General features: G+C 66.1%; 60 protein-coding genes and 2 pseudogenes. 40 read left to right on the top strand and 22 right to left on the bottom strand.

Annotated elements, in window-relative coordinates; genetic code table 11:
- A pseudogene (locus DMB80_RS21970) lies at positions 1-217 on the top strand (hypothetical protein); the annotation flags it as partial.
- Between the two features lie 10 nt (positions 218-227).
- On the opposite strand, the gene DMB80_RS21965 reads toward DMB80_RS21970, so the two are convergent.
- Entirely contained in the window at positions 228-1115 is an 888-nt protein-coding gene (locus DMB80_RS21965; protein ID WP_111511807.1) for a phytanoyl-CoA dioxygenase family protein, read from the bottom strand.
- Between the two features lie 100 nt (positions 1116-1215).
- Entirely contained in the window at positions 1216-1797 is a 582-nt protein-coding gene (locus DMB80_RS21960) for a TetR/AcrR family transcriptional regulator (protein ID WP_111511801.1), read from the bottom strand.
- A 187-nt stretch (positions 1798-1984) separates the two neighbouring features.
- On the opposite strand from DMB80_RS21960, the gene DMB80_RS21955 reads away from it, so the two are divergent.
- The 3 genes from DMB80_RS21955 (at position 1985) to DMB80_RS21945 (ending at position 5614) form a co-directional block, all read left to right on the top strand.
- The gene (locus DMB80_RS21955) at positions 1985-2419 is read left to right on the top strand and encodes an MmpS family transport accessory protein (RefSeq protein ID WP_111511800.1); all 435 of its coding nucleotides are present in this window, start codon (positions 1985-1987) and stop codon (positions 2417-2419) included.
- Positions 2416-5247 (top strand): MMPL/RND family transporter, encoded by a 2832-nt coding sequence (locus DMB80_RS21950; protein WP_111511799.1) that lies wholly within the window; start codon positions 2416-2418, stop codon positions 5245-5247. Before DMB80_RS21955 ends, DMB80_RS21950 begins: the two co-directional genes overlap by 4 nt.
- A gap of 163 nt (positions 5248-5410) precedes the next feature.
- Positions 5411-5614, top strand: a complete 204-nt coding sequence (locus DMB80_RS21945; protein ID WP_111511806.1) for a hypothetical protein — start codon at positions 5411-5413, stop codon at positions 5612-5614.
- Here the strand turns inward: DMB80_RS21945 and DMB80_RS21940 are convergent.
- Positions 5611-5802 (bottom strand): hypothetical protein, encoded by a 192-nt coding sequence (locus DMB80_RS21940; protein ID WP_046362052.1) that lies wholly within the window; start codon positions 5800-5802, stop codon positions 5611-5613. The genes DMB80_RS21945 and DMB80_RS21940 overlap by 4 nt on opposite strands.
- 101 nt (positions 5803-5903) lie before the next feature.
- Between DMB80_RS21940 and DMB80_RS21935 the strand changes: the two genes are divergently transcribed.
- Together DMB80_RS21935 and DMB80_RS21930 are read left to right on the top strand one after the other, a co-directional pair.
- The gene (locus DMB80_RS21935; RefSeq protein ID WP_240431334.1) at positions 5904-6863 is read left to right on the top strand and encodes an NAD(P)/FAD-dependent oxidoreductase; all 960 of its coding nucleotides are present in this window, start codon (positions 5904-5906) and stop codon (positions 6861-6863) included.
- On the top strand, positions 6860-7840 hold the full coding sequence (locus tag DMB80_RS21930; protein WP_111511798.1) for an MOSC domain-containing protein: 981 nt from the start codon (positions 6860-6862) through the stop codon (positions 7838-7840). Before DMB80_RS21935 ends, DMB80_RS21930 begins: the two co-directional genes overlap by 4 nt.
- Before the next feature lie 4 nt (positions 7841-7844).
- On the opposite strand, the gene DMB80_RS21925 is transcribed toward DMB80_RS21930, so the two are convergent.
- A complete protein-coding gene (locus DMB80_RS21925; RefSeq protein WP_162938659.1) occupies positions 7845-8777 on the bottom strand; it encodes a LysR family transcriptional regulator in 933 nt (310 codons plus the stop codon).
- 103 nt (positions 8778-8880) lie between these two features.
- Here DMB80_RS21925 and DMB80_RS21920 point away from each other — a divergent pair, with 103 nt between their 5' ends.
- The 8 genes from DMB80_RS21920 (at position 8881) to DMB80_RS21885 (ending at position 15638) form a co-directional block, all read left to right on the top strand.
- On the top strand, positions 8881-9759 hold the full coding sequence (locus DMB80_RS21920; protein WP_111511796.1) for an alpha/beta fold hydrolase: 879 nt from the start codon (positions 8881-8883) through the stop codon (positions 9757-9759).
- Positions 9756-10421 (top strand): cysteine hydrolase family protein, encoded by a 666-nt coding sequence (locus DMB80_RS21915; protein WP_111511795.1) that lies wholly within the window; start codon positions 9756-9758, stop codon positions 10419-10421. Before DMB80_RS21920 ends, DMB80_RS21915 begins: the two co-directional genes overlap by 4 nt.
- A complete protein-coding gene (locus tag DMB80_RS21910; RefSeq protein WP_111511794.1) occupies positions 10418-10879 on the top strand; it encodes a nuclear transport factor 2 family protein in 462 nt (153 codons plus the stop codon). Before DMB80_RS21915 ends, DMB80_RS21910 begins: the two co-directional genes overlap by 4 nt.
- Positions 10876-11502, top strand: coding sequence for a pyridoxamine 5'-phosphate oxidase family protein (locus DMB80_RS21905; protein ID WP_111511793.1), 627 nt, complete (start codon positions 10876-10878; stop codon positions 11500-11502). Before DMB80_RS21910 ends, DMB80_RS21905 begins: the two co-directional genes overlap by 4 nt.
- A 161-nt stretch (positions 11503-11663) precedes the next feature.
- The gene (locus tag DMB80_RS21900; RefSeq protein ID WP_420812212.1) at positions 11664-13082 is read left to right on the top strand and encodes an amino acid ABC transporter substrate-binding protein/permease; all 1419 of its coding nucleotides are present in this window, start codon (positions 11664-11666) and stop codon (positions 13080-13082) included.
- A complete protein-coding gene (locus DMB80_RS21895) occupies positions 13079-13849 on the top strand; it encodes an amino acid ABC transporter ATP-binding protein (protein WP_048422912.1) in 771 nt (256 codons plus the stop codon). The genes DMB80_RS21900 and DMB80_RS21895 overlap by 4 nt, the downstream gene beginning before the upstream one ends.
- A gap of 61 nt (positions 13850-13910) precedes the next feature.
- Complete coding sequence (locus DMB80_RS21890) at positions 13911-14333, top strand: nitroreductase family deazaflavin-dependent oxidoreductase (protein WP_111511791.1); 423 nt, start codon at positions 13911-13913, stop codon at positions 14331-14333.
- 6 nt (positions 14334-14339) lie between these two features.
- Positions 14340-15638: a ClC family H(+)/Cl(-) exchange transporter gene (locus tag DMB80_RS21885; protein ID WP_111511790.1), complete on the top strand. Its 1299-nt coding sequence runs from the start codon at positions 14340-14342 to the stop codon at positions 15636-15638.
- A 4-nt stretch (positions 15639-15642) separates the two neighbouring features.
- Here DMB80_RS21885 and DMB80_RS28215 read toward each other — a convergent pair whose 3' ends face one another.
- The gene (locus DMB80_RS28215; protein ID WP_162231998.1) at positions 15643-15786 is read right to left on the bottom strand and encodes a hypothetical protein; all 144 of its coding nucleotides are present in this window, start codon (positions 15784-15786) and stop codon (positions 15643-15645) included.
- A gap of 177 nt (positions 15787-15963) precedes the next feature.
- On the opposite strand from DMB80_RS28215, the gene DMB80_RS21880 reads away from it, so the two are divergent.
- Complete coding sequence (locus DMB80_RS21880) at positions 15964-16398, top strand: hypothetical protein (RefSeq protein WP_111511789.1); 435 nt, start codon at positions 15964-15966, stop codon at positions 16396-16398.
- Between the two features lie 322 nt (positions 16399-16720).
- The gene (locus DMB80_RS21875) at positions 16721-17449 is read left to right on the top strand and encodes a TMEM165/GDT1 family protein (RefSeq protein ID WP_111511788.1); all 729 of its coding nucleotides are present in this window, start codon (positions 16721-16723) and stop codon (positions 17447-17449) included.
- Positions 17450-17451: 2 nt separating this feature from the next.
- Here the strand turns inward: DMB80_RS21875 and DMB80_RS21870 are convergent, their stop codons facing one another.
- The 5 genes from DMB80_RS21870 to DMB80_RS21850 form a co-directional block, all read right to left on the bottom strand.
- Entirely contained in the window at positions 17452-17700 is a 249-nt protein-coding gene (locus DMB80_RS21870) for a hypothetical protein (protein WP_240431333.1), read from the bottom strand.
- Between the two features lie 98 nt (positions 17701-17798).
- Complete coding sequence (locus tag DMB80_RS21865; RefSeq protein ID WP_111511786.1) at positions 17799-18104, bottom strand: hypothetical protein; 306 nt, start codon at positions 18102-18104, stop codon at positions 17799-17801.
- Positions 18105-18268: 164 nt separating this feature from the next.
- Positions 18269-18592: a hypothetical protein gene (locus DMB80_RS21860; protein WP_240431332.1), complete on the bottom strand. Its 324-nt coding sequence runs from the start codon at positions 18590-18592 to the stop codon at positions 18269-18271.
- Between the two features lie 114 nt (positions 18593-18706).
- A complete protein-coding gene (locus DMB80_RS21855) occupies positions 18707-19690 on the bottom strand; it encodes a cobalamin B12-binding domain-containing protein (protein ID WP_111511785.1) in 984 nt (327 codons plus the stop codon).
- A 62-nt stretch (positions 19691-19752) separates the two neighbouring features.
- Positions 19753-20907 (bottom strand): PP2C family protein-serine/threonine phosphatase, encoded by a 1155-nt coding sequence (locus DMB80_RS21850; RefSeq protein ID WP_111511784.1) that lies wholly within the window; start codon positions 20905-20907, stop codon positions 19753-19755.
- Between the two features lie 310 nt (positions 20908-21217).
- On the opposite strand from DMB80_RS21850, the gene DMB80_RS21845 reads away from it, so the two are divergent.
- The 4 genes from DMB80_RS21845 to DMB80_RS21830 all read left to right on the top strand — a co-directional run bounded on the left by DMB80_RS21845 (position 21218) and on the right by DMB80_RS21830 (position 23781).
- The gene (locus tag DMB80_RS21845; protein WP_111511783.1) at positions 21218-21556 is read left to right on the top strand and encodes an STAS domain-containing protein; all 339 of its coding nucleotides are present in this window, start codon (positions 21218-21220) and stop codon (positions 21554-21556) included.
- A gap of 109 nt (positions 21557-21665) precedes the next feature.
- Positions 21666-21902: a microaggregate-binding protein 1 gene (gene mbp1 / locus DMB80_RS21840; RefSeq protein WP_046362038.1), complete on the top strand. Its 237-nt coding sequence runs from the start codon at positions 21666-21668 to the stop codon at positions 21900-21902.
- Between the two features lie 79 nt (positions 21903-21981).
- Positions 21982-22338, top strand: a complete 357-nt coding sequence (locus DMB80_RS21835; protein WP_240431331.1) for an STAS domain-containing protein — start codon at positions 21982-21984, stop codon at positions 22336-22338.
- A gap of 372 nt (positions 22339-22710) precedes the next feature.
- Positions 22711-23781: a YncE family protein gene (locus DMB80_RS21830; protein WP_240431330.1), complete on the top strand. Its 1071-nt coding sequence runs from the start codon at positions 22711-22713 to the stop codon at positions 23779-23781.
- Between the two features lie 6 nt (positions 23782-23787).
- Here DMB80_RS21830 and DMB80_RS21825 read toward each other — a convergent pair whose 3' ends face one another.
- Positions 23788-24480, bottom strand: coding sequence for a response regulator (locus tag DMB80_RS21825; RefSeq protein ID WP_111511781.1), 693 nt, complete (start codon positions 24478-24480; stop codon positions 23788-23790).
- On the bottom strand, positions 24477-26039 hold the full coding sequence (locus tag DMB80_RS21820) for a sensor histidine kinase (protein ID WP_111511780.1): 1563 nt from the start codon (positions 26037-26039) through the stop codon (positions 24477-24479). The genes DMB80_RS21825 and DMB80_RS21820 overlap by 4 nt, the downstream gene beginning before the upstream one ends.
- Before the next feature lie 138 nt (positions 26040-26177).
- Here DMB80_RS21820 and DMB80_RS21815 point away from each other — a divergent pair, with 138 nt between their 5' ends.
- The 5 genes from DMB80_RS21815 (at position 26178) to DMB80_RS28210 (ending at position 30878) form a co-directional block, all read left to right on the top strand.
- Positions 26178-27101: a tyrosine-type recombinase/integrase gene (locus DMB80_RS21815; protein WP_240431329.1), complete on the top strand. Its 924-nt coding sequence runs from the start codon at positions 26178-26180 to the stop codon at positions 27099-27101.
- Between the two features lie 741 nt (positions 27102-27842).
- Positions 27843-28478, top strand: a complete 636-nt coding sequence (locus DMB80_RS21805) for a hypothetical protein (RefSeq protein WP_162938658.1) — start codon at positions 27843-27845, stop codon at positions 28476-28478.
- A 505-nt stretch (positions 28479-28983) separates the two neighbouring features.
- The gene (locus DMB80_RS21800; protein WP_162938657.1) at positions 28984-29346 is read left to right on the top strand and encodes a hypothetical protein; all 363 of its coding nucleotides are present in this window, start codon (positions 28984-28986) and stop codon (positions 29344-29346) included.
- A 129-nt stretch (positions 29347-29475) separates the two neighbouring features.
- On the top strand, positions 29476-30711 hold the full coding sequence (locus DMB80_RS21795) for a phage major capsid protein (protein WP_111511775.1): 1236 nt from the start codon (positions 29476-29478) through the stop codon (positions 30709-30711).
- Positions 30708-30878 (top strand): hypothetical protein, encoded by a 171-nt coding sequence (locus DMB80_RS28210; protein ID WP_162938656.1) that lies wholly within the window; start codon positions 30708-30710, stop codon positions 30876-30878. Before DMB80_RS21795 ends, DMB80_RS28210 begins: the two co-directional genes overlap by 4 nt.
- A gap of 525 nt (positions 30879-31403) precedes the next feature.
- Here the strand turns inward: DMB80_RS28210 and DMB80_RS21790 are convergent.
- Positions 31404-31739 (bottom strand): hypothetical protein, encoded by a 336-nt coding sequence (locus DMB80_RS21790; RefSeq protein WP_111511774.1) that lies wholly within the window; start codon positions 31737-31739, stop codon positions 31404-31406.
- A gap of 469 nt (positions 31740-32208) precedes the next feature.
- On the opposite strand from DMB80_RS21790, the gene DMB80_RS21785 reads away from it, so the two are divergent.
- Positions 32209-32529, top strand: a complete 321-nt coding sequence (locus tag DMB80_RS21785) for a hypothetical protein (protein WP_111511773.1) — start codon at positions 32209-32211, stop codon at positions 32527-32529.
- An 11-nt stretch (positions 32530-32540) separates the two neighbouring features.
- Here the strand turns inward: DMB80_RS21785 and DMB80_RS21780 are convergent, their stop codons facing one another.
- On the bottom strand, positions 32541-33182 hold the full coding sequence (locus DMB80_RS21780) for a helix-turn-helix domain-containing protein (RefSeq protein ID WP_162938655.1): 642 nt from the start codon (positions 33180-33182) through the stop codon (positions 32541-32543).
- Positions 33183-33673: 491 nt separating this feature from the next.
- On the opposite strand from DMB80_RS21780, the gene DMB80_RS21775 reads away from it, so the two are divergent.
- From DMB80_RS21775 to DMB80_RS21765, 3 genes are all read left to right on the top strand, one after another.
- Complete coding sequence (locus DMB80_RS21775) at positions 33674-34741, top strand: hypothetical protein (protein WP_162938654.1); 1068 nt, start codon at positions 33674-33676, stop codon at positions 34739-34741.
- A 74-nt stretch (positions 34742-34815) separates the two neighbouring features.
- Positions 34816-35943, top strand: coding sequence for a hypothetical protein (locus DMB80_RS21770; protein ID WP_111511770.1), 1128 nt, complete (start codon positions 34816-34818; stop codon positions 35941-35943).
- A 447-nt stretch (positions 35944-36390) separates the two neighbouring features.
- On the top strand, positions 36391-37773 hold the full coding sequence (locus DMB80_RS21765) for a cation:dicarboxylate symporter family transporter (RefSeq protein WP_111511769.1): 1383 nt from the start codon (positions 36391-36393) through the stop codon (positions 37771-37773).
- 135 nt (positions 37774-37908) lie between these two features.
- Here the strand turns inward: DMB80_RS21765 and DMB80_RS21760 are convergent, their stop codons facing one another.
- Positions 37909-39096 (bottom strand): lipid-transfer protein, encoded by a 1188-nt coding sequence (locus DMB80_RS21760; RefSeq protein ID WP_240431328.1) that lies wholly within the window; start codon positions 39094-39096, stop codon positions 37909-37911.
- Between the two features lie 101 nt (positions 39097-39197).
- Here DMB80_RS21760 and DMB80_RS21755 point away from each other — a divergent pair, with 101 nt between their 5' ends.
- The 3 genes from DMB80_RS21755 to DMB80_RS21745 are packed head-to-tail and all read left to right on the top strand — an operon-like array spanning position 39198 to position 41963.
- Positions 39198-40244, top strand: a complete 1047-nt coding sequence (locus DMB80_RS21755) for an NAD(P)H-dependent amine dehydrogenase family protein (RefSeq protein ID WP_111511767.1) — start codon at positions 39198-39200, stop codon at positions 40242-40244.
- Positions 40245-41096, top strand: coding sequence for a class II glutamine amidotransferase (locus DMB80_RS21750; protein ID WP_111511766.1), 852 nt, complete (start codon positions 40245-40247; stop codon positions 41094-41096).
- A 9-nt stretch (positions 41097-41105) separates the two neighbouring features.
- A complete protein-coding gene (locus DMB80_RS21745) occupies positions 41106-41963 on the top strand; it encodes a patatin-like phospholipase family protein (RefSeq protein WP_111511765.1) in 858 nt (285 codons plus the stop codon).
- On the opposite strand, the gene DMB80_RS21740 is transcribed toward DMB80_RS21745, so the two are convergent.
- A complete protein-coding gene (locus tag DMB80_RS21740; RefSeq protein WP_111511764.1) occupies positions 41952-42944 on the bottom strand; it encodes a patatin-like phospholipase family protein in 993 nt (330 codons plus the stop codon). The two genes, DMB80_RS21745 and DMB80_RS21740, sit on opposite strands and share 12 nt — an antisense overlap.
- A 51-nt stretch (positions 42945-42995) precedes the next feature.
- On the opposite strand from DMB80_RS21740, the gene DMB80_RS21735 reads away from it, so the two are divergent.
- Entirely contained in the window at positions 42996-43361 is a 366-nt protein-coding gene (locus DMB80_RS21735) for a VOC family protein (protein ID WP_048422926.1), read from the top strand.
- A gap of 4 nt (positions 43362-43365) precedes the next feature.
- Here the strand turns inward: DMB80_RS21735 and DMB80_RS21730 are convergent, their stop codons facing one another.
- Entirely contained in the window at positions 43366-43809 is a 444-nt protein-coding gene (locus DMB80_RS21730; protein WP_073682190.1) for a lipoprotein LpqV, read from the bottom strand.
- Between the two features lie 178 nt (positions 43810-43987).
- Here DMB80_RS21730 and DMB80_RS21725 point away from each other — a divergent pair, with 178 nt between their 5' ends.
- Together DMB80_RS21725 and DMB80_RS21720 are read left to right on the top strand one after the other, a co-directional pair.
- Positions 43988-44512 carry a cysteine dioxygenase gene (locus DMB80_RS21725; protein WP_046362025.1) on the top strand — a complete coding sequence of 175 codons (525 nt, stop codon included), beginning with the start codon at positions 43988-43990 and terminating at the stop codon, positions 44510-44512.
- A gap of 1 nt (position 44513) precedes the next feature.
- Positions 44514-44885: a rhodanese-like domain-containing protein gene (locus tag DMB80_RS21720; protein ID WP_111511763.1), complete on the top strand. Its 372-nt coding sequence runs from the start codon at positions 44514-44516 to the stop codon at positions 44883-44885.
- On the opposite strand, the gene DMB80_RS21715 is transcribed toward DMB80_RS21720, so the two are convergent.
- Genes DMB80_RS21715 through DMB80_RS21705 form a run of 3 tightly spaced genes read right to left on the bottom strand, consistent with a single transcriptional unit; the run spans position 44882 to position 48430 of the window.
- Complete coding sequence (locus DMB80_RS21715) at positions 44882-46573, bottom strand: alpha/beta hydrolase (RefSeq protein WP_111511762.1); 1692 nt, start codon at positions 46571-46573, stop codon at positions 44882-44884. The two genes, DMB80_RS21720 and DMB80_RS21715, sit on opposite strands and share 4 nt — an antisense overlap.
- Before the next feature lie 22 nt (positions 46574-46595).
- The gene (locus DMB80_RS21710) at positions 46596-47372 is read right to left on the bottom strand and encodes an enoyl-CoA hydratase (protein WP_111511761.1); all 777 of its coding nucleotides are present in this window, start codon (positions 47370-47372) and stop codon (positions 46596-46598) included.
- A 23-nt stretch (positions 47373-47395) separates the two neighbouring features.
- Positions 47396-48430 carry an enoyl-CoA hydratase/isomerase family protein gene (locus DMB80_RS21705; protein ID WP_111511760.1) on the bottom strand — a complete coding sequence of 345 codons (1035 nt, stop codon included), beginning with the start codon at positions 48428-48430 and terminating at the stop codon, positions 47396-47398.
- 160 nt (positions 48431-48590) lie between these two features.
- Between DMB80_RS21705 and DMB80_RS21700 the strand changes: the two genes are divergently transcribed.
- A complete protein-coding gene (locus DMB80_RS21700) occupies positions 48591-49445 on the top strand; it encodes a Bax inhibitor-1/YccA family protein (RefSeq protein ID WP_046362062.1) in 855 nt (284 codons plus the stop codon).
- Between the two features lie 163 nt (positions 49446-49608).
- A complete protein-coding gene (locus DMB80_RS21695) occupies positions 49609-50481 on the top strand; it encodes a hypothetical protein (protein WP_111511759.1) in 873 nt (290 codons plus the stop codon).
- Between the two features lie 33 nt (positions 50482-50514).
- On the opposite strand, the gene DMB80_RS21690 is transcribed toward DMB80_RS21695, so the two are convergent.
- Together DMB80_RS21690 and DMB80_RS21685 are read right to left on the bottom strand one after the other, a co-directional pair.
- Complete coding sequence (locus tag DMB80_RS21690) at positions 50515-51732, bottom strand: acetyl-CoA C-acetyltransferase (RefSeq protein WP_111511758.1); 1218 nt, start codon at positions 51730-51732, stop codon at positions 50515-50517.
- 38 nt (positions 51733-51770) lie between these two features.
- Entirely contained in the window at positions 51771-52745 is a 975-nt protein-coding gene (locus DMB80_RS21685) for an SGNH/GDSL hydrolase family protein (protein WP_111511757.1), read from the bottom strand.
- Positions 52746-52939: 194 nt separating this feature from the next.
- Between DMB80_RS21685 and DMB80_RS21680 the strand changes: the two genes are divergently transcribed.
- The 3 genes and pseudogenes from DMB80_RS21680 to DMB80_RS27910 all read left to right on the top strand — a co-directional run.
- Positions 52940-54010 (top strand): alpha/beta hydrolase, encoded by a 1071-nt coding sequence (locus DMB80_RS21680; protein ID WP_111511802.1) that lies wholly within the window; start codon positions 52940-52942, stop codon positions 54008-54010.
- Positions 54011-54039: 29 nt separating this feature from the next.
- On the top strand, positions 54040-55434 hold the full coding sequence (locus tag DMB80_RS21675; protein ID WP_111511756.1) for a cystathionine beta-synthase: 1395 nt from the start codon (positions 54040-54042) through the stop codon (positions 55432-55434).
- 255 nt (positions 55435-55689) lie between these two features.
- Positions 55690-55863 (top strand): annotated as a pseudogene (locus tag DMB80_RS27910) (cystathionine beta-synthase); the annotation flags it as partial.

Below are 55863 nucleotides of genomic sequence, written 5' to 3'. Positions count from 1 at the left end.
CCATCGGGCCCATCACCGGGGCCTGATCACGATCACCGGCCCCGCCGATCAGCTCGTCGTCACCGACGCCGCCGGCAACGCCCTGACCTCAGCCTCGTTGGCCCGACCACCCACCCAACCACCGCCCAATGTCGCACCCTGCCCCGGCCCAACCGGGGAACGCGCCCAATGGTGGTGGTACCAGCCCTACGAACCTCGCCCACCCTCGACGAACTAAGGGACGACGGTTACTCGCTGTGCGTGAGCGAGTCGGTGAAGGCCGCGTTCGCCGCGCCGTTGAGGCGGCTGCCGTCGAAGCCGTACTCGACGGCGTCCCCGCGGATGGCCCGCAACGGATCCTCGAAGTCCCGGAAGTAGCCCATCGCCCAGGCGCCCTCCTGGTATCCGATGAGCTTCAGCAGATCGTCGTCGAGAGTTCGCGCGACATCCATTGGCACCGAGAGGAATTGGTTCTCTTCCTGGCGCACCCAACCGACGCAGTAGTTGACATTGATCGCGCGCCGCACCCGATCGGAACGGTTGGCGGCCCCGCTGTGCACGATCTTGCCGGTGTAGATCAACACGGAACCGCGTGACATCTCGGCCTGCAGGCATTCGTCATCGCCATAGTCGGTGGGCTTCTTGTCGCCGACCTGGCTGCCCGGAACGACCCGGGTGGCGCCCATCTCGGCGGTGTAGTCCGACAGCGCCCACAGCGTGTTGCACTGCACGTGGTAGTCGTCGGGGAAGGGGTAGAAGTCGAACGCATTCTGGTCGCGGTGCAGCGCCTGCGCCGACTCACCGGGTTCGATCGAGATCACCTGCGTGAGCATCAGCTGAAAAGCCGACGCGTGACCCAGGAAGTCGGCGCAGACGCCCATCATCGTGGGGTTCTGGACCAGCGTGCGGCACCCGGGCGAGCGTGCCACCAGTGCGCCGGTGCGACGCGTCCGCCGCCCGATCATCGCGTTGTAGCCGAGCGGGGTGGCGTCGAGGTACGGCGGGAGTTCATCGTCGATCTGGTCCATCAATGCGGTGGACGCGAGGTCGTCGACGATCACGTAGCCGTCGCGACGCAGGAGGTCGGAGATCTCCTCAGGCGGCGTGGTGGCGGGTACGTGGTTCAGTTCGGCCATGGGCTCGAGTATCGCCATCGCATGTGTTGAGCTGGTAAAACGGCGTCACGCCGCCGTTACGCATCAGTACGTGAATACCTGACCGCGCCGGCCGCTGCGGTCAGGAGACCGGCGCGGCGATATCGGTCGGCGCCAGCAGACGGGTCGCCAGCTCGACCAGGGTTCGCTGCAGATCGCTGTCGCCGATGTCGGACATGTCGGGATCGGCCGCGACCCGGCAGACGCCGGACAGGAACACCCTGAGGGCAATCCGATCGGCGATACACGGCTGCGGCCCCTCGAGCAGCTCCTGCAGGCGGTCGGTCACGACCCTGAATTCCGGTTCATCCCGCACCAATTGGTCGATAGCCGGATCGCCGTAGAACAGGACCGACAGTTGACGATGTCGGACCACCATCTCGATGAGGCCGCTGACCAACACCTCGCGTCGGCGCTGCATGTCGGGAAGCACTTCGGCAATGCGAATGACCCGGGCCATGTCGTCGATCGAGGGTCGCAGCACCTCCAGCGCGATCTCTTCTTTGGACCGGAACTGGTAGTACACCGCCGCTTTGCTCACTCCGACGCGGTCGGCGATCATCTGCAGTGACGTTCCGTGGACGCCGTGTTCGGCGAACAGGGACAGTGCGGCGTCGAGCACTCGCTGTCGCGCCAATCCGCGCGGAGAAGTGGGTCGCGCCATCCTCCGTCCTTCCTATGAGGCCTTCCTGTGACCGGCTCAACCTTAACGCCGCCCGACTCCGACGAGTGACATTTCAGATAGCCGATCGTTCAATTGAAGTTAGCCGATCGGCTTGCCGTATGTATTCAGTCCATCTATGTTTGCCTAGCCACCTACTGAAATGTCGCGTGGCGCATAAGGGGCGTGAATGGTCGGGATTCTCAGGCGGGCGTGGCTGCCGCTGCTCATCGTGGCGGTCGTGGCGGTCGGGGCGGTTGTCGTGTACCGCATGCACGGGTTCTTCGGTTCGAACAACGAAACGACCCGGCCCGGCTCCGGTCTCGCCCAGGACGCCGAGCCCTTCAATCCCAAAGTGGTCGTCTACGAGATCACGGGCCCGACCGGGACAGTGGCGAACATCAACTACCTCGACCTCGACGCGACACCACACCGTGTGGACAACGCACCGCTGCCGTGGTCGCTGACGTTGAAGACCACCAAACCATCGGCGAGCGCCACGATCATCGCGCAAGGCGACGGTGACAGCATCGGCTGCCGCGTTCTGGTCGATGACGAGGTGCGTGATCTGCAGGCCTCTGACGGTGTCAACGCGCAGACGTCCTGCCTGGTGAAATCCCTGTGAGCGACGTGACCACCCCGCGCGCCCGGATTCCGCGGTTCCTGCGCCTGTTCTGCGTTCCCGTGCTCCTGGCCTGGCTGGCGCTGACGGCTCTCCTCAACGTCATCGTCCCGCAGCTGGAAGTGGTCGGCGCTGCCAACTCCGCATCGATCACCCCGATGGACGCACCGTCACTACAAGCCACCCAGCTGGTCGGAAAACTGTTCGGAGAGTACGACTCCAACAGTTCGGCGATGATCGTCCTGGAGAGCGACACGCCTCTCGGCGACGAGGCGCACAAGTACTACGACGGCCTGATCGCCGACCTGCGCAAAGACGCCACACACGTCGAGCACATCCAGGATCTCTGGGGCGACCCACTCACGTCGTCGGGATCGCAGTCTGCCGACAACCTCTCCGCATACGTGCAGCTGTACATCGCCGGGGACCAGGGTCAGACACTCGCCAACGATTCGGTCAAAGCCGTGCGCGACATCGTCGCGGCTCATCCGCCGCCGCCGGGTCTCCGCGTCTACGTCACCGGCGCCGGACCGCTGAGTTCGGACCAGCAACACGCCGGCGACAAGAGCCTGCAGCTCGTCACTGCAGTGACCTTCCTCGTCATCCTCACCATGCTGCTCCTCGTGTACCGATCGATCGTGACGGTGCTGATCGTGCTCCTGACGGTGGTTCTCGAGCTCCTGGTCGCCCGCGGTGTGGTCGCGTTCCTCGGGTGGCATCACCTGATCGAACTCTCGACGTTCGCGGTGAACCTGCTGACACTGCTGGCGATCGCTGCAGCCACCGACTACGCCATCTTCTTGGTCGGCCGGTATCACGAAGCGCGCAGCATCGGTGAAGACCGCGAAAAAGCTTTCTACACCATGTATCACGGCACCGGGCATGTGATTCTCGGGTCGGGTCTGACGATCGCTGGAGCGACTCTGTGCCTGCACTTCACCCGGCTGCCGTACTTCCAGACACTCGGCGTGCCGTTGGCCATCGGGATGTTCACCATCACCATTTCGGCGCTGACGATGGCCCCGGCCATCATCACCATCGCGTCGCGATTCGGCTTGCTCGAACCCAAGAGAGCGCAACGGACTCGCGGATGGCGCCGGATCGGAACGGCGGTGGTTCGGTGGCCCGGTCCCATCCTGGTGGCCTCGATCGCGGTGGTGATGGTCGGGCTGCTCGCGCTGCCTTCGTACAAGACCAGCTATGACGACAAGAGGTACCTGCCGGCCAGAGTCGAAGCCAATATCGGGTATCAAGTTGCCAGCAAACATTTTCCGCAGGCGCGGCTCAACCCCGAGGTGTTGATGCTCGTCGCCGACCACGATCTGCGGAATTCGACGGACATGCTCATCGTCGACCGGGTCGCCAAGGAGGTCTTCCACCTACCAGGCATTGCCCGGGTGCAGACGATCACACGCCCCCTCGGGACACCGATCGAGGGGTCGTCCATTCCCTACATCGTCGGCCAGCAGGGGGTGAATCAGAAGCTGACGCAGTCCTATGCCGAAGCCCGCACCGCCGACCTGTTGCGGCAGGCGGGCGACATCAACAATCAGATCGGGGTTCTGCGGCAGCAGCTGGAGCTGCAGAAGGAAAGTGCGAACGCTCAACAGGAACAGTCCGACGTCCTCAAACAGACGGTGGCCGTCACCAACGAATTACGTGACAAGATAGCCAATTTCGACGATTTCCTGCGGCCCATCCGGAACTACTTCTACTGGGAACCGCACTGCTACGACATACCCGCCTGCTATGCCCTGCGCTCGATCTTCGACGCCCTCGACGGCATCGATCAGCTCACCGACCTGCTGGCGCAGACGACGATCAGCCTGGACAAGATCAACGCCCTACAGCCCAAGCTGCTGGCTCTTCTCCCACCGCAGATCGCCAGCCAGGAACGCAACCGCGACCAGATCATGACGAACTACGCGACACAGAAGGCCCAGCAGGACCTGCAGGACCGTCAGCAGTCGGACCCGAACGCGATCGGCCGCGCGTTCAACCAATCGAAGATCGACGACTCCTTCTACCTGCCACCCGAAGTCTTCGACAATCCCGATTTCAAGAGGGGGCTCAAGCAGTTCGTCTCCCCTGACGGCAAGGCAGTCCGGTTCATCATCTCGCATCAGGGCGATCCGGCGACGCCCGAGGGTATTTCGCACATCGACCAGATCAAGAACGCGGCGTTCGAAGCGATCAAGGGGACGCCGCTGGAGACGTCGAAGATCTACCTCGGCGGGACCGCCGCGACATACAAGGACATGCGCGACGGCTCGAATTACGACCTGATCATCGCCGCAATATCGGCGATCTGCCTGATCTTCATCATCATGCTGCTCATCACGCGGGCAGTGATCGCCTCGGTGGTGATCGTCGGCACCGTGGTGCTGTCGCTGGCCGCGTCGTTCGGACTCGCGGTGCTGTTGTGGCAGCACATTCTCGGGTTGGAGTTGCACTGGATGGTCCTTGCGATGTCGGTGATCATCCTGCTGGCGGTGGGGTCGGACTACAACCTGCTGCTCGTTGCCCGGTTCAAGGAGGAACGCGACGCGGGACTCAACACCGGCATCATCCGTGCGATCGCGGGCAGCGGCAGCGTGGTGACGTCGGCTGGTCTGGTGTTCGCGTTCACGATGATGACCTTCGCGATCAGCGATCTGAAGATCATGGCTCAGGTGGGCACCACGATCGGGCTCGGCCTGCTGGTGGACACCCTGGTCATCCGCTCGTTCATGACGCCGTCGATCGCGGCGCTCATGGGCCGGTGGTTCTGGTGGCCGCAGGTCATCCGGACCCGGCCGGCGCGACGGGTACCGGCACCGCTCACGCGCTGAGATGGCAAAGTGCTGATCACGTTGCCGGAACGGCGGGACCGGCGCGGCGGATGATCCGAAAAGCGAACGTGTCAGGCATTTTCAGCGTGGGGCGCTACGCGACGGGTTAGCGTTCGTCACTGTGAGCAAATGCGGTGCAGCGTTGATCCTCGGCATCAGCCTGATGGCATGGGGTCCGATGCCTGCGGCGCAGGGCGCGGAGTGCGATCCGAACTACTCAGGTGCCTGCGTACCGATCGCCAGCGATGTCGATTGTGCGGGCGGCAGTGGCAACGGACCCGCCTACGTTCAGGGACCCGTCACCGTCATCGGTGACGACATCTACGACCTCGACCGCGACGGCAACGGAACCGGTTGCGAATCCTAGGCGTTCGGGTCGACCGTGACGTGACCGTCAGGGCTGACGTGCACGGTGCCGTCCTCGTGGGCCCCGGGTAGATCGGGCATCTCGTGGCGACCACCGGCCGACCGGCGACGCGCCGACCACACCGCGCCGCCGACCGCGGACGCCGCCGCTGCTGCGATCGGCCACACCAGTCGAGACCTGTTGCCCATGCGTCCCGGTATGCCCAGAGGGCGCCGTCGGAAAACCGGTGCGCGAATGTGCGTAGTGAGCTACTCGAGTCACGGGGGCGCCGCCGGGCTACCGTGACCACATGACCGACATGCCGCTGCCGCGCGTCGCCGTGATCGGAGCGGGGCTCTCCGGCGCGGCCTGCGCGCAGGCACTGCGTGACCGCGGCATCGCGGTGGACATCGTCGAGCGGGGCCGCGGCCCCGGCGGCCGCATGGCGTCGCCGACCGTGCAGGGGCGCCGTGTCGACCTGGGGGCGGCGTACTTCACCGTCAAGGAATCGGCGTTCCAGGCCGTCGTCGACGAGTGGGTGCGACGAGGACTCGCCCGCCCCTGGACCGACACCTTCGATGTGCTCGCACCAGACAGCCGTGACAGCACCTCCGGACCCGTCCGATTCGCCGCGGACCGAGGTCTGCGCTCCCTGGTCGACGACCTGCTGCCCGAACCGGTCCGCTACGCGACGCCGATCGAGACCCTCGACGACCTGACCCACGACGCCGTCGTCCTCGCGATGCCCGATCCGCAGGCGGCACGGCTCGTCGCCGCGCCGGGCGGTGAGTGGGTGAGCTACGACCCCGTGATCGCGGTCGCCGCCGGTTGGTCGCAGCGGCGATGGCCGATCGAGCACGCCGCTTTCGTCAACGACGACCCGGACCTGTCGTTCCTCGCCAACGACGGATCACGCCGCGGCGACGGCGCCGCTGTCCTCGTCGCGCACAGCACCGCGGACCTGGCGCGCCGGCACCTCGAGGACCCCGGCAAAGCCGTCGCACCCGTCGTCGCGGCCATGCGCCGACTTCTCGACATCACCGGCGAACCGGACTGGACCCATGTGCACCGGTGGACCTTCGCCAAGCCTTCCGGTACCCACGGCGACGCCGCGTTCAGCCTCGACACCACCGCGCGGCCGCTGGGGCTGTGCGGAGACTCCTGGTGCCCGTCGGGCGCGCCGCGTGTCGAAGCGGCGTGGCTGTCCGGGCAGCGCCTCGGTGCCGCGCTGGCGGATCATCTCACGAAGGGAATGACACACCGACCATGAAAATCACTGAGCTCTGGCGCTTTCCGGTGAAGTCGATGGGCGGCACCCGCGTCGATGAACTGCGTATCGACGAGCGCGGTGTGCACGCCGACCGGCTGTGGGCAGTCCGCGACGTCGAGAAGGGGGTCACTGCCTCGGCGCGCAGAATCCCGGTGCTGCTGCAGTGCTCGGCGCGCTACGTCGACGAACCCGGCCCCGATGCCGGACCCGGCAAGGTGCCCGCCGTGGTGATCACGCTGCCGGACGGGCGGGAGATCACCAGTGACGACCCGACGGTGCACACCGCCCTCGGTGAGCTTGTCGGCCGGGAGGTGCGACTCACCGCGCTCCCGTCGGTGAACGACACCAGCGCCCACCGGATGTCGTTGCAGACCTCGCTGGGCAACTTCGCCGCCGATCAGGTCCGCCAGGATTTCGGGCTCGGTACCACCGACGAGCTGCCGGACACCTCGGTGTTCACCACCCGCCAAATGGTGACTCTGGCACGGTATTCCACTCCTCCGGGAACGTTCGTAGACCTCAGCCCGGTGCACGTGCTCAGCACGGCCAGCTTGCGCAGCCTCTCGGCCGATGCGACACCGTATGACGTGCGGCGCTTCCGGCCCAACGTGCTCGTCGACGTCGAGAGCCCCGACCCGTTCCCTGAATCCGCCTGGGTCGGTGGTGAAGTGCATCTGGGCACCGTTGTGCTCTCGGTGACCAATCCGACGATCCGCTGCGTGGTCGGTACCAGGCCGCAACCGGGCCTGGAGAAGGACCTGTCGGTGACTCGGCAACTGGCGGAGAAGACGAACCGATTCCTCGGAATCTACTGCGACGTCGCCACCGCGGGCACCGTGCGCATCGGCGACGAGGCAACCGTCTATCTGCCCACGCCGCCGAACGCGGTCGAACGGACGGCCGCCGCGGTCGGCAAGTCGGCCAGCCGGGGCCTGCAGAAACTCGTCGAAGCCACGGTGCTGCGCTTCGCCAAGTGACGGATCAGCGGCCCGGATGTCGGAGGTGGTCGGGTTGGCTCACCCAGCCCGGCGGCACGTCGACCGACAACGCGAGATGGACGAACCTGCCCACCGCGGCGGTCGTCGCGCGGATCGGGCACCACTGCAGCGTGTAGGGAATGAACCGTGGGGGATCCAGCGGAATGAGGACCACCCCGGGTGCCGCGCCCGCCACGGCGGCCGTGGTCAGCGTCCAGCCCACCTCGGACTGTTCTGCCCAGCGGTGCGCCGACAGGTCGATTTCCACCAATTCTGCTGTGGGCGGCGCGATCCCAGCATCATCGAGGATCTGCTGCAAGGCCAGCGACCACGCGGGGAACAGCGCCTCGCTGTGCACGCCCAGCGTCTCGCCCGCCAACTGCGTGAGGTCGACTGACGGACGCTCGGCCAGCCGGTGACCCTGCCGCAAGCCCACCACCGCGGGCTCGGCGCAGAACACCTCGCTCAGGATCCCGGGCGGGTTGGTGACCGGACCGCACGTGACCGCGACGTCGAGTGCGCCCTCGCCGATCGCCTGTTGCAGATCGGGCAGCCACATCCGGCGCACGGACAGCTCGACCTCGGGTGCGGCCCGCCGAAGTGCCTGCGCAAGGTGCGGCGCCAACAGTGGTGCCGCGGGCGGAGTGATTCCCAGCCGGACCGTGCCGGTGTCCCCATCGGCCAGCCGGCGCACCGCCGCCGCAGCCCCCTCGACGTCGTCGAGAATGCTGACCGCGCGGCCGAACAATTCGACACCGGCCTGCGTGAGGGCAACCCGCCGCGTCGTCCTCGTCAACAGCGGCGCGCCGACTTCCCGCTCGAGGCGGCGGATCAATTCGCTCAGCGTGGGCTGAGCGATGTGGAGTTTCTCGGCGGCGCGTCCGAAATGCAGCTCGCGCGCCACCGCGACGAACGCCTCCAGCTGGCGCAACTCCACCCGACGATCGTAAAGCCCGCGACGCGATTGATCAGCCTGCCCGATGAATGCGATCCCGGATCGGTCCTTGTTCGCCGTCTCCGACGCCCGGCACGCTGAGTAGGTGTCCGATACCACCACGCGCTACCACACCGCGACCATCGACGGGCTCGACCACTTCTATCGGGAGGCCGGCGACCCGAGCCGCCCCACTCTGCTACTGCTGCACGGGTTCCCGGCCAGCTCCCACATGTTCCGCACTCTGATCGCCGCGCTGGCCGACGAATACCACCTCGTCGCACCCGATCACATCGGCTTCGGTCAGTCGGCGATGCCATCGGTGAACCAGTTCACCTACAGCTTCGACCGGCTCACCGAGATCACCGAGAAGCTGATCGAGCACCTGGGCCTCGAGCGGTTCGCGATCTACATCCACGACTACGGCGCACCGATCGGGCTGCGCATCGCCCACGCCCGACCCGAACGCATCACCGCGATCATCAGCCAGAGCGGCAACGCCTACCTCGAGGGCTTCACCCCGTTCTGGGACCGCCTCTTCGCGCACGCGAAAGATCGCGCTGCGAACGAGGATTCGGTGCGGGAGTACTTCACCGTCGAGACCACCCGGTGGCAGTACACCCACGGGGTGCCCGCCGATCGACTCGACCGCATCGCCCCGGAGACGTGGCAGCTCGACCAGGCAGGGCTGGACCGCAAGGGCAACGACGCGATCCAGCTGCAACTCTTCTGGGACTACCAGTTCAACCTCGACGGCTACCCGGGGTTCCAGGAATACTTTCGCACCCATCAGCCGCCGCTGCTGGTCACGTGGGGGCGCAACGATCAGATCTTCGGCGCCGCGGGCGCCGAGGCGTTCCAGCGCGACCTGCCCGACGGCGAGTACCACCTGCTCGACACCGGCCACTTCGCGCTGGAGACCCACGGCGACGAGATCGCCGGCTACATCAGAGACTTTCTCGGCCGAAAGGTGAGGCAGCCGTGAACTACCCGCCGGACAGCACCGCGGTGGTCGTGATCGACCCGCAGAACGACGTGCTCAGCCCGACGGGCAAGAACTGGGAAGTGTTGCGCGACAGCGTCACCGAGAACCGGACCGTCGAGCATCTGGCCACGCTGCTCACCGCCGCACACGACGGCGGATACGGCGCGTTCGTCTCGCCGCACTACTTCTATCCCACCGACCACCGGTGGCTGTTCAACGGACCCCTGGAAACCGACGAATTGCGCACCGACACCTTCGCCCGGCGCGGGCCGCTGACCCTGGACGGATTCACCGGCTCGGGAGCGGCCTGGTTGGCCGAACTCGACCCGCTGATCCACCACCCGAACACCGTCGTGGTGAGCCCGCACAAGGTCTGGGGGCCACAGACCAACGACCTGGTCCTGCAACTGCGCAAGCGCCGGATCAGCACGGTGGTGCTGTGCGGCATGCTGGCCAACATCTGCGTGGAATCACACCTACGCGACCTGCTCGAACAGGGCTTCGAGGTCGTCGTCGTCACCGACGCCACCGCAGGTCCGCGCCATCCGGTGTTCGGCGACGGTTACCAGGCAGCACTGATCAACTACGCGTTCCTCGCCCACGAGGTCGCGACGACGAACGACGTGGTCACCGCGATGACCCGGGAAGGCGCACGACCATGACGGAATCACGGCCACCATTTCCCCCGTTCGACCTGACCACTGCTCTGCAGAAAGTCCAGGCCGCCGAGGACGCATGGAACACGTGCGACCCGCACCGGGTCAGCCTCGCCTACACCGAAGACAGCGTGTGGCGCAATCGCGACCAGTTCGTCACCGGGCGGGCGCAGATCGTCGACTTCCTCACCGCCAAATGGGAGCGCGAACACGACTACGCCCTGCGCAAGAGCCTCTGGGGATTCCGGCAGAACCGGATCGGTGTGCGGTTCCAGTACGAGTGCCGCGACGCCTCCGGTCAATGGTGGCGTAGCTACGGCAACGAACTGTGGGAGTTCGACGAACACGGCCTGATGCGCCGGCGCGAGGCGAGTATCAACGACGTCGCGATAGACGAGTCGGAACGCCGCTACTTCGGCCCGCGCCCCGAGGCCGAACACGGCCACGAGATCCCGCTGCAGTGAGCAGACACTACGCATCGATCGCGTTCACCCCGGCCGTGCGGTCGGTGCAGGACGAGCACGGGAGCGCCACGTTCTACGGACGCAAGGTGGACGCGGGCGCGGCGGCGCCCGCGCCTGACCGGCTCACCGGCGACGAGCGGGACTACCTGGCCGAGCGAGACCACTTCTACCTCGCGTCGGTGGGGGAGACGGGGTGGCCGTACGTGCAGTTCCGGGGCGGACCGCCCGGTTTCGTGAAGGTTCTCGACGACCACTCCATCGGGTGGGCCGATTTCCGCGGCAACCTGCAGTACATCAGCACCGGCAACATGGGCGGCGAGCAGCGCGTCGCGCTGATCTTCCTCGATCACGCCCACACGAGGCGCCTCAAGGTCTTCGGACGCGCCCGGATCGTGACCGCGCCGCAGGACCCCGAGCTCGTCGCATCGATGACCGATCCCACCTACGACGCGGTGGTCGAACGCGCCGTCGTCGTCGATGTCGCCGCCTACGACTGGAACTGCCCGCAGCACATCACCCCCCGCTACACGCTGGCCGAACTCGAGGGTGCGCTGGAGCCGATGCGCCGCAGACTCGCGGCGCTGGAGGCCGAGAATGCCGAGCTGCGAGCGGGGCGAACCTGACCGTGTCGACCCGATAATCAGCTCCAGCGCCCTTCGGTGGGGCTAGCGTGTTCGCGAGATCATCACCGACAGGGAGGTTCAGCATGCGAGCCGGTTGGTCGGGACCCACGGTCCCGCGCAGAGTCCCGCGCAGAGCGCGAGGGTGGGGCAGGGTCGTCTCACTGCTCGGAGTACTGCTCGTGCTCGGCGTCGGTTCGGCGCTGACAGTTCCGCAGGCACTCCCGCAGGCCCGGGCGCAGGGGCAGACCTACACGGTCGCCACCGACACCACGTTCGCGCCGTTCGAGTTCCAGGACAAACAGGGCAATTTCGTCGGCATCGACATGGACCTGATCCGGGCGATCGCCAAGGATCAGGGCTTCACCGTCGACATCAAACCGCTCGGATTCGACGCCGCGCTGCAAGCCGTGCAGGCCAACCAGGTCGACGGCGTCATCGCCGGCATGTCGATCACCGACGAACGCCGCAAGGTGTTCGACTTCTCCGACCCGTACTTCGAGTCCGGCATCCAGATGGCCGTGCTCAAGTCCAACGACGCCATCAAGTCCTACGAAGACCTCAAGGGCAAGCGGGTGGCCGTCAAGAACGGCACCCAGGGCTCGGATTTCGCGAACTCCATCAAGGACAAGTACGGCTTCCAGGTGGTCTCGTTCGCCGACTCGTCGTCGATGTTCGACGAGGTGCGCACCGGAAACTCCGACGCCGTCTTCGAGGACTACCCGGTGCTGCTGTACGGCATCGCGCAGGGCAACGGCTTCAAGACGGTCACCCCGAAAGAAGACCCGACCGGTTACGGCTTCGCCGTCAACAAGGGGGCGAACGCCGAACTGCTCAGCAAGTTCAACGCAGGCCTCAAGAACCTCAAGGCCTCCGGCGAGTACGACAAGATCATCAGTGCCTACCTCGGCGAAGAGGCCACCACAGACGACAATTCGATCCTCGGCCTGATCAAGAGCACCTTCCCGCTGCTGCTCGAAGGCCTCAAGATGACCATCATCCTGACGGTCGTCTCGATCTTCTTCGCGCTGATCCTCGGCATCATCTTCGGGTTGTTCCGAGTGTCGAGGGCCGTCTGGCTCCGCGCGATCGGCACCACGTTCGTCGACATCTTCCGCGGCACCCCGCTGCTGGTGCAGGCGTTCTTCATCTACTTCGGCATCCCGTCAGCGCTGGGCTTCCAGATGTCGGCGCTCACCGCGGGCATCATCACGCTGTCCCTGAACGCGGGCGCCTACATGACCGAAATCGTCCGCGGCGGAATCCAATCCGTGGACAAGGGGCAGATGGAGGCGGCGCGAAGCCTCGGTATCGGCTACCTGCCGACCATGCGCAAGGTGATCCTGCCGCAGGCCATCCGCACGATGATCCCGTCCTACATCAACCAGTTCGTCATCACGCTGAAGGACACCTCGATCCTGTCGGTGATCGGCATCGCCGAACTCACCCAGACGGGCCGCATCATCATCGCCGGCAACTACCAGTCGTTCAACATGTGGTTGATCATCGGCATCATCTACTTCATCGTGATCATGGCGCTCACCAAACTCTCTGACCGACTGGAGAAGAGGCTCGTGAAATGAACCAGCTCGCACCCGAAAGCGCGACCGAATCCACGGGCGCGGTGAAGATCCGCATCGACAACCTGAAGAAGTCGTTCGGTGATCTTGTGGTGCTCGACGGCATCACGACCACGGTCAAAGAGGGCGAAGTCGTCTGCGTCATCGGGCCGTCGGGCTCGGGCAAGTCGACGTTCCTGCGCTGCCTGAACAAGCTCGAGGACATCACCGACGGCACCGTGGTCATCGACGAATTCGACCTGACCGACAAGAAGATCGACCTCGACAAGGTGCGCCAGCGCATCGGCATGGTCTTCCAGCACTTCAACCTGTTCCCGCACATGACGGTGCTGGACAACGTCACGCTGGCGCCGCTGCTGACCAAGAAGATGGACAAAGCGGCCGCCGAGAAGCGGGCGATGGAGCTGCTCGGGCAGGTCGGCCTGGCCGAGAAGGCGCAGGTCAAACCCGCGACGCTCTCAGGTGGGCAGAAGCAGCGCGTCGCCATCGCCCGTGCACTGGCCATGAGCCCGTCGATCATGCTCTTCGACGAAGCCACCAGCGCGCTCGATCCGGAGATGGTCGGCGACGTGCTCGAGGTGCTGCGGACGCTGGCCGCCGAGGGGATGACCATGGTCGTCGTCACCCACGAGATGGGCTTCGCGCGGGAGGTGGCCTCGCGGGTGATCTTCATGGCCGACGGCAACATCGTCGAGGACGACACCCCCGCCCAGGTGTTCGACCATCCCAAACACCCACGGCTGCAGGATTTCCTGTCCAAAGTGCTCTGAGTGCCATGACATCTTCGTCGGTCACCGGAATATCGTCACGTCGGTGGTGTTGACTGGTGGCATGACTGAGCAACCGCAGCTGAGCCCCACCGACTGGGTTCGCGACCAGACCAAGCAGATCCTCGAGCAGGGCACCACCGAGGGCGTTCACATCATGGACCGGCCCGTCGTGCTGTTCACGACGATCGGTGCGAAGTCCGGCCAGAAGCGCTATGTGCCGCTGATGCGCGTGGAGGAGAACGGCAAGTACGCGATGGTCGCGTCCAAGGGCGGCGACCCCCAGCACCCGTCGTGGTACCACAACGTCAAGGCCAACCCGGCGGTGACGGTGCAGGACGGCACCGAGGTGCAGGAGATGACGGCGCGCGAGATCTCCGGAGACGAGCGGGAGCACTGGTGGGCGCTGGCCGTCGAGGCCTACCCGCCATATGCGGAGTACCAGACCAAGACCGACCGGCAGATCCCCGTCTTCGTCGTCGAGTAGCCGCCGGTGACCGCGCGGGGATCGCTCGTCCTCGCCGCCACCGCGACCCTTGCCGGCGTCGTCATCGGCCTGATCGGCGGCGCTTTTCGCTGGTGTCTGCAACAGGCCGAACGCCTACGTCTCGACCTGATCGAGTGGGCGCACCACCTGCCCGGCCCTGGATGGCTGATCCCGGTGGCCGCGGCTGCGCTGGGGGCGTGGCTGGCCGCGTTGATCGTGCGGCGGCAGCCGCTGGCCGCAGGCAGCGGCATCCAGCACGTCGAAGCGGTGTACCACGGCCACGCACGCCCACCGCTGATCGGATTGCTGTTCGCGAAGTTCGTCGGCGGCGTGCTGGCCCTCGGTTCCGGCCTGGTCCTCGGCCGGGAGGGCCCGACCGTCCACATGGGTGCGGCGGTGGGCGCCCAGGCCGGCAGGCACGCCCGCCTGAGTGACGCAGATGTCCGTCTCATGCAGACCGCTGTCGGCGGCGCCGGGCTGGCGGTCGCCTTCAATGCGCCGATCGCCGGTGTGCTCTTCGCAGTCGAAGAGGTCAGCAAATCGTTCCGCATGCAGCTGGTGCTCGCCACCACATTGGCCTCCGCGACCGCGGTGGGGTGCACGCGGCTGATCCTCGGCAACCACCCCGACTTCGCGGTCGAGCCGTTGGCCGCTCCGGCGCTGGGCTGGCTGCCGCTGTTCTTGATCTTCGGACTGCTCACCGGACTTCTCGGGGCCGCGTACAACGTGACGGTGCTGTGGTTCCTCGACCACGTCGCCACTGTCGTACGCATCCCGACAACGGTGAAGGCGCCCCTCATCGGCGCGCTGATCGGGCTGGCCGCGGTGCTTCTTCCGCTGTCGGTCGGCGACGGGCAGACCATCACGCAACTCGTTCTCAGCGGCCACACCCTGGCCCTGACCGCGATCGCGGGCTACCTGGCCGTGCGGTTCATCGCCGGGCCGCTGAGCTATTCGGCCGCAGTGCCCGGTGGGCTCTTCGCCCCGTTACTGGCCATCGGAGCGCTGTGGGGAGTCGGCTTCGTCACGATTCTCGACGCCATCTGGCCGCACGACCTGAGCGGGCTGGCCATTCCGATGGCGATCGTCGGGATGGCGTCCTTCTTCTCCGCCACGGTGCGCGCGCCCGTCACCGGGATGGTGATCGTCATCGAGATGACGGCGACCACCTCGGTCACTGTGCCGATGCTGGCCGCGACCGCCGCTGCGGTGATCGCCGCTCAGCTCACCGGATCGGCGCCGATCTACGACAGCCTGCGGGACCGGATGGTGCCCGAACGCGGACCTTCGGACTCGGCTGACTAGTCCGTCAGTTCTCGTCGGGGATCTGGTGGCGCGTCTGCCACCCCCCGGGGGCGTCCGCGTCGTCGTCCTGATGATCGAGCTTGTCCTGCAACTCGCGTTGTTCCTCGGTGGCCTGGGTTGCGTCCTCGGGTGTGCTGGAATCGGTCACGGTCCAATATTCTCTTTTCACCCGGCCGCCAAACACCACACACAGGCGGAATGCTGTTCTGCGGTAACGAGCTGGCTCGGCGCATCGAACGCGCCGAAGTCGATCTCATCGGGGCGGCGACTCGAGCCGCCACCCGTCGCGGGCGGACTGGCGTGCTCCGCCGATACGAACTCCCCGATGAACAAGGCGGTGGGGTTCGGCTTCGAAGGACTGCCCGCCGCCGACGTGCTCGATGACATCGAGCGGACCTTCGCCGATCACCGCGCCGGAGTCGCCGTCGAACTCTGCACACTGGCCGACCCTGGTAGCGCGCCGCTGCTGTGCGATCGCGGCTACCGACTCGTCGGATTCGAGAACGTGCTGGGGTGTGCGTTGCCGGCCGCAATCGGCTCCGCCGGAGAACCGCGCGTGGGGCGTGCCGACCCAGGTCAGAGCCAAGCGTGGGTCGACGTGATCGTCGACGGATTCGCCTACCCCGACGGTGCAGGCGCGCCCAGCCATGAGGAGTTTCCCCGGACTGTCATCGCCGACGGCACCTGGCTCTCTGTCGCAGAAGAACATGTAGCGCAAGGGGTTTCACCTCTTGTTCACTCGGGGGATCCTGGTGCATGACGCTGACGCATCCTAGAGGCGTCACTTCTGGATGCGGGTACCCGAACAATTCGACTCGATCGGTCAAACTTATTGTGCACCAGTCTCTTTCGAACGTCATGGGTTGCGGTCGCCCCGATCGGAGGGTAGCCTTACCGACAATGAAGGGGAGTAGCCCCCAATCGGATGGTCGACATACTGGCGCAACGCACGCGTTCCTGCCCGGTCATCCGAACCGGACCAAGTGATTCGGTGGGCGAGACCTTCGGCCGTGCATCGTATTTCGGTTGCCGGCCGGAGGCATGACCCGATCCGGCTGACAGCCACGACCAGAGGAGCCGTAGTGATCGCCGCCCTGCTGCTGAGTTTCGCCGTGATCTTCGTGGCCGAACTCGGCGACAAGAGCCAGTTGATGGCGATGATGTTCGCCCTGCGATACCGGTGGTGGGTGGTGCTGTCGGCGATCCTCGCGGCCACCACCGCCGTGCACATTCTCTCGGTCGCCATCGGGCACTACCTGGGTGCCGCCCTCCCCACCCACCTGCTGGGTCTGATCGCGGGCGTGATGTTCATCGTCTTCGGCCTCTGGACGCTGCGCGGTGACTCACTCACCGATCAGGAGGCCTCTCGAGCCCAGCGTGCCACCGCGCCCGCGTTCTTCGTGGTCACCTCGGCCTTCATGCTGGCCGAACTCGGTGACAAGACCATGCTCGCCACCATCACGCTGGCTGCCGACAACAACTGGCTGGGTGTGTGGATCGGCTCCACGATCGGCATGGTCGCCGCCGACGCGCTGGCCATCCTGGTAGGAGCGGTCGCCGGCAAGCACCTGCCGGAGCGGCTCATCCAGGTGGTCGCCGCAGCGCTGTTCGGGGTATTCGGCATCTTCATGGTCATCGACAACATGCTTCCCAGCCTCGCCGGCCCGGTCGGTGTCGCGATCGCGGTCGGTGTCATCGCCGCGATCGGACTCGTCCTGCGGGCCCTGCCGGAGCGCATGCGACCGTCGGTCCTGCGGCCCGCGGCGCAGCCTTCCGCAGACGAACAGCCCGTGCAGCCCACCCGCGGCTGACGTCAGATCGGCGCCACCGACCGGATCGAGATCTGGTCGGCGGCGCACATCCGGCACATCAGAGGACGAACCTTCAATCGCACGTTGGCAATTCGCAGAGCACGGCGGCACATCGGATAGGGGCATCCGCACGACAGCGTGACCCACCACTGCGCCGGGTGCGCCAGCGGACCGCAGAAGCGTCGGCACGTGCACAGGATGTCGGGCTCAAAATCCAGCTCCGCCAGCGACGGTTCCAGCAAGGTGGTCACGGCCACCAAGGCTAAAGTCCGGGTCGAGGGTTGTGCGGGAGGCGCGCGCGAGCGGTGCGGCCGGCGTCCTCGATGGTGCACCGCCCGCGCGCCACACGCTAGAGCCGAATCCAGCGGCCCAGGAACCAGAATCCCCAGCCATCGCCGTTACCTGCGCGCATCGGCTGGACCTGCTGGCCCTGGTACTGGAAGGGCTGGTGATCCTGGCGGCCCTGGTCGATGCCGCGACGCTGCCAGTCGTTGTTGTTGGCCGGAGACGCCGGCTGGCATGCCTGCGCACCCGGTCTTCCGCATTGTTGTCCGCCCGGTTGCGCAGCCGCGATGCCTGCGACCCCCGAGGCGAGGCCAGTGAAGAGCAACGCCCCAGCAACAGCCGAGGCGCCCAGGGTGCGGGTGAGGTTCATACGTCGCTCCGTTCGTCGAGTCGTGCGTGGCGGATGACCACACGAGCGACGACGCTAGGGCCGCGGCGTGGGTAGGCTCTTTGCGCAGCCTAGGTGCGCGCTTTGGATCCGGTCACGGCTCGGACACCGAACGGCCACAGTATGTTTCGTCCGATCCGGTGTCGCTATGAGCAATTCAGCGTGACCGTCACCTTGGGCTGGGGGAATGTGGTGAACACGTTGATGTCGTCACGGTTGACGGGGATGATCTGCGGCGGACTCGAGATGCTGTTCACGTTCGTGACGACGCATTCGTCCAACGGTGCGCTGCCGATGCGATTCACCCGGACATCGGCGCCCGAGGCCTTGAGCTGGTTGATGGTCGCCACGGCGTTGCCGCCGGCATTGGCGTCCGAGGTGGGCGCAGCCTGTGACGGGACTGCCAGCGCCAGCATCGCTCCCGAAGCGAGCAAGCCTGCCGTGACGGTTGTACGGATAGTCGCGGTCATCGTGAAACTCCCTGTGATGTCGGCTCTGTCGAGCGTGTCAACCGGTGACACGGTGCCCACGGCCGAACGGTTCAACGCCGGAGGGAAGCGCGACCATTCCACGCCCCCGCGCCCTCAGCAGTCGTCGGCGAAGTGGGTGTCGAGGATGGTGCGCGACAGCGGGTAATTGCGCAGTGCCGTCGATGCCGTGCCGGCGAGTTCGTCGACGACGGACGCGGCGAGTCCCCGCGTGGTGACCACGTCGGCGATCCACGCCACCGTCTCGGGAATCGGCCTGCTGTCACCTGTCAGCAGGACCGCCGAAACCGCATGCAGCAGTTGGTTGAGCGCGTCGATTGCCATGGCTTTGTCGACGGCATTCAGACGCCCGCCGGCGGTCACCGACCAGGATGCGGCGAGCTCGTCGACGATCGCGCGGTGATCGTGTTCGAGGTCGGCCTGCTCAGCCGCGGCCCGGGGCGGCAACGGTGAGACCGGCGGAACCACCGGAGGGAGGCTCGCGACAGCAGTCAGCGCCCCGTGCGCGTCGGCCGCCCACGCGGTCGCACCCAGCGCCTTGGCGCGCACGTCGTCAGAGCCGAACGCAGGACCACCCACCACGATCGGTGTCCCCGCGGCGGTGCTGGCCTCGATGAACCGCCTCGTGGCGGGCAGTGAGCCCAGCACCGAACAGCTGACGGCCACCGCCTCGGGCCCGTAGTCCTGCAGATACTGGTTCAGCCGCACCGGCGAGGTGGCCGCACCCATCAGGATGCTGTCCCACCCGTCGCTGCGCAGCGTGCAGTCGATGATCATCGCGGGCAACGCATGCCACTCCCGCTCCGCACAGGCCACCAGAACTCGACCGCGCGTCGGCGCGACCGAGCGCACATGACGGCTCACCGCCTTGGTCGCGGCCACCGCCATCGCGGTCGCGGCGTGCTCTTCGGCGATGGTCCACTCGCCCCGCTGCCACCGCTCCCCGTTGTCGCGCTGCACCGCGGCGATGACGTCGGTCAACACGGTCACCGGGTCGAGACCGTCAGCCAGCAGGCGGTCGATCAGCGACTGCACGGCGCCGGCGTCACGTGCGGCGACCGCGTCCCGATATCGCAGCATCCGATCGTGTTGATCGTCGTCGCTTGACGACGACGGAGGAGGAGTCGAGCCATCGGATCCAGTCAGCGCGGACACGTCACTGCCAGCAGAGCGATGTCGTCGTGGGGTCGGCCGTCGACGTACTCGACAACCTGCTGTTCCACCGCTTCGCACACCACGTCGGGCGATGCGCCCGCGTATGCGGGCAGCAGACCGAGCAACCGGTCGACGCCGAACAGGCCCTGCGCGCCGTGCGCCTCGTCGACGCCGTCGGTGAACATCAGCATGGTGTCGCCGCGATCGAGCCGCACCGTGATGGTGCGGTACTCGACGTCGGGAATCATCCCGCACGCGGTTCCGAACACCTCGAGTTGCTCCACGTGGCCGTCGCTGCGGATGACCAGGGGCGCCTGATGGCCCGCGGTGGCCAGGTCGACGTCGACGTGCGAGCCGGACTCGGCGATGTGCAATCCGACGCACAGCACCGTGACGAACTGCTCGGGCCGCGTCTCGTACAGCACGCTGTTCAGCGCACGCAGCAGCATCGCCGGCCGGCGGTCGAAATAGGCGGCCATGCGGACGCTCTGCCGGGTACGCCCGGTGAGAGCAGCTGCTTCGACGCCCTTGCCGCTGACGTCGCCGAGCGTGATCAGCCAGTCCCGGTCGGAGCCGAGCACGTCGTAGAAGTCGCCGCCGATGTCGATGTGTTCTGCCGCGGGACGGTAGCGCGCCGCCAGATCTAAGTGCTCGATGTCGGGCAGCGACGGTGGCCGCAGCGCTCTGCTGAGCACGCTCGCGATCTGCGTGCGCTCCTCGTAGAGCCGCGCGGAATCGAGCGCGATGGCGGCACGGGCGGCGAGATGACCGGCGAACGTGGTGTCGTCCGCGTCGAACGCTCCGCGGCGAGCGAGCAGCAGCGCTCCCAAGGTGGCGCCGCGCGCGTTGAGCCCGACGACCAGAAGATCCGTCAACCCCAGCGCGGCGACCTCGGCGCGCAAGGCAGGATGTGGGAGCAGCCCGGTGAGAGACGGATCGGCGGCGATGTCCGAGGTGACATCGGTGTTCCCGGTGCGCAGCACCCGGTCCAGACGGCTGCCGGCGATCGAGGTCTGCGAGATCGTCGCGGTGAATCCCACCGACTCGCCGCCCTGGAGGAGAAGCCCGCCGCTGCGCGCGTCCGGCATCGCCAGCATGGCCCAATCCGCGAGCTCGGGTTTGAGCAGCGTCAGGAGCCGCATCGCGGTGCGTCTGGGGTGCAACGAGCCGGCGAGGCCGAGTTCGACCTCTTCAGCCAGTTGTGTGCGCGTGCGGACGGAGCACCTCCGATTTCAGCCATGTGCCCGCGAGATGTGCCAACGTCAGGCGTGCTCCACGGTAGTCGCCGCCGGCGGGGATGCACGCAGGTCGGCCGATCCGGTCCACGCGCCCGCACAGGCACTCCGATAGCCTGTAGCCGGTTGTCGGCACCGACAACGCGTCGAGCAGGTTCAGACTGCAGCCTCGTGACATCAGCGCCCCCGCAGGGCGAAGAGAGAAGAGGCATCGCGCGTGCAGCAATTCAGCGAACACCAGGTCGACGGCGTTGTCGTGATCGCGGCGTCCGGTGCTGTCGACATGCTGTCCGCTCCCGAGCTCCAGAACGTGATGAGTGCAGCGGCCGACCGTCATCCCGCGGGCCTGATCCTGGACATGACCGAGGTGGACTTCCTCGGCACGGCCGGCATGGAAGTGCTGATGACAACCCGCAAGCAGCTCGGCGAGAACACGCGTTTCGCGGTGGTGGCCGACGGTCCCGCCACCAGCAGGCCGATGACGATCATGGGGTTGGCCGACTACATCGAACTGTTCTCGTCATTGGACGTTGCGCTCAGCGACTTCGCTGGTTGAATGTTTGACATTCCCGGGGACCAGGGAACAGACGCATCGCTGAGCGGCCGAGCCGCTCCTCGGAGCGGAACGATCCGTCCGGGCACAACACTGAAGAGGGAGCGCTCCCGTGGGTGACAACAATTCTGGTCCCGAAGAAGCCGTCAAGGGTGTCGTCGAGGGCATCAAGGGCAAGGCCAAAGAGGTCGCCGGCGTCGTAACCGGCCGCGACGATCTGCAGGAGGAAGGCGAAGCCCAGCAGGACAAGGCCGACGCTCAGCGCGAAGCAGCCCAGAAAGAGGCCGAAGCCGAGAAGGCGCGCGCCGAAGCCAAGGCCAACGAGGCCCGTCAGAAGGCTGCGGAGTAACAGCCCATGTCGCAGTGATGTCCGTGCCATGACCGTCACGTCCATTCGGAGCAGGTCATCAGACTGCCGAAGCTTCTCTGTGGCTTCGACAGAGCTGACTGTTGCGACTCGGACGCGCGGTCGTGGTCGGGCGAAAGAAGCGACGGTCGCGGTCGCCGGTGAGGTGGACGCGGCCAACGCCAAGCATTTCGCGCATGCGATCCGAGAAGCCGCCGGTGTGTGCCGGGCGGTGGTCGTCGACCTCACCGCAGTGCCGTTCATGGCCTTCGACGGCGCGTCCGCGCTGTATGCGATCAGCGCACATTTCTCGCGCGAGGACGTTGAGTGGTGCGTGGTCGGGAGCCCGGCGGTGGCCCGGGTGTTGCAGTTGTGTGACCCCGAAGGCCTGATTCCCCGGGCCGACGTGCCCATCCTCCGCGGAGCCGAACCGGCCTGAGCGCCGTTGCGCTGTCCACCGCGAACAATTTGCTGCCGTGTCCCGATGTGATCTGGCACTCACTTCGCGGCTGGACTCTAAGAAACCCTGAGTGCGCCGACTTGGTCACAGTCGTTGACAGCGGTTGCGGATCACCGATGCCGTGCTGTTCATCGGCTGTTTGCTCGTTGCCATCGCAACGTAACGAATTGATAACCAAGAGAAGTCTAAGTATGTGTTGAGAGTTTCTCCGCGCTCGTTCGCGCAGGTGACCTTTGGCACCTCTGACCTTGATTTTTGGTCGATACACTCGATTCAGATCCGCGCCCGCGAGGGTTGCTGACAGACGTAATCGGACCCGGGAGACGTCGTCCCGGGGGAGGTGAGACTGCAATGGCCAGATTTGCGATGCCCACGTGGATGCCGGTGCGCAAGCACACGGATGTGTCCGACGAGACCCCTGTGGCCGACGTGGCTGTCGAGGAATCCGACTCGAGCGCTGTGCGCCGCCTGAGGGTTGGCCGTGGACCGGTCGGCGACATCGCCGCCGGCCCTCGCGCGATTGCTGTCGCGAACCCGGCCGACGACACCCTCACTCTGCTCGACCCCCACACGCTCGACGAGCGAGCCGTGCTCGGTCTCGATGGCGAGCCGACAGGTGTCGTCGTCAGTGACGACCGCGCCTACGTCAGCGTCACCTCGGCGCAGCAGGACGCGGTGGTCGTCGTCGACGTGGAGACTGCCGGCGTGACGGCAACGTTCCCCGTCGCCTCGGGGATCACCGCACTGGCGGTCGGACCCGACGGCAAGCGGCTCTACGCCGGCCGCGCTTCGGGCGACCGCGTCGAGGTGACCGTCATCGACGTCACCGCGGAGCGCGCCGGAACCATCGACATCGGAAAGGGTCCGGCGGCCAACATCGACGCCCTGGCGCTCGACCCCCGCGGCAGGCGCCTGCTGGTCGCCGTCACCGACGACCGCGGCAGCCAGCTCGTCATCGTGGACGCGGAGACCGCGCGCGTGCAGCGGGTCGTGCCCGTCGGCTCGCCGCTGCGCGATCTGGCCTGTGCCGGCGACACCGTGTACGCCCTGACCTCCGATCGAACGATCGGTGGTGCAGTGCACGTCATCGACCTGGCCACCGCGCGGGTGACCGGCACGATCACCGTCGGTGGAGCGCCGACCCAGCTGTCACTCAGTCGCGATGAGGCACGTGTCTACGTCGTCGACTACGACCGTGTCCACGTCGTGGACGCGACGCGTCTCGAGGTCGTCGACGCCCTGACGACGCCGGCCCGGCCGTCGTGCGTGGCGCACAGCGCCGACGGTGGCGAGCTGTTCCTCGCGGACTACGCCGGTGGGCTGAGCGTGCACGCCGTCGAATCCACGATCGGCATGCTCTACTCGCAGTTCCTCGCGACCGAACCGTTCGCGCTCAGCGTGCGCCAGCCCGTCGGCGTCTGAGCCGCGTCAGCGCCACTGGTAGCGAGTTTTCGGCCGGCCCGCCTTCCCGTAGTCGGTTTCACGACGCAACGTGCCCTCGTCGGCCAGGCGTTCGAGGTAGCGCCACGCCGTCACCCGGGACACCCCGATCTGTTTGGCGACGGCGTCCGCGGTGACGCCCGCATCACCGGAATCGCGTACCGCGCGGGCGATCTCGTCGTTCGTGCCGGGGGCGATGCCCTTGGGTGCAGCGGTCCGGTCGGGTCCGATCCTCAGCTCGGACAGTGCCCGATCGACTTCGGCCTGGCTGGCGGCGTCCGTGCCCGCGGGCAGTGCCTGGCGGTAGCGCGCATACCGCTCCAGTCGATCGCGGAACGCCGCGAAGGTGAACGGTTTGAGCAGATAGGCGAGAGCGCCGTGACCGACCGCGGCCCGCACCATCTCGAGGTCGCGCTCCGAGGTGATCGTGATGATGTCGGGGGCGGGGCGCAGCCCCGAGAGTGCCGATGCCAGCGCGATGCCGTTCGCGTCGGGTAGCCCGATGTCGAGCAGCACCAGATCGATCGCGGCGCCGTCGGCTGCCGCCTCGGAGGCGGCCCGCATCGCATCCCGCGCCGTGTGCGCCACCGCTGCCACCGAAAACCCATGCAGGCGGCCAAGATACGCCTGATGCGCCTCGGCGATCAGCGGCTCGTCCTCGACGATCAGCACCCGGATCACAGCGCGTTCACCTCCACCGTGACCACCGACCCGTACGTCACGTCGGCGCGCAACGATCCGCCGTGCTTCTGGACGACCTGAGCCACCAGCGCCAGCCCGAGGCCGTGCTGCTCGGCGTCGCTGCCCGTCTTGGTCGAGTATCCCCGCCGCATGGCCTTGTCAAAGGTGTTGGTGTCCATACCTTCTCCACTGTCGGCCACCCGGATCAGCAACCGGTCATCGCTCTGATTGACCGTGACCTCGACCCACGGATCGGATTTGTCGCAGGCATCCATCGCGTTGTCGATCAGGTTGCCCAGCACCGTGACCATCTCCGAACCACTGAGCAGATGCCCGTCCCCGGCAGGCAGATACGTGTCCTCGGTGATCGTCAGCTCGATTCCCCGCTCATCGGCCTGGGCGGTCTTGCCGAGGAGCAGTGCCACCAGCGCCGGTTCTCCCACCGCGCCCGACAGACGATCGACGAGGTGCTGCGACAACTCCAACTCGGCGGTCGCGAATCGGACCGCCTCGTCGGACCGACCCATCTCGACCATCGTGACGATGGTGTGCAACGTGTTGGCCGCCTCGTGCGCCTGCGCGCGCAGAGAATCGGTCAGCACCTTCAGGGAGTTCAACTCGCCCAGCGCACCCTGCAATTCGGTGCGGTCACGGATCGTCACCACCTCCGACGAGCGCGCGGCCGAAGCCACCGGGGAACGATTCACCACCAGCACGCGATCGTCGGTGACATGGACCTCGTCCCGGGCACCCGGCGCGAACGACTGCAGGAACTCCGGCAGATCCGTTCGGTTCACCGACCCCTCCGGCAAGGACAGCAGCCGTCGCGCCTCGTCATTGACCAGCGCCACGCCGTCGCGGTCTAGCACGATGAGACCCTCGGACACCGAATGCAGGATCGCGTCGTGGTGGTCGTACATCACCCGCAGCTCCTCGGGCCGCAGCCCACGGGTCTGGCGCAGCAGCCGGCGGCGAATACCCCAGACGCCGACGAGTGACACCGCGAGCGCCCCGACGCCCACCGCCGCGATCACCGGCCATTGAGATCGCCACCGTTCGGCCAGGCTCTTCTGCAGGATGCCGGCGGCGACAAGACCGACGATGCGGCCCGACCCGTCGCGCACCGGCGCGACCGCGCGGATCGACGGACCCAACGTGCCGGTGTAGGTCTCGCTGAACGTCTCACCCTGCAGCGCGGGCTCGATGGTGCCCAGGTACTTGCCGCCGATCTGAGACGGATCCGTGTGGGTGAACCGGGTGCGGTCAGGGGCCATGATCGTGATGAACGCGATGTCGGTGTGGGTGCGCACCAGCTCCGTCATCGGTTGCAGCACCTCGGTGGCGCGGCCTGATTCGATGGCCGACGCCGTCGAGGGGGCGTCGGCCAGCGAGGTGGCGATGCCGAGCACCTGATCGCGGGCCGCCGCGTCACCGTCCTGACGGGCGTCGATCAGCGCCAGAATGCTGCCCGCCGCCACGATCAGCGCGATCACCAGCACCTGCAGGGCGATCGCCTGGCCGGCCAGGGACCGCGGCCAAGCGGTGCGGATCGATCGCATCGTGTACGCACCCTCCCTGAACGAAATGAACTATTTACTTAACCGCACCCTATGCACCATCTCAGGCGCTACCTGCGCATTCACACCACGTGCTCCTCACGGTGGCGAGGTACACCGCTGCTGGTTTAACGTAACGGCGTGGCTACAGCAAACGAAAAGTACCCCCGCGCGCGGGGGAATATTGTTGACCTGCAGGAGAGTTGGATGCTTTCACTGCGAGCTGAGCGAAAGTCGTTGGCAACTATTGAGCAGTACGGTATCGGTCTGCGTCTATTCATTCGGTGGTGCGATCAGAACGGCCATAGCCCAGATATCAGCCGAACGCTTGTGAGACTGTTCATCGATCATCTCCTGGCAACAGGTAGCTCTCCAAGCACGGCTCAGCTGCGGCTCCAGGCGTTGAAGAGGTTCGCAGCATGGCTGGTCGATGAGGGTGAGGTCGACGAGAACCCGTTGCTTGGGATGAAGCCCCCCAAGGTCGATGTGAAGATCGTGGACAACCTGACAGACGATGATCTCCGCCTGCTCCTTAGGGCGTGCCAGGGTCCGAGTTTCCGCGACCGGCGCGATGAGGCGGTCGTCCGGCTTCTGATCGAGACGGGTATGCGAGCGGGTGAGCTTCTCAACTTGACCGTCGACGACGTCGATCTGCGGCGCGGGTTAGTAGCGATACACAGGAGCAAGACCGGTCGGGGCCGAGTAGTCCCGTTCGGACCGCAAACTGGCCAAGCGTTGGACCGTTACCTGCGGCTACGACGTAGGCATCGCCTTGCCCACACCACGACCCTCTGGCTCGGCGACAACTCGCGCGGCACGATTGCGTATCACGGCATGCGTGACGCCATCCTGAACCGTGCAGAATCGGCGGGCCTGCGGAACTTTCGGCTTCATAGGCTGCGTCACACTGCGGCCTCTCGTTGGCTGCGCGAAGGTGGCAGCGAGAACGGCGCGCTGGCTGTGTTGGGCTGGAGTTCTCGCCAAATGTTGGACCGGTACGTTGCCGCCACAGCGAGTGAGCGTGCGGCCGACGAGGCTAGGTCGCTAAACCTGGGCGACCTTTGAGTACCACCGCGCGCTGAGATACGTTGTCGGATCGAGCAATACACGCTATGTAGCAGCGTCGTCTGCTTTGAAGCGTTGTAGGCTTGCAACTACGGGCCCGAGACGAGTACTCGGGCAGCTCGCAAGGGACGACTCCTTCCGAGCGCGCGGCCGCAACACGCGCCCCTCTTACAGGGAGCGCAATTTTGGACGGCAAAAACATTCCTTCGCCGCGTAACAAGCCGGGTTTGACCAGGAGCGAGGCGCAGTTGGCTGGTTCCGTGGGTGGTCACCGAAGTTGGGCCCGCACGGCCGACCGCACTGAGAGGACGTCACGACCCCGTGCAGCCTTTATGGCGAGGTTCGAGGCTGAGGTCGACCCAACAGGGGAACTGGCACCCGAGGAACGCGCGCGACGTGCGGCCAATGCGCGCTCGGCGTACTTCCGACAACTCGCGCTGAGATCGGCCCGCGCACGGCGGCTGCGCCGGGAGCGGGGTAGCGCCGGATGACCTTAAAAACATCGCCGCCCCGCCAGGACCAGGGACGGGGCGCGCGACTTCTGCGGGTAGCAGGACAACGCGAGTTTACCGCCGGCCACCGACATGCACGACGGCTGACGCGGGGATGTGGCTGATGCCGCGCGGTAGTTCGATGTTCCCGGCCGAGCTCTTCAATGATGAGGGCTTCCGAGCGCTATCGGCACGTGCTCAGCGGCTCTTGATCTGGATATGGCTACATCCAGATTTGAACGGTGCAGGCGTGATCGCCATTCAAAACCGCGAGTGGGCAGCAGCGACGAAAGACCTCTCCGAAAGAGACATAGAGGCTGACGCGCGCGAACTCCGCTCTCAGGGCTGGGTCGACTTCGACAGCGGTCAGCTATGGGTGAGGCCGTTCATGAAGCTCGATGGCGTCATGCGCAGTCCGAGCGGCTACGTGTCCGCTGCGCGAGCGGTCAAGACGGTCCGGTCAAGGCAGCTGCGACAGTCAGTGTGGACGATGTTTGAGACCTTCCCGAAACCGGTTGCTCCCGTGCCGTACGACGCAGACGACAGCAAGAAGGTCAAGCGCGCTCAAGGGCTCAATGAGGCCGTCGAGCGGGCCTTCGCCGAACTTCAACAGAGCATCTCAACTCCTGGCGTTCGTGAGTCTTTGATCCCCCATGGGATGGGGCATCCCGTACCCCATCGGATGGGGTCAGTTGGTGTTGATGCTGATGATGACGTTGGCGGCGGTAGCAGTTCACCGACCAACGGCAGACAAAACCAGGCAAAGAGCACGAAGACTTCTTTCGACAGTTCGGGCGAAGGGTGCAGCCACTGCGGGAGCCTCGATCACGATTCCTGGGGTCCGGGGTGCGCGGCCTCGATAGACAAAATGGGTTGCAACGCATGACACTTCATCGTCCCGCCGCGCCTCGGTGTCTGGTGTGCGAGGAGCCGTTGATGTGCGGGCAGGGCGCCGTTCACTTCAGTTGTCGCGCGATGTGCGCCCGTTGTCACCGACGCCCGGCTTCTTCGCCCGAAGAACTTCTGTGCGCCGACTGCGAAACTCGGAGGTTGCGCAATGTCAGGTGAGCGTGGAGTGGCGGCGCTGGTGTGCATCCGTGCTTCAGGGAACGCCTCAGATTCGATTACCTGGTGGGGGACGCTTATGGAAGCGGTTGAGGCTGAGCATGAGGTCGCGCGCTATGGGTGCGGCAAGGGCTGCGATGGTTCGCACTCAATCATCTTTCGGGATCGTGGGGGGCGACTGCGCAGCATTACGCCGCCGGTAGAAACCAACGAAGATCAGCCGCCAACTTAGTCGCAGCGGGGAGCGCATGGCCGCCGTTAAGCCACGCAACCCCGCCACCGAGCCACCGCCACCACGACCGATACAGCGCGAAATGAAGCGTTAAGTGAAAGGGAGAAAAAAAGTGATTCCAAGTTTGTCTTTGCTTAACGATGACGACCTGTGTGGCCTCCAGGCATGGGCCGAACCAATCGCTCGTATGGAGCGCCACGACGCGGTGGCCGCGTGGGGGCGTCAGGCATGGATGGCGTCCGTGGACGAGAGCCGACGGCGGACCGATGGTGGCGCGGTGACACCCTTTCCAGGCTTCAGCGATTTGACGTCGACCGAGTTGCAGTTTCTTGCTGCTGTCGTCGCCGGCACTCGTGAGGCAGGCTCTGACTTCTTGCGCGCCTTCGTAGACGAGCTCAGCGATGACCTGATCGCCGAGCTGGTGAGTCGTGCCGGTTCTTGCCAGGGGGGTGGCTAAGAGCCGAAACACCCCCGTGTGCAGCGCTTCTCATTTGTCAGACCGCAGTGCTAGGCTCGCTGCAACGACAATCTGTCGCTAAGCACCGGCACGGCAGCGGCGACCACCAACCCCAAGGTGGTTACTCCCGTGCATCAAGGTCTCGACGACCCCAACGGCCTGCGTGAGCTGCGCAAGACGCTCCGCGACCGCCGCAAAGACATCGCCGCCAGCATGGCGGAGTATCCGCGCCGAGCACGCTCACAAGGTCGCGCCAATCTGTCGCGCGCTGAGACGCATGAGTTCCAGAAGAGGCGCCGCCTGGTACGGGCAATCGATGAGCGCATCAAGGAGCTTAACGGCGAGATCAAGCGCACCGGTACCCAGAGCCCTGTGCTGCAGCGGATCACCGCGGCTGAGCAAGGTGCCCGGTCGGTACCGGTCAAGGTCTCCCGAGCTGCGCAGGTCGCGCCGTTGACGTTCGATCCCGAGTCGCTGCGCCGCGTCCACCAGGGCGTCGTGAACGGTGAACCTCGGCGCATCGAGGCGCGAGCCTTCAACAGCGTCGACAGTCTGTTGCCAGCGCAGTTGTGGCCCACCGTCATCGGTCCGATGCACGACAACCGCATCCTCGACCGCATCCCCACGTTCCAAACAGAGCTGCCCGTCGTCGAGTACATCAGGCACACCGCGACCACGGGTGCGCCCGCCATCGTCGCTGAGGGAGCCGCCAAGCCTGAGTTGGTGTTCACCACCGATCGAGTGCTTGCGACGGTGCAGAAGATCGCGGCCCACGCAGGTGTCTCCTGGGAAATCATTCAAGATTGGGAGTCGTTTTTCAGCTACGTCCAGACTGAGCTTGCCGCTCAGGTGGTCGACGTCGAGAACGCTGAAATCCTCAGCGGCGCAGGTACTACCGGCCACCTCGCCGGCTTCCTCACTACCAGCGGCATCCTGACCCACACGATGACCACCGAGACGGCGTTGGATGCGGTGGAGATGGCGGTGGCCAAGCTGCGCGTGGGAGCGGCCAAGGCGACGGCTGATCTTTTCATCTTGCACCCGTCGACGTGGTCAGCGATCCGGCGCACCAAAGACGGCCAGAGCAGATACCTCACCGCGCCAGACCCGACGGCCGGCGAGGCGTCGAGCGTGTGGGGAGTGCCGGTCCTGGTGACCACGCAGCTTGCCTCAGGTAAAGGCGTTCTGTTGGACACCACCAAGTTCGGGCGGGCTCTGGTACGCGAGCCGCTGAATCTGCGCTTCGGATACAACGTCGACGACTTCACGAAAAACATCTACCGCGTGATCGCCGAGGAGCGCCTGACGCTGCAAGTCGAGCGGCCTCCCGCTGTCCTGGCCCTTGATGGTCTGCCGACCTCATGAGGCGCCTAGAGGTCGTGGACCCGTTCCAAGTCGTGCATGACGGACAGGTGCACAAGCCCGGAGACGTAGTAGAGATCGCAGATGAGGTTGGCGCGCTGTGGCTCGCCAGTGGATGGGTGAAGCCTGCCGCGGCCGCCAAGAAGGCCGCTCCGCGCAAGCGCACCTAGAGTGCTCCGCGTCGTCACACACGACCAGTCGCCCGGTCTGGGGGGCGGCGCGGTGGAGGCGGTCAGATGCCGCCCAACGGTTCTTGCGTCCACGGGCGCAAGGGGGAGCCAAGTGCCGGGGCTCCCGTGGGGCGCGGCTCTAACGAAGGGGGCCGCGCCCCACACCGCTCAAGACATGGTGGTGGGGCTGGTCGTTCCAGACGCTCTGGCCGCAGCCTTCACACGTGTGCCAGCCGACGCGGTAGCGGCCTGCCAGCCACGCAGCCTTCTTCTCCCGACCCCGCCGGTGGATACACCAAAGCAGGTAGGCGAGTGCAATCAGCCATAAGGTCAACATGGGGAGAGTTCCTTTCGGACCGGGTGCCGGGGCGAACTCGCTGTCTGAGTCAGCCGCCGGGCGGGGTGATTACGTCGGGGCGCAAGTCTTGGATGTCAACGGATGTCCGCCCGAGATCTGAGGGCCGGCCTGGGCGAGACGCCGACGAGGCGATCCCTCGCGGGACCGCCTGTCGGGACTGCGGGGGGTCAGGTGAGCGGGGCACTCTCAGCAGGGACCACGACCGCGTCCAACCCTTTGGAGCGGTAGCGCTCCGCAGCGGCATCCGCCTGCGCCTCAGTGGCGTGGAAACTCCAGATTAGGCCCGCCTTGCCTGCGGCGCTCTTGGCCTCGGGGTCGGCGACGTCCACCGCGAAAGCGCAGGCGGTGGTCCCGGTCTTGCGCCGGTTCACCCTGCCTCCGCGTCCCTCCGCGATCCCGACGTACTGGGTCTTCACCTCGTCGGCGGTCTGGCCGGTCTCTTGGTTCACCACATCCGCGCGGGTTGTGGTGGTCTTCCGGGTCTGGGTGCTGGTGCTGGCCATCGTGGTCTCCTCCGGTGCTTCGGCTGGGCCTCTCCCTGCCGTACACCACCAAGTGTAGTGTCACGAAAAGCCCTGGGCTACAATGCATCCCAGCACGCGGCGGTGTGAAGGAACACGTCCGCAACCCCTTGCACTGTCCCGCAGTCGATGCGCTCTCCCGCGCGCGGTGGTGAGGCCCGAATGTGCCTCAGTAACAGGAGGTCTCGGGCAGGATAGTGGGGGAAGGGTTGATGCGGCGCCGGGACCAGACGCGCTAGCCCACTGGCCCCGGTCAGCCACCGACTTAGCTAGACGGCTGCGCCGCACCAACTTCAAAGGCTCGGGTGGCTGCCTCAGAACTCGCGCGTGCAGCGCTTGGGACTAGCCGGAGGTGCTGTTAGTTCTCCCCCCGTGACGCAAGTAGTCATTACTCGCTCAAACTTGGCTCGTCACAGCCTCATTCCACCCCGCATCTGACTACCGTTGCCGTATGCCGCGAGTTAGCCTTGAACAGCGCGCAGAGCGCGACGTACGCGTCATGCGCCTCTTTTTCCAGAGTCTCAGCTACCGGGACATCGGCCGGCAAGTCGGACTGTCCTGCCGTGGCGTCCAGCTCGCGGTGAAGCGCCACACGCAGTACAGTTCGCGCGCGGCCACCCAGCTTGAGGAAGACGTCTACCTGGAGCGGCTGGAGACCCTACTTAGAGCTGTCTGGCCAGCCGCGTGTGAGGGCAACCTGGATGCCGTTGAGCGCGCCCGCCGCATCCTGGCGCAGCAAGCGCGCTTCTTCGGCCTCGATGTGGACGCCTAGAGTCGGCTGTACTACGCGTCCAGGTCGATGGGATTGCCAATGATCGGGACCCCAATGGTGCCGCCGCTGCGGTGCTTTGCCTGAGCGTCCTGTTGCCTTTTCTTCTGGCTGTCGGCTATGACCGCCCGTGCATCCTCAAGAAGCTTTATCGTGGCCGCGAGGTCTTTGCTCATTTGCGTTAGAACACCCAGCTGCTCACAAACTTCAGCGTTGATGGAGATGCGCTGAGCATGCCGGTAAATGAGCGCGATTTTCTTCATCGTCGCGTTTGTCGCATCACTTGCCGTGGGAGCCGTCTCATTTGAGACACGGCCGTGCAGGCTCCGTGAGACGGTGTCCTTGCTATAGCCGCTCACCTTGGCGATCTCTCTGAGGCTCATCTTCCCGGACTGGTGCAGGACGCTGAAGACTTGGCCACGATCCTCCGCAGATAACCGCAGGGGTATCTCGCCGAAAATTATCGTCAAGTAGTCGGCGCAGGTTCGGAACCCGAGCGCATCCCAGGCTCGGCCCTCCACCGCTTGAATCAGCAGCTTGGCAATCTCCTTGGCGCTTGACTCCGCAGTCTGTTTGATTGACTCCGTAAGGCGCAGCGCTCCGTCTTTAGCGAGCATTGCCGGTCGCCGCTCGCAAGCTTCTTTGTTGACATTCATGGCGGATCTTTCTCGGGCGATTGTTATCCGGCAACAACCGCTGTTGCCGGTCTATCCCAAGCCATGAATCCCGCAAAGCGCGAGCAAGATCCAGTGTACTTGCTCGGCCCTGCGGACCGTCCCATCAGCGCTGGGACAATTTGGCGCTGTGCGGCAGCGTCGGCGCACGGGCCTCGGCCGCCTTGTCGCGCTTCTTGAGGGTCACGGTCTTTTTGGTGCGCGCTTGGTCGATCCCTTCTTTTGAAATTCAGCAACGCTCTCGTGGATGACGGAAACGGCCGCGCCAGGATTCGTCGCTCCTACTCCTTTGTTGTGGGTCGGTCTCCTACCTGCCCGTATGTGCCAAGTTCGTGTGGCGGAATTTGCGTTAGCTACGCTTTTATCGAACAAGTGTTCTAGCCTCTTGGCGAACTTGTGACACGCCCTTGCGGATGTATCTCAGTGCCCGGTGGCATGGCGTTAGGCTCGCGTTTCAACGCTTGGGGGTAGCAATGACGAACTTTGATGACCTGAAGTCGCAGCGCGTCTCGCAGGTGTGGCCGCTACGCGCGGGAGCTAAGCCCACTCCTAGCTTGGACGCCCTCTTGGCTGCTTTGAATGAGCTCGACAAGCGCCTTGAGTTGATCAGGACGATTGACATGCCTGCAAGCGTGGTGGTGCTAATCGAGAACATTCGTACTCGTATAGCCCACCTGGCTAACACCCTTAACGAGCAGATCGTGCTCGGGGGTGTCAACAACGCCAAGCCAGCTGAAATACGGCTAGGACACTTGGTTGACCGCAAAGAACTTGATTCCCTGAGGGAAATTGCCGGAGTAATTCAACCGAACCCCGAAATCCCGGCATCGCGAATACTCGATAACATGCGCCAATTGATGGGTCACATCAATAGCTGGGAGGACTCAGCTGTAGGCCAAGCGCTAGACGATCTGGCCGAACTCCAGGACAGCGAACCAGGTGCACTCACTATTAGTGACGACCTAAGGCAAGCAATTTTGGGGAGGAGGGGAGCTCAACGAATAAGGCGGCTAGAAGAGCGCGCGCAGAGATCAGTCGAAAACATCAGTGGAGCCGCGCGCGAAGTCGGCAAAGCCCTCCTATCCACAACCTTCGACCAACTCGCCAAAGCTGAAGCCAAGCGGGCATCCCACTGGAACACATTGGTGATGCTGTTTGTCGGAATCGCGGCTCTGCTGTCAGTGGCGGGTGTATGGCTGAACGAGGTCGACATCATCGACATCAACGGCGTCACGGGTCTTCTACAGAAGGCGCTTGTGGTCGTCCCGTTCTTGGCTCTGGCGACCTATGCAGGCCGCATCTCTGCTCAGCACCGGAAGGTTGCGCAGTACCTCTGGCTGCTTGGGGTTCAAGTTGACTCAGTGCGAGGCTTTATCGACGGGCTACCGCAGCGCGTTCAAGATGAAGTGATCTTGGTACTGGGCCGCCGCGCATACTCGGAGCCCGGGGTTGCGAACTCAATGGACGGCTCGGTCGGGGTGCCACCTGAGCAGCTGGGGCCAATCATCGAGAAGGCCATCGAGGCCGCCCGCAAGTCGTAGGCCGCCACTTGCCGCTCGTCCGGCAAATGGCGGGCGGGCGCCGAGGTTAGGCTCACCGGCATGGGTGGGATGGGATGACCGACAACGAGAGCGATAACGCTCAGGCGGAGCCGGATGGACAGCCGCGATACAACGCGCCGATCCAACGCCTGATGCGCGGCGAAGCCGCCGATACGCAGCGTTCAGCCTATGAGGCCGCCGTAAACGCAGTCGGCGCGCTAATTTCGATCCTTGAACGCGCTGTACAGGTTCAATTCAAAGAGCCCGTCAAGCCTAACGCGGCCAGAATCTGGTGGAACGTGGCGTTCAGGTTCACGCAGTTGCAGGACCTATTGCACGAGTTGATCGTCATTGTTGCCCCTCGTGGGTCGGCGTCACAGCGAGAGGTTAGTATCGAATTTGGGCTTTTGATTGACGCAGAGCAGCTACAGGCTCTCGCTAATCTGGTCAATGGCGCATCGGCCACGCTCCGGGAATACAACCCCGCCACGGCATATTCCGCGGATCAGGCCATCGATTCCCTAGACATCGTCCTTACAAAGTGGGACAACGAGGTAATTCCGCAGGCCCTTGATGATTTGGCTGAGGCTCAGCGACGCCGATCGTGGACGATACGACCAGGTGAGTATGTTGACGAGCTACTGAGCGAAAGGCGTAACCAGCGTCTAGCCACGCAGGATCAGGTTGCTGATGATCTCGTCGAGCGTCTGGTCAATCTGGGTAATAGAGGAGGCTCCGAAGGCCTGGCGCAGACCTTCTCTGACCGGGCGGACAAGGAAGAAGACGCGGCTTTTACTTGGACGTCTCTGGCCGTAATTTTCGTCATCCTCGGGATAGCCCTACCGGTCATTGTCCTATCGCTAGAGGACCAGATTCTGGTTCAGCTGACTGACACGACGGGCACGATTGTCAAGGCGCTTATAGGTGTTCCGTTGTTCGTTTTGGCGGCCTATGCAGCCCGCGTCGCGTCTGAATGCCGACGCATGGCAGGGCATATGAGGACGTTGGTGAACCAGATCGACGCCGTGAATCTTTTTGTGGCACCCCTGCCGAAGCCCGTCCAGGAAGAGATCATCGCGGCGCTTGGCCGGCGAGCGTTCTCGGAACCGGGCATCACTACATCGAAAGATGCTTCTGACATCCCGGCCCCCGTTCTCCTCGACAAGCTGCTTGAGGTCGTGAAGGAACTGCGCAAGCCCTAGTCCGTCACCCCGGACTCGTAGCCTGGCCATCGTGCAGCTGGGCGACGTCTTCTGGGATGGCCGCGCATGGGTCGTCGCCGCGCCTAGTAGCTGCCCACTGGGTCACCCACTTGGTCCCGGTCAGGTCCTCGTTGGCAATATGCCCTGCTCGTGTGAAGCACGCGGCCACGTCACCTGGTCCTGCCGCCGGTGCTGGAACAGCCGGTACGGGCCACCTTTCGGCCCTGGTTGTGAGCCCCTGAATGGGCCAGCAGAAGTGACTTGGTGAGTGTGCTACGGCGGTAGGCCAGTTAAACGTAATGCGCTACTTACGGTCTCCGGCCACCTGGCCGTTAGGCCGTTTAGTACAGCGCAACCTTGTACTTAATGAACTAAAACGTGACCTGGCTCACGCGCTGGCTGACCATCCTTTCAGACCACTCAGTCATCCCAGTTCGGAGGAAGCACATGACCACCACCGTCGACCGGCCCCCCACACCGGAAGCGCCCAAGCGGCGCGACCGCACCCACTGGCTCTACATCGCCGTCATCGTCGCGGTGATCGCCGGCGTCGGAGTCGGGATCGTCACCCCCGAGGTCGGCAAGAGCCTCGGCGTCCTCGGGACGATGTTCGTCGCGCTGATCAAGATGATGATCGCGCCGGTCATCTTCTGCACGATCGTGCTGGGCATCGGATCGGTGCGCAAAGCCGCCACCGTCGGCAAGGTCGGCGGCCTCGCGTTCGTGTACTTCCTGGCGATGTCGACGTTCGCACTGGCGATCGGCCTGGTCGTCGGCAACCTCCTCCATCCGGGTGAGGGCCTGAACATCAGCTCGACCACGGCCGCCAAGGGCGCCGAACTCGCCGACAAGGCACACGAGGCCGGTGGCCTGATGGACTTCGTCCAGGGCATCATCCCCACCTCGTTGTTCTCCGCGCTGACCGAGGGCAGCGTGCTGCAGGCCCTGTTCGTCGCACTGCTGGTCGGTTTCGCAGTCCAGGCGCTCGGCCGCACGGGCGAGCCCGTCCTGCGCGGTGTCGAGCACCTGCAGAAGCTGGTGTTCAAGGTCCTGAGCATGATCCTGTGGCTGGCACCGATCGGCGCCTTCGGCGCCATCGCCAACGTCGTCGGTCAGACCGGCTGGTCCGCGGTCGGACAGCTGCTGACGCTGATGCTCGGCTTCTACATCACCTGCGCGATCTTCGTCTTCGGCATCCTCGGCTCCCTGCTGCGGGTGGTCTCCGGCATCTCGATCTTCAAGCTGGTGCGCTACCTCGCTCGCGAGTACCTGCTCATCGTGTCGACCTCGTCGTCCGAGTCGGCGCTGCCGCGCCTGATCGCCAAGATGGAGCACCTGGGCGTGGACCGCTCGACCGTGGGCGTGGTCGTGCCCACCGGCTACTCGTTCAACCTCGACGGCACCGCGATCTACCTGACCATGGCGTCGCTGTTCATCGCCGGCGCGCTGGGTGACCCGCTGTCGATCCCTGAGCAGATCGGTCTGCTGGTGTTCATGATCGTCGCCTCCAAGGGTGCGGCCGGTGTGACGGGCGCGGGGTTGGCGACGCTGGCCGGCGGCCTGCAGGCCCACCGCCCCGACCTGCTCGACGGTGTCGGCCTGATCGTCGGGATCGACCGGTTCATGTCCGAGGCGCGGGCGCTGACCAACTTCTCGGGCAACGCGGTGGCCACGCTGCTCGTCGGGTCGTGGACCCACACCATCGACAGGGGCAAGGTCGACGATGTGCTGGCGGGACGAGATCCGTTCGACGAGCTGACGATGGTCGACGACGGACACGGCTCACGCGTTCAGGAGCCGCAGCAGGAGAAAGCCCCTGCCGCGGTGTAGGACGCGAGAGGAAAGACCCGGCCGGTGCTTCCCGGCCGGGTCTTTTCATGTCCGTTTCTTTGCGCGACCAGACGCGAACTCGAGTATTTCGCCCGGCGTGTCACTCGAGTTCGCGACTGGTCGCCGGAAGAAACCTCAGCGTTCGGCGCGCTGGTACGCCGTGACGACCGCCGCGCCACCCAGCCCGATGTTGTGCTGCAGCGCCGCCGTCACACCGTCGACCTGACGCTTGTCAGCATCGCCGCGCAGCTGCCAGGTCAGCTCGCTGCACTGGGCCAGACCCGTCGCACCCAGGGGGTGGCCCTTCGAGATCAGCCCGCCCGACGGATTGACCACCCAGCGTCCGCCGTAGGTGGTGTCCTCGTCGTCGATCAGCTTCGGCGCCTCACCGGGCCCGCACAGCCCGAGGGCTTCGTAGAGCAGAAGCTCGTTGGCCGAGAAGCAGTCGTGCAGCTCGATCACCTGGAAATCCTGCGGCCCGAGGCCGGACTGGTCGTAGACCTTCTGCGCGGCCTGCACGTTCATGTCGTAGCCGATGATGTTGGCCGCGCTGCCGTCGAACGTCGACGCGAAATCGGTGGTCATCGCCTGCCCGACGATCTCCACCGCCCGGCCGGCGAGGCCGTGCCGATCGACATAGTCCTCGCTGGCGAGCACCACCGCCGCCGAGCCATCCGAGGTCGGCGAGCACTGCAGCTTGGTCAACGGATCGGAGATCATCTTCGCGGCCAGGATGTCGTCGAGGCTGTACTCGTCCTGGAACTGTGCGTACGGATTGTTCACCGAGTGCTTGTGGTTCTTGAACCCGATCTTGGCGAAATGTTCGGCGGTGCTGCCGTACTTCTGCATGTGCTCGCGGCCCGCAGCCCCGAACATCCACGGCGCCACCGGGAACTGCATCGCGTCGATGTCGTTGAGCGCGAGAATGTGTCGCTTCATCGGAGACTCCCGATCGTCGGCGCCACCGCCGAGTGAGCCCGGCTGCATCTTCTCGAAGCCCAGCGCCAAGACGCAATCGGCCAGCCCGCCGCGGATCGACTGGGCGCCCAGGTACAGCGCCGTCGACCCTGTCGAGCAGTTGTTGTTGACGTTCACGATCGGGATACCGGTCATTCCCAGCTCGTAGAGTGCCCGCTGACCCGACGTCGAGTCGCCCGAGCAGTACCCGACGAAGCCCTGCTCGATCGCCGAGTAGTCGATGCCGGCGTCGGTGAGCGCGTTGGTGCCGGACTCCCGCGCCATGTCTGGGTAGTCCCAGCCCTCCCGTCGCCCAGGCTTTTCGAACTTGGTCATCCCCACGCCGACCACGAACACACGCTTCATGTGCTGATCCCTTCGCCAATCGCGACCGGCCCGCCGGGCGCTGGTGTACATCTGAGTAGAACACGTTCCAGTTCTTTGTCGGCACTGTTGGAGGAGGCGGGATGGCGCTGCGCGTCGTGCAATGGGCGACCGGCGGTGTCGGCGTCGCCGCGATCAAAGGCGTACTCGAGCATCCCGAGCTCGAACTCGCCGGTTGCTGGGTGCACTCGGCCGCGAAGGCCGGACGCGACGTCGGCGACCTCATCGGCGTGGCCCCGCTGGGCATCACCGCCACCGACAGCATCGACGAGATCCTCGCGATGGACGCCGACGCCGTCATCTACGCCCCGCTGATCGCCAACTCCGACGAGGTCATCGCACTGCTGCGCTCAGGCAAGAACGTCGTCACCCCGGTCGGTTGGCTGTATCCCAGTGAGCGCAGCGGTGCGCCGCTGCGGGAGGCCGCACTGGCCGGCAACGCCACCCTGCACGGCACCGGCATCGCGCCCGGCGGCATCAGCGAGAAGTTCCCGCTGATGCTGTCGGCGATGTCGACCGGCGTCACCTTCGTGCGCGCCGAGGAGTTCTCCGACCTACGCACCTACGAGGCACCCGACGTGCTGCGGCACGTGATGGGTTTCGGTGAGACACCGGACAAGGCACTCACCGGGCCGATGCAGAAGATGCTCGACGCGGGATTCATCCAAGCCGTCCGAATGTGTGTGGACCAGTTGGGTTTTCACTCCGATCCCCGAGTGCGGGCGACGCAGGAGATCGCCGTGGCCACCGCCACGATCGACTCGCCGATGGGCCCGATCGAGCCCGGACAGGTGGCGGGACGCAAATTCCATTGGGAAGCGCTCGTCGACGGTGAGCCCGTGGTCCGGGTGACGGTGAACTGGCTGATGGGGGAGGAGCACCTGGACCCCGCCTGGTCCTTCGGCCCGGCCGGGCAACGCTACGAGATGGAGGTGCGCGGCAACCCCGACTTCACCGTGACGGTGACGGGCTTCCAATCCGAAGTCGGCGGGCAGGGTCCTGAATACGGCGTCGTCGGCACGGCCGCCCACTGCGTGAACTCGGTACCCGCGGTCTGCGCCGCCGCGCCTGGCATCGCCACCTACCTCGACTTGCCTCTGATCAGCGGCAGGGCCGCACCCCACCTGTAGATGTGCCGCCTGTTCGGGATGCACGCCGGGACGGCCGTTCCGGTGACGTTCTGGTTGCTCGACGCCCCCGACAGCTTGGCCGAACAGGGCCGCCGCAATCCCGACGGCACCGGCCTCGGCTACTTCGACGCGGCCGGACAACCCGTGGTGGACAAGCAACCGCTGGCCGCGTGGCAGGACGCCGCGTTCGCGCGCGAGGCCCGCGACGTGGTCGCGACGACGGTGCTGGCCCACGTGCGCTACGCGTCCACCGGAGCCCCCGACCCGACCAACACCCACCCCTTCGTGCAAGAAGGCCGGTTGTTCGCCCACAACGGCGTCGTGGCCGACCTGGACGTGCTCGACGCGCGGCTGGCCGAGCTGGGTATCTCCGAACTGGTTGTGGGGCAGACGGATTCGGAACGGGTGTTCGCGCTGATCACCGGCGCGATACGAGCCCGCGGCGGTGACGTCACCGCCGGCCTGATCGATGCCGTCGGCTGGCTGGGCGCCCACGTCGGCGTGTTCGCGATCAACATCCTGCTGTGCACCGCGACCGAGATGTGGGCGCTGCGCTACCCGGACACCCACGACCTGTACGTGCTCGATCGCCGCACGCCCGCCGACCACACCCCGTTCGAGATGCGCAGCAGCAGAATCAACGCCCGGTCCTGCGACGGGCCGTCGGTGGTGTTCGCGACCGAGCGGATGGACGACGACCCCGCCTGGCGGCCCCTCGGCGACGGCGAACTGGTGCACGTCGGACCCGGACTGGAGCTCACGTCGACCACCGGCGTCCTCGCCCCGCCGACGCACCGCCTGAGCGTCGCCGATCTGAACCCGGTAGCGGCGGCGAGTCAGACCGTCCGGTAGAACAGGAGGGTGACGACGCGTCGTGCCCTCGTGCTGGCCGGTGGCGGACTGGCCGGAATCGCCTGGGAGACAGGTGTTCTGCTCGGTATCGCCGAGGAGGCGCCCGCCGCGGGTCGGGCGCTGCTGGCTTCCGACGTCCTGCTCGGCACCTCGGCGGGGTCGACGGTCGCCGCGCAGCTCTCCAGTGACCTGCCGCTGGAGGAGTTGTTCGCCCGTCAGCTGTCGGAGACCTCACCCGAGATCCACCCGGGGGTCTCGGTCGACGGCATCACCGAGCTGTTCCTGGACGCCATGATGACCCCCGGCACCACCAAGGAGCAGAAGCTGACGAAGATCGGTGCCGTCGCCGCCGCCACGGACACCGTCGACGAAGCGGTGCGCCGTGAGGTGATCGCCCACCGGTTGCCGTCGCACGACTGGCCGTCGCGCGATCTGCGCGTGACCGGAATCGACATCGCCACAGGCGAACTCGTGGTTTTCGACCGCGCCTCCGGAGTCGATCTGGTCGATGCGGTGGCGGCCAGCTGTGCTGTTCCCGGCGCGTGGCCCACCGTCACCATTGCCGGCAGGCGCTACATGGACGGCGGTGTCGGCAGCTCGGTGAACATGTCCGCCGTCTCCGACTGCGACACCGCCGTGGTCCTCGTGCCGTCGGCACCCGATGCGCCGTCGCCGTGGGGGACCGGCACGGCCGACGAGATCGCCGCCTTCGCAGGGGCCACGCACGCGGTCTTCGCCGACGCCGAGGCTTTGGAGGCGTTCGGCCCGAACCCTCTCGACCCGGCCTGCCGGGCACCCTCGGCGCAGGCCGGCCGTGCGCAGGGCCGGCGCGAAGCGGCCCGCATCGCGCAGTTCCTAGGCCTCTGACGCGGACACGGTGGCTTCGAGCGTGTCCAGTGCGGCGCTGGCCAGCTCCTGGCCGATGTCGATCACCTCGCTGGCGCGGTGGAAATCCAAGCTCCGGCACACCGTGCGCGGCACCTCGATCAACAGATCGGGTGGATAGGCCGCCAGGGTGTGCCGGGCCAACGCCGCCTGCGCGATGTCGATGACACGGTTCATCACCTCGAAGCCGCTCAACCGCGGCACCACGGGCATCACCGGTTCGCTGGGAGCCTCCAGGTTCCGGGGGGTGGGCTCGTCGTCACCCACGACGAACCGGCCCATCACGGCGCGCCCCGTCGGGGTGTCCAGCAGTGACCGCGCGGCCTTGGAATCCAGCAGCGACGACGAACTGCGCCACATCCGGTTCAACCAGTCGCCGGTGGCCTGCCGGGGTTCCCGGTCGCGGCGGTGCGCTTCGGGGTCATCCCCGGAGAGACTAACGGCGATCGTGACATCGGCGGTGACGGCGGCTATCGGAGCCATCGGCAGTGGATCCAGGATTCCGCCGTCGGCCAGCAGTCGACCGTCGAGCACATGCGGAGTGATGACGCCCGGAATCGCGATCGACGCCCGGATCGCGTCATCGACCGGACCGCGCTGCATCCACACGGACTTGCCCGTGATCAGATCGGTGGCCACCGAGGTGTAGGGAATCGGCAGGTCCTCGATCCGCACCTCGCCGAGGATCTCCCGCACCGCGTCGAGGATCTTCTCGGCCCGCAGCACCCCCGCCGCCGTGATCGACGGATCGAGCAGGCGCAACACCGCCCGCTGGGTCAGCGAACCGGCCCAGGTCGTGTACTGGTCGAGCCGCCCCGCCGCTTCCAGGCCGCCCACCAGAGCGCCCATCGACGACCCCGCGATACCGACGATCTCGTGGCCCCGCTCGTGCAGTTCGTTGATCACTCCGATGTGGGCGTACCCGCGGGCCCCTCCGCTGCCCAACGCCAATGCCACCCGCATCCGCCCATTCTCGCTTGCATGAGCCGACCGCGACGGGCAACCCTGTCCCTCATGATCGGAACACTGCGTTCAGTCGTCGTCGACTGCCCCGACCCCCTCCGCCTGGCGCGTTTCTGGGCCGAGGTTCTCGGCGGCGACATCACCCAGGAGGACCCGGACTGGGTGGTGGTCACCGGTCCGGACGGGCGCCGGCTGGCGTTCCAGCTGTCTCCCGAACACCGGCCGCCGCAGTTCCCTGACCCGCACGCCTCGCAACAGATCCACTTCGACGTGATGATCCCCGAGGACCAGCTCGAGGCCGCTCAGGCCGAGGTGATCAGGCTGGGTGCGACATGGGTGCAGGACGTCGACGAGGACCAGTTCCGGGTGTACCGCGACCCGGCCGGCCACACGTTCTGTTTCGTCTGGAACGACTGAGGCGCTAGCCGCACAGCGCGTCGGCGGCCGACTCGACCGCGACGATGATCGCCGACTGCTGCCCGGCCGACAGCTGCGTCCAGCTCTTGTCGAACTCGCCCGACCCGACCGTCGGCGCGCTCTGCAGCATCTTCAGGTACGGCTCGATCTGCGCCTTCGGGTCACCGCCGTGGGTGTCCATATAGGTGCGCGCCGCACGGCAGTTCTGGAAGTAGTCGTCCTCCGTGGACTCCGCGGGTGCGCCCACCTTGGTCGTCACGCCACCCGGTGAGACCTCGACGGCGTCGGGGGCCAGCGATTCGGTGGCAGTCGTCGGGGCCGCGCTCGCCCGGGTGGACGAGGACGTCTCGGTGCTGGGCGTGGACGGGGTGGGTGTCGACGAGCAACCGGCCAGTGCCAGCAGGCCCGGTGCGGCGAGCAGAACGACCCGGACGGCGAAGGGGACCATCCCGTCAATCTAGCCGCGACGTGCGCAATTCCAGATTCACGGTGAGATTAAGTCCCGGACCTGGCCAATCGCCTGGTCTCGTGCCACAGTGGGAGCGTGCGCAACGGAATGACTCGGGAGTGTTGTCGGGCCTGACCCCGACCCCCCACTTCGTCCGTTCCACCTCTGGAGTTCTCCCATGGTTCTCGCTCCCACCCGTCTGCGCCCAGCTGACCTGCTGCATGCCACCGATCGGTACGCCGCCGACGTCCTCTCCGGTCGCTTCGACGACGTCCTTCCGGTCGGTGGACCGCCCACCACCGAGCGCTGGTACACCCGCCTGCACGGCGACGACGAGCTCGACGTCTGGCTCATCAGTTGGGTGCCCGATCACGCTACCGAGTTGCACGACCACGGTGGCTCCCTCGGTGCACTCACTGTCCTATCCGGCGCGCTACGCGAAACCCGATGGGATGGAAAGCAATTGCGCAATCGCCGGCTCGAGGCCGGCGACCAGGCCGCGTTCCCGCTCGGCTGGGTACACGATGTGGTGTGGGCTCGCGAGAGCGTGTCGCTGTCCACCCCGATCGTTGCGCCGACCCCGACACTGAGCGTGCATGCCTACTCACCGCCGCTCACCGCGATGTCCTATTACGAGGTGTCCGAGCGAAACGCGCTGCGCCGCAAGCGGACCGAATTGACCGACCAACCGGAAGGGAAGTGACATGGGAAGCCGTATCGATGTGGTGCTGGAGAACGCCCGCACGAAGATCAACCGACTGACCGCAGACGAACTGCCGGTCGCCCTGCGACGCGGAGCCATCCTCGTCGACATCCGGCCCGCCGCCCAGCGGGCCATCGAAGGCGAGGTCCCCACCGCGCTGATCATCGAGCGCAACGTGCTCGAATGGCGACTCGACCCCACCAGCGATGCCCGGATTCCACAAGCCGTCGACGACGACGTCGAATGGGTGGTGCTGTGCTCCGAGGGCTACACGTCCAGTCTGGCCGCGGCGGCCCTGCAGGAGATCGGTCTGCACCGCGCCACCGACGTCGTCGGCGGATACCACGCCCTCAAAGGCGTGCTCGTCTACTAGGAACTCTCGTCGCTGCGCAGCAGCGGCCTCAGCTTCTCCGTCTTGGCCGCAGACCACCCGGGCGGCAACAGGATCGACGCCCACGCGTCGGCGACGTTGCGCACGTAGACGTGCCCGTGTCCGTCGGGCACATTCACCGCCACCGCCATGTCGGCAGACACCTGAAGGAACGTCACGACCGGAATCCACTCCATGTCGGGGGAGACGTCGTACCCGCGCGGCTCCCGCAGCCAATCCGGTTTGGCGAACAGCAGATCCGGGTTCCACCACGCAATCGGGTCCGAGGCGTGCTGCAGATAGACGACGCGCGGCTGGCCCCACGGATCGTGCGGGCGCTGCAGGTCTTTCGGCTGCGCGACGAATCGCACGTTCTCGCCCTGGTCGTAGATCGGCAGCCATTGAGGGGAGCCGGGATCCCGGTTGATGGTCAGGTCGGTCCAGATGGTGTTGTTGAACGTCGGGCCGCTGAACAGCGCGCCGTCGGTGCGGGCGATCAAGTTGTTCAACGCCAGGAACGGGGCCTCGCCACCGAAGGAGCCCAGGCTTTCCCCGAACACCACCAGCTTGGGCCGCTGCGCCTCGGGCATCGCGCGAACCAGCTCGTCGACGGCTTCGAACAAGGCCTGACCGGCCTGCCGTGCATTCTCTTTGTCCACCAGGAACGACAACCAGCTCGGCAGGAACGAGTACTGCATCGACACGATCGCGGTGTCGCCGTTGTACATGTACTCCAGCGAGGTGGCCTCGGCCTCGTTGATCCAGCCCGTACCTGTCGTGGTGGCCACTGCCACCACCGCGCGGTCGAGGCCCCCGGTGCGCTGCAGTTCTCGCGCGGCCAGCCTCGCGGTGGCCTTGATCCCGTCTGCGGAGTTGAGGCCGGCGTAGGCGCGGATGGGTTCGACGGCCGGGCGGCCGTTGAACGCGCTGAGCTCGTCGACCGACGGCCCCCCACCTACGAACATGCGCCCCTGATGGCCGAGCGACTCCCAATCGACCAGCGATCCCGGGCCACCGGAGCGCAGCGGCGTGTCAGGCGCCGGATTGTCCGGATCGGTCTCGTCGTTGACCGCCGCGAACGTGCTGTTGATGGTGCTCATCGCGAACCGTACGACGATGCCGTTCAGCAGCGCGATCGTCAGAGCCAGCAGCAGCGTCACCACGATCACGGCCGAAACGCGCGGCGGCGCAACACGATCGAGCTGGCGTACCAGGAAACGCACCAGCCGGCGGATCAGTTGGCCGATCTCGACGAAAGCGAACAGCGTGACCACCGAGATCGCGGCGGCCAGTGGGTAGTCCCAGAACGTCAGCCGCGGCACTCCCATCAGGTCCCGGACGTCGTCCTGCCACTCGTGGAACCAGATGATCGCCAGCACCATGCCGATCGCGCCCACCACCACCAGGATCAGCCAGGCGCGGCGGGGAGGGGGCGGGCTGGAATCCTTGGACCGCATGTAACGCACCAGCCACACCGAGAACACGCCGATGGCGTAGCCGAAGGCGCCCGCGCCTCCGCTGACCAAGCCCTGGAACAGCGGACCGCGGGGCAGCAGTGACGGCGTGAGCGACAACCACAGGAACACCAGTCCCACTGCGGTACCGGTGAATGTGTAGCGGCGTACCCACCACGCTTTGCGGGCGGTCTCGGCGCGCGGCTCGTCCTCCGGCGGGGCGACGGTGACGGTCACGAAGGCATGTTAGCCGTGCATGTCAGCGGTGGCTGAAGTTCGGCGAACGCTTCTCGGTGAACGCGGCCATGCCCTCGGTCTGATCGTCGGTCGCGAACGCGGAGTGGAACAGCCGGCGCTCGTAGAGCAGGCCCTCGGCGAGCGTCGACTCGAAGGCGCGGTCGACCGCTTCCTTGGCCATCCTGGCGGCGGACAGCGACATACCGGCGATCGTCTGCGCTGTGGCCGTGGCTTCCTCGAGCAAGGAGTCGGCCGGGACCACGCGGGACACCAGCCCGGCCCGTTCGGCCTCCTCGGCTCCCATGGTGCGACCGGTCAGGATCAGATCCATCGCCTTGGCCTTGCCGATCGCCCGGGTCAGCCGCTGCGAACCGCCCATGCCCGGCAGCACGCCCAGCTTGATCTCGGGCTGGCCGAACTTCGCGGTGTCCGCGGCGATCAGGATGTCGCACATCATCGCCAGCTCGCAGCCGCCACCGAGCGCATGCCCCGCGACCGCGGCGATCGTCGGTGTGCGCGTGGCCGCGAAGTTCCCCCAGGCGGCGAAGAAATCTGACGAGAAGACCTCGGCGAACGACAGATTCGCCATCTCCTTGATGTCCGCACCGGCGGCGAACGCCTTCTCGTTGCCGGTCAGCACGATGGCGCCGATGCCGGGATCGGCGTCCAATTCGGCTGCAGCGGAGGTGACATCGTTCATCACCTGACTGTTCAGCGCGTTGAGAGCTTTCGGTCGGTTCAGCGTGATGGTGGCGACGCGGCCCTCGCGGGTGACGAGGATGGTCTCGTAGTCGGTCATGGCTGCTCCTGGTGCGTCTCGGTCTAGAAGGTCAGGTCGGGGTCGGTGGCCTGGAAGTAGGCTTCCACGTCGGCGTCTGTGACAGCATCCAGCGTCGCCGGATTCCACTGCGGGTTGCGGTCCTTGTCGATGACCTGCGCCCGGATGCCCTCGACCAGATCATGGGAGCGCAGCGCCGCGCAGGACACCCGGAACTCCTGCTGCAGAACATCTTCCAGTGATGACAACGAGCGGGCGCGGCGTACGGCCGCCAGCGTCACCGACAGCGCGACGGGGGAGCGGGAGCTGATCAGATCGGCAGCCTTGGTGGCCGCGGGGTCCTCCTCGTTGCGCAGGGCATCGACGATGCCGGCGACAGACTCGCCCGCGTAGCAGCGATCGATCCACTCACGATGACCCGCCAACTCGCCGGCCGGCGGCTCCTGCGCGAACTTCGCGACCGCGCGGTCCACGCCGTCGGACTCGATCGCTTCGACGAACGAGGCGAGATCGGCGTGCGGTACATAGTGGTCGGCGAAGCCCATCGCGATCGCATCGGCACCACCGAACGGCGCGCCCGTCAGCGCGGCGTGAAGGCCGAGTAACCCCGGTGCATGGGCCAGGATGCGGGTGCCGCCGACGTCGGGCACGAAGCCGATGCCGACCTCCGGCATGGCCATCTTCGTCGCCTCGGTGACCACGCGGACGTCCCCGTGCGCGCTGATGCCCACGCCGCCGCCCATCGTGATGCCGTTCATCAGCGCGACATACGGTTTGGGGTAGCGGCCGATGTACGCGTTGAGCAGGTATTCGTCGTGCCAGAACTGGCGAGCCTCGGCGCCACCGGCCTTCGCGCTGTGGTAGATCGCGACGATGTCACCGCCTGCGCACAGGCCACGGTCGCCCGCGCCGGAAACGACGACCGCGTGGACGTCGTCGTCGTGCTCCCACGCCGTCAGGGCGGCCGTCATCTCGGTGACCATCGGGTGGGTCAGGGAGTTGATGGCCTTGGGTCGGTTGAGGGTCAGGTGCCCGACATGCCCGCGCACCGTTACTAGGAGATCCTCGTTTTGATCCACGCCAGCAATCTAGATCGTCGCCCCTGATCGGAGGGCGCCGGGTAAGGTTCCTGTGAGAAGGCTGGGAACAGATTCGATTCTCGGGAACCGTCCCGACGTGTCGATCGTTGAACCGATGTTCGGCACAGGCCGAATCACGACATCAGGAAAGGAACCGACGGTGCGCGAGAGCAGCAACCCGGTATTTCGCACGCTGCCCAAGGGGCAGCAAGGCGGATACGCGCAATTCGGTACCGGAGCCGCCGGCTACGGTGCGCAAGCGGTACACGCCGATCCCTATGCCACCTACCCCGATCAGCGTCAGACGGGTGTTTCGCGCCCGCTGACCATCGACGACGTCGTCACCAAGACCGGCATGACGCTGGCAGTGCTGTCGGCCGTTGCCGTGGTGTCGTACTTCCTGGTGGCGTCCAACATCGCGCTCGCCATGCCGTTCACGCTGATCGGCGCGCTCGGCGGTCTCGTCCTGGTGCTGATCGCGACCTTCGGCCGTAAGCAGGACAACCCCGCCATCGTGCTGACCTACGCGGCGCTGGAGGGCCTGTTCCTCGGTGCGTTCTCGTTCGTCGTCGCCAACCTGATGGTCTCCGGTGTCAGCGCCGGCGCTCTGATCAGCCAGGCGGTCCTCGGCACCCTCGGCGTGTTCGCCGGCATGCTCGTCGTCTACAAGACCGGCGCCATCCGGGTGACGCCGAAGTTCACCCGCTTCATCGTGGCCGGCCTCTTCGGTGTGCTGGCGTTGATGCTGGGCAACTTCGTGCTGGCGCTGTTCGGTGTCGGCGGCGGTGAGGGCCTCGGCCTCCGCAGCGGTGGCCCCATCGCGATCATCTTCTCGCTGGTCTGCATCGGTCTGGCGGCGTTCAGCTTCCTGATCGACTTCGACTCGGCCGACCAGATGATCCGCGCCGGTGCGCCGGAGAAGGCAGCCTGGGGTATCGCGCTGGGCCTGACCGTGACTCTGGTGTGGCTCTACATCGAGATCCTGCGCCTGCTCAGCTACTTCAACAGCGACTAGTCATCGCGCGGAGAGGGGCGCTCACCGAAAGGTGGGCGCCCTTTTTCGTGTCGTGGTGTGCTTCCACGCCGAAACTGCTCACAGATCGCATTTCATCCACAGATTGCGATCTCCCCGCAGTCTGGGCGCCGATTGGGATCTTGCAGCGTGTGATGGTGGCGCCATGACGCCACCGATCTGGCCGTTTGTCGGAAGCGAAGCCATCGCCGATGGTCGCGTGAAGAAGCATCAACTGCGCTCGAGCTATCGTGCAGTCTTCCCGGATGTCTACGTTCCATGTGGCGTCGAGCCCGGGCTCGAGCATCGCGCCGCAGCGGCATGGTTGTGGTCGCATCGCGAAGGAGTGATCGCCGGGCTGACAGCGGCGGCCCTGCACGGTGCAGCATGGATCGACGACACGCTGCCGATCGAACTCGTCTGGCCGAATGCCCGGCGGCCGCTGGGGGTGCGCACCATGGACGCCCGGTTGCGCTCAGACGAGTTCATGGTCCGCCCCGACGGGATGAGACTGACGACGATCACGCGAACTGCATACGACCTGGCGCGGCGGGGCCGAATCGGTGAGGCGGTCGCACGCGTGGACGCCCTGGGCCATGCCACGGGCCTTCGCGCCGAGGACGTCCTCGCCTGTGCTCGCGCGCACCGCGGCGCTCGGGGGCTGCGACAACTCGAGAAGGTCATGGACCTCTACGACGCGGGATCGGCGTCACCGAAAGAGACCTGGTTGCGGCTATTGATCACTAGCGCCCACTATCCGCGCCCACACACGCAAATTCCGGTGCGCAGTGCGGACGGCCGGCGTCGGTACTACCTCGACATGGGGTGGCCCGACGCGATGATCGCGGTCGAGTACGACGGAGAGCAGCACCGCGTCGACGACGCGCAGTACGCCAGAGACATTCGCCGTTCCGAGGATCTGCGTGAGATCGACTGGCTGGTGGTCCGTGTCATCAAGACCGACCGGGAGGTCGACATTCGGGCCAGAATCGCCCGCGCATGGGCCGCGAGATTGCGGGGAGATCGAGAAATCAGCTGATGACGCGATCTCCCCGCAGTCTCGGCGCAGAAGTCAGGAGAGGCGCTCCACGACCATCGCCATGCCCTGCCCGCCGCCCACGCACATCGTCTCGATGCCGAAGGTCTTGTCGTGGGTGGCCAGGTTGTTCAGCAGCGTGGCGGTGATCCGGGCGCCGGTCATGCCGAACGGATGCCCGAGCGCGATCGCGCCACCGGAGACGTTCAACTTCTCCTCGTCCATGCCGAGCTCACGCGCCGACCCCAGCACCTGAACCGCGAACGCCTCGTTGATCTCGTACAGGTCGATGTCGGAGATCGACATCTTCGCGTTGCCCAGCGCCTTGCGCACTGCCTCGATCGGGCCGAGGCCCATGATCTCCGGCGACAGACCCGACACACCTGTCGACACGATGCGCGCCAACGGGGTCAGCCCCAGCTCCTTGGCCTTGGTGTCGCTCATGATGACCACCGCGGCCGCACCGTCGTTCAGCGGGCACGCATTGCCTGCAGTGATCGTGCCGTTGGGCCGGAACACCGGCTTGAGCTGGCTGACGGCCTCGTAGGTGGTGCCGGCGCGCGGGCCGTCATCGGTGCTGACGACGGTGCCGTCGGGCAGCGTGACGGGCGAGATCTCCCGCTCGAAGAACCCGCTCTTGATGGCCTCTTCGGCCCGGTTCTGCGACCGCACGCCCCAGTGGTCCTGGTCCTCACGGCTGATCCCGGTGTGCAGCACGACGTTCTCCGCCGTCTGGCCCATCGCGATGTACACGTCGGGCAGCAGGCCGTCCTCGCGCGGATCGTGCCACTCAGTCGCGCCCGCGGCGGCCTGATCGGTGCGGGCCTGAGCGTCGGCGTACAACTCGTTCTTCGAGTCCGGCCACCCGTCGGAGGTGCCCTTGAGGAAACGCGACACGGTCTCCACGCCGGCCGAGATGAAGGCATCACCCTCGCCCGCCTTGATCGCGTGGAAAGCCATCCGCGTGGTCTGCAACGACGACGAGCAGTACCGGTTGACCGTGGTGCCCGGCAGGAAGTCGTAACCCAGCTGCACCGCCACGGCGCGGCCGATGTTGAAGCCCGCTTCACCGCCGGGCTGCCCACAGCCCAGCATCAGGTCGTCGATCTCGCGCGGGTCCAGTGCCGGCACCTTGTCGAGCGCCGCCTTGACCATCTGTGCGGCCAGATCGTCGGGCCGCATGGACACCAGGGAGCCCTTGTTGGCGCGGCCGATGGGGGAGCGGGCGGTGGCGACGATGACGGCTTCGGGCATGACGACTCCTCGGTAGACAGCGAGAACTATCTGTGAACCTAGCTCGCAGCCACGACGATCGGCGCTGGGACCCCGGTGGAGCGGCGCCACAGCCGGCCGAGATTGCCGATCCGCGACAGCAACGATCCCTCACCGGAGCGCGATTCCAGGGCCGCCTCGGCGGGCTCGCTGCTGACGAACTCACCGAGCGCAGCGCACAGCGCGGGCAACAACTGCTGGGCGGCCAACGAATAGCCCGCCGCCGAGGGGTGGAACATGTCGGGTGAGAAGAGCTCGTCGGGCGCCTCGTAGAAGTGCGGTGCCAACAGGTCGGAGAACGGCACCGGCACGCCGCCGGCAGCCCGCACCTCGCCGGCCTGTGCCCGGGCCAACCGCAGGCCGCGGCCGCGCGCCACCCAGCGCAGCGGCTGCGGAATCGCCTTGATCACCCCGAAGTCCGGGCATGTGCCGACGACGACGACCGCGCCGCTGCTGCGGAGCCGTTGCACCGCGCGGCCCAACCGGCGCGCCGACGGCCCCAGCCCGTTGGGGGCGGTGATGTCATTGGCGCCGATCATGATGACCGCCGCGTCCGGGGGCGGACCCGCGACGAACATCGCGTCGATCTGACCGGACAGTCCCTTGGACGTGGCACCGACGATCGCCTTGGTGCTGAGCCGGATGCGCTTGCCCGATTCCTTCGCCAGGCCGCGGGCCAGCAGCACGCCGGGTACTTCGTCGGCGGTCGCGCAGCCGTAACCGGTCGCGGTGGAGTCCCCGAAGATCATCAGGTGCAGGTCGAACGGCACGCCGCGATACCAGCGGGTCACGGGGCCGCCGTCGGGTGAGTAGACCCCGTCGGCGCGTGGGGGGACGTCCCAGGACTTCGGGATGACGCGGCGAGCCTGATCTGCCTGTCCGGTGAGCAGGTTGCGCGCCCCGACGTACAGCGACCCGGTGGACGCGAGCGTCGCGACTGCCGCCAGCGCGACGGTCGATCGGCGGACGTGAGGAGCGCGGTGGCTGGAGCCCACGTGTGCGAGTTTAGGTGGGCCCCCGCCGGATAACCGACCGGCATACGGAATCCGCGGTCACAGTGCGGTATCAAGTCCGGTATCAATCGCGTTTAAACGATTGTGATAATGGTTACAAGTGCCAAGCTAAGTACAGAGGTTGTCTGAGTATCTTGGCTGATCCCGGTACTACAACGGCGTAGGGAGTGGTGGCGATGACGGCACCGAGCAAGGTCCCCAGTACTGCACACCTGGGCATCAAGCCTGGTCGTGAACACAAACCACGCCGTTTCCCGGTCAGTGACGGGGCCCCGGTCGAGGTCGTCGAGGACGGTCCGAGTATCGCCGGACGCTTGCTGGGCCTGGCGGCGATGGCGACGATCAAGCCATTCCTCTCCGTTGGCAGCTACGCCCCCAAGCTGCCCTGGCCGTGGGGTGTGGTGGACTTCGCCGCACGCGTCATCCGCCCGGTCCCCGGCACCGTGCGGGCGACGATCTCGCTGCCCCACTGCACGGCTCAGCTGGTGCGTGCGGCGGGTGTCCTGCCCGCCGACGGTAAGCGCAGCGTGATCCTCTACATGCACGGCGGCGCGTTCCTGACCTGTGGCGTACACACCCACGGTCGTCTGGTGACCGCGCTGTCGCAGTACGCCGATGCGCCGGTGCTCGTCGTCAACTACCGAATGATCCCCAAGCATTCGGTGGGCACCGCACTCGACGATTGCTTCGACGCCTACCGCTGGCTGCGGGAGACCGGCTACGAGCCGGATCAGATCGTGCTCGCCGGTGATTCCGCGGGCGGCTATCTGGCGCTGTCGCTGGCCGAGCGCCTGCAATTCGAGGGCGTCGAGGGCTACGGTTCCGAGACCCCCGCGGCCATCGTCACGATGTCCCCTCTGTTCGAGATCGACAACGAGGCGCGCGCCGAGCATCCCAACATCGGTAGCGATGTGATGTTCCCGCCCAAGGCTTTTCACGCACTGATCGAGTTGATCGAGCAGGCCGGAAAGAAGCGCGTCGTCAACGGCAAGCCCGAGGAGACCTACGAACCGCTCGACCACATCGAGCCCGGCCTGCCACGCACGCTGATCCACGTCTCCGGCTCGGAGGTACTGCTCAGCGACGCGAGGAAAGCGGCTCGTCTACTCGCCGAGTCCGGGGTGCCGGTGGAGGTCCGTGTCTGGCCCGGCCAGATGCACGTCTTCCAGCTCGGCGCGCCGGCAGTACCCGAGGCCAGCCGGTCGATCAAGCAGATCGGTGAGTACATCCGAGAGGCCACCTGGTAGTCGCCTGGCGGGCCTGAGACGATGGATGCATGCGCATCGCCCGGCACGTCAGTGAGCTCATCGGCAACACCCCTCTGGTGCAACTGAACTCGGTGGTTCCGCCGGGGTCGGGGACGGTGGCCGCCAAGGTGGAGTATCTCAATCCGGGCGGCAGCTCCAAAGACCGCATCGCGATCAAGATGATCGATGCCGCCGAGGCCAGCGGCGCGCTCAAGCCGGGAGGCACGATCGTCGAGCCCACGTCGGGTAACACCGGTGTCGGCCTGGCGCTGGTCGCACAGCAGCGCGGCTACAAGTGCATTTTCGTCTGCCCGGACAAGGTCAGCGAGGACAAGCAGAACGTGCTGCGGGCCTACGGCGCCGAGGTCGTGGTGTGCCCGACCGCCGTCGCGCCCGACGATCCCGACAGCTACTACAGCGTCTCCAACCGGTTGGTGAGCGAGATCGACGGAGCGTGGAAACCCGACCAGTACTCCAATCCGATGGGGCCGGAGAGCCACTACGAGACCACCGGGCCGGAGATCTGGGCGGACACCGACGGCAAGATCACCCACTTCGTGGCCGGCGTGGGCACCGGCGGCACCATCACCGGTGCCGGCCGCTACCTCAAAGAGGTCTCCGACGGTCGGGTCAAGGTCGTCGGCGTCGATCCGGAAGGCTCGGTGTACTCGGGCGGCACCGGGCGGCCCTACTTGGTGGAAGGTGTCGGCGAGGACTTCTGGCCCACGGCCTACGACCCCGCGGTGCCCGACGAGATCATCGCCGTCTCGGATGCGGACTCGTTCGAGATGACGCGGCGGCTGGCACGTGAAGAGGCGCTGCTGGTCGGCGGGTCGTGCGGAATGGCCGCCTACGCCGCGATCCAGGTCGCCGAGCGCGAGGGTCCCGACGCCCTGGTCGTGGTCCTGCTGCCCGACGGCGGCCGCGGCTACCTGTCCAAGATCTTCAACGACGGCTGGATGTCCTCCTACGGGTTCCTGCGCAGCCGACTGGACGGCTCGGTCGCCGAGTCCACGGTCGGTGACGTGCTACGCGGCAAGTCCGGGGCGCTGCCCGACCTGGTGCACACCCATCCCGCGGAGACGGTGCGTGACGCGATCGGCATCCTGCGGGAGTACGGGGTGTCCCAGATGCCGGTGGTCGGTGCCGAGCCGCCGGTGATGGCGGGCGAGGTGGCAGGCAGCGTGTCCGAGCGCGAGCTGCTGTCCGCGGTGTTCGAAGGGCGCGCCAAGCTCGCCGACGCCGTCAGTGAGCACATGAGCCCGGCGTTGCCGTTGATCGGCGCCGGCGAACTGGTGAGCACCGCGGCGAAGACACTCCGCGAGTGCGACGCCGTGATGGTGGTCGAGGAGGGCAAGCCGGTGGGTGTGCTGACGCGGCACGATCTGCTGGGCTACCTGTCCGACACCAGCTCGCGACGCTGAGCGCACAGCGGATAAAACCGCTGTTCGCAGCCGTCTCTCAGGTATGGTGATCTCGCTTGCTGCCAGCTAAGAAACAGACTGGAGGCACCATGGGCGAGCAACCGCCGGGGTCTCGGCTGTCCCCGCCGTATGGGGATCGGTTGTCTCGCTGCCGAATTCAGTCTGCACGCCGTGGCTTGGCCGGTTGCTCGCCAGACTTTCGTCCAGCACTGAACCATCCGAGCCGAGGAGGAAGATTCGATGACTGACAACCCGGGCGGTTACCCGCCCCCCGGTGGATATCCGCCGCCCCCCGGCGGCCAGGTCGCACAGCAGCGCGGCTACAAGTGCATTTTCGTCTGCCCGGACAAGGTCAGCGAGGACAAGCAGAACGTGCTGCGGGCCTACGGCGCCGAGGTCGTGGTGTGCCCGACCGCCGTCGCGCCCGAC

The organism is Mycobacterium kyogaense, assembly GCF_003254575.1.
Taxonomy (GTDB): Bacteria; Actinomycetota; Actinomycetes; order Mycobacteriales; family Mycobacteriaceae; genus Mycobacterium; species Mycobacterium kyogaense.
This window is presented reverse-complemented; position numbering and strand designations above follow the sequence as displayed.

What these genes read in the sequence shown, in the direction of transcription:
- DMB80_RS21760 (WP_240431328.1), bottom strand. Translation starts at nt 39,096, where the DNA reads ATGAAGCGTGTGTTCGTGGTCGGCGTGGGGATGACCAAGTTCGAAAAG.
- DMB80_RS21780 (WP_162938655.1), bottom strand. Translation starts at nt 33,182, where the DNA reads ATGAATGTCAACAAAGAAGCTTGCGAGCGGCGACCGGCAATGCTCGCT.
- DMB80_RS21680 (WP_111511802.1), top strand. Translation starts at nt 52,940, where the DNA reads ATGACGGCACCGAGCAAGGTCCCCAGTACTGCACACCTGGGCATCAAG.
- DMB80_RS21735 (WP_048422926.1), top strand. Translation starts at nt 42,996, where the DNA reads ATGATCGGAACACTGCGTTCAGTCGTCGTCGACTGCCCCGACCCCCTC.
- DMB80_RS21725 (WP_046362025.1), top strand. Translation starts at nt 43,988, where the DNA reads ATGGTTCTCGCTCCCACCCGTCTGCGCCCAGCTGACCTGCTGCATGCC.
- DMB80_RS21675 (WP_111511756.1), top strand. Translation starts at nt 54,040, where the DNA reads ATGCGCATCGCCCGGCACGTCAGTGAGCTCATCGGCAACACCCCTCTG.
- DMB80_RS21765 (WP_111511769.1), top strand. Translation starts at nt 36,391, where the DNA reads ATGACCACCACCGTCGACCGGCCCCCCACACCGGAAGCGCCCAAGCGG.
- DMB80_RS21865 (WP_111511786.1), bottom strand. Translation starts at nt 18,104, where the DNA reads ATGAACCTCACCCGCACCCTGGGCGCCTCGGCTGTTGCTGGGGCGTTG.
- DMB80_RS21830 (WP_240431330.1), top strand. Translation starts at nt 22,711, where the DNA reads ATGGCCAGATTTGCGATGCCCACGTGGATGCCGGTGCGCAAGCACACG.
- DMB80_RS21720 (WP_111511763.1), top strand. Translation starts at nt 44,514, where the DNA reads ATGGGAAGCCGTATCGATGTGGTGCTGGAGAACGCCCGCACGAAGATC.
- DMB80_RS21955 (WP_111511800.1), top strand. Translation starts at nt 1,985, where the DNA reads ATGGTCGGGATTCTCAGGCGGGCGTGGCTGCCGCTGCTCATCGTGGCG.
- DMB80_RS21730 (WP_073682190.1), bottom strand. Translation starts at nt 43,809, where the DNA reads ATGGTCCCCTTCGCCGTCCGGGTCGTTCTGCTCGCCGCACCGGGCCTG.
- DMB80_RS21860 (WP_240431332.1), bottom strand. Translation starts at nt 18,592, where the DNA reads ATGACCGCGACTATCCGTACAACCGTCACGGCAGGCTTGCTCGCTTCG.
- DMB80_RS28210 (WP_162938656.1), top strand. Translation starts at nt 30,708, where the DNA reads ATGAGGCGCCTAGAGGTCGTGGACCCGTTCCAAGTCGTGCATGACGGA.
- DMB80_RS21855 (WP_111511785.1), bottom strand. Translation starts at nt 19,690, where the DNA reads ATGCTGCGATATCGGGACGCGGTCGCCGCACGTGACGCCGGCGCCGTG.
- DMB80_RS21880 (WP_111511789.1), top strand. Translation starts at nt 15,964, where the DNA reads ATGAACAAGGCGGTGGGGTTCGGCTTCGAAGGACTGCCCGCCGCCGAC.
- DMB80_RS21895 (WP_048422912.1), top strand. Translation starts at nt 13,079, where the DNA reads ATGAACCAGCTCGCACCCGAAAGCGCGACCGAATCCACGGGCGCGGTG.
- DMB80_RS21750 (WP_111511766.1), top strand. Translation starts at nt 40,245, where the DNA reads ATGTGCCGCCTGTTCGGGATGCACGCCGGGACGGCCGTTCCGGTGACG.
- DMB80_RS21965 (WP_111511807.1), bottom strand. Translation starts at nt 1,115, where the DNA reads ATGGCCGAACTGAACCACGTACCCGCCACCACGCCGCCTGAGGAGATC.
- DMB80_RS21775 (WP_162938654.1), top strand. Translation starts at nt 33,674, where the DNA reads ATGACGAACTTTGATGACCTGAAGTCGCAGCGCGTCTCGCAGGTGTGG.
- DMB80_RS21850 (WP_111511784.1), bottom strand. Translation starts at nt 20,907, where the DNA reads ATGCGGCTCCTGACGCTGCTCAAACCCGAGCTCGCGGATTGGGCCATG.
- DMB80_RS21790 (WP_111511774.1), bottom strand. Translation starts at nt 31,739, where the DNA reads ATGGCCAGCACCAGCACCCAGACCCGGAAGACCACCACAACCCGCGCG.
- DMB80_RS21755 (WP_111511767.1), top strand. Translation starts at nt 39,198, where the DNA reads ATGGCGCTGCGCGTCGTGCAATGGGCGACCGGCGGTGTCGGCGTCGCC.
- DMB80_RS21740 (WP_111511764.1), bottom strand. Translation starts at nt 42,944, where the DNA reads ATGCGGGTGGCATTGGCGTTGGGCAGCGGAGGGGCCCGCGGGTACGCC.
- DMB80_RS21960 (WP_111511801.1), bottom strand. Translation starts at nt 1,797, where the DNA reads ATGGCGCGACCCACTTCTCCGCGCGGATTGGCGCGACAGCGAGTGCTC.
- DMB80_RS21890 (WP_111511791.1), top strand. Translation starts at nt 13,911, where the DNA reads ATGACTGAGCAACCGCAGCTGAGCCCCACCGACTGGGTTCGCGACCAG.
- DMB80_RS21935 (WP_240431334.1), top strand. Translation starts at nt 5,904, where the DNA reads ATGACCGACATGCCGCTGCCGCGCGTCGCCGTGATCGGAGCGGGGCTC.
- DMB80_RS21785 (WP_111511773.1), top strand. Translation starts at nt 32,209, where the DNA reads ATGCCGCGAGTTAGCCTTGAACAGCGCGCAGAGCGCGACGTACGCGTC.
- DMB80_RS21770 (WP_111511770.1), top strand. Translation starts at nt 34,816, where the DNA reads ATGACCGACAACGAGAGCGATAACGCTCAGGCGGAGCCGGATGGACAG.
- DMB80_RS21690 (WP_111511758.1), bottom strand. Translation starts at nt 51,732, where the DNA reads ATGCCCGAAGCCGTCATCGTCGCCACCGCCCGCTCCCCCATCGGCCGC.
- DMB80_RS21930 (WP_111511798.1), top strand. Translation starts at nt 6,860, where the DNA reads ATGAAAATCACTGAGCTCTGGCGCTTTCCGGTGAAGTCGATGGGCGGC.
- DMB80_RS21945 (WP_111511806.1), top strand. Translation starts at nt 5,411, where the DNA reads ATGGCATGGGGTCCGATGCCTGCGGCGCAGGGCGCGGAGTGCGATCCG.
- DMB80_RS21710 (WP_111511761.1), bottom strand. Translation starts at nt 47,372, where the DNA reads ATGACCGACTACGAGACCATCCTCGTCACCCGCGAGGGCCGCGTCGCC.
- DMB80_RS21820 (WP_111511780.1), bottom strand. Translation starts at nt 26,039, where the DNA reads ATGCGATCGATCCGCACCGCTTGGCCGCGGTCCCTGGCCGGCCAGGCG.
- DMB80_RS21910 (WP_111511794.1), top strand. Translation starts at nt 10,418, where the DNA reads ATGACGGAATCACGGCCACCATTTCCCCCGTTCGACCTGACCACTGCT.
- DMB80_RS21940 (WP_046362052.1), bottom strand. Translation starts at nt 5,802, where the DNA reads ATGGGCAACAGGTCTCGACTGGTGTGGCCGATCGCAGCAGCGGCGGCG.
- DMB80_RS21695 (WP_111511759.1), top strand. Translation starts at nt 49,609, where the DNA reads ATGACGCCACCGATCTGGCCGTTTGTCGGAAGCGAAGCCATCGCCGAT.